Below are 42,030 nucleotides of genomic sequence, written 5' to 3' on the forward strand. Positions count from 1 at the left end.
TGACGAAGGTGGCGAGCGCCGCTTCACGCCCCGCAGCGGGGACGAAGGCAAGCGTCCCTTCCGTTCGCGCGATGAAGGTGGCGAGCGGCGCCCCCCGCGTCGCAGCGGTGACGCAGGCCAGCGTCCCTTCCGTTCACGTGACGAAGGCGGCGAACGCCGCTTCACGCCCCGCAGCGGTGACGAAGGCCAGCGTCCCTTCCGTTCACGTGACGAAGGTGGCGAGCGGCGCCCCCCGCGTCGCAGCGGTGACGAAGGCCAGCGTCCCTTCCGTTCGCGCGATGAAGGCGGCGAGCGGCGCCCCCCGCGCCGCAACGATGACGAAGGCCAGCGCCCCGGCCGCGCACGCGGCGAAAACCAGGAACGCCGCGCGTTCCCAGCCGATCGCCGCGCACCGGGGGCCGCACCGCGCGGCGATCGCCCCGCGTTTCGCCGCGACGAGGGCTCCGACGAACGGCGCCCGCGCAATGACCAGGGCTTCGCACGCCCGGTGAAATCCTCCTGGGCCGACGCAAACGAGCGCAACGGCGCTGGCGCGCGTCCCCGCAGCCGCAACGATGGCGAATCGTTCGCCCCCCGTGAGCGGCGCGGCGCGGAAGACACGCGTGCACGCAAACCCGGACCGAAATCCTTCGCGAAGGGCGCCGACCAGGCGCCGCAGCGCGCTACACGCGCGGAAGTCGACAGTGACAATGCGCTGCGCCTGTCCAAGCGCATGTCGGAGCTGGGCCTGTGCTCGCGCCGCGAGGCCGACGAGTGGATCGAGAAAGGCTGGGTCTATGTGGACGGTGAAGTCGTCGACACGCTAGGCGCAAAGGTCACGCCGGAGCAGCGCATCGAAGTCGACCCCGCCGCGCTCGCCGCGCAGGCGCGCCAGGTGACCATCCTGCTGCACAAGCCGGTGGGCTATGTGTCGGGTCAGGCCGAAGACGGCTATGAGCCGGCGGCCACGCTCGTCACCGCCGGCAATCATTGGGACGGCGACCACTCGGGCATCCGTTTTTCGGCGCAACACCTGCGTACGCTCGCGCCGGCGGGCCGCCTCGACATCGACTCGACGGGTCTGCTCGTCCTCACCCAGGACGGCCGTGTAGCGAAGCAGTTGATTGGCGAAAGTTCCGATATCGACAAGGAATACCTCGTGCGCGTGACCTATGGCGACATCGAGACCGAAGTCGACCAGCACTTCCCGCCCGAGCTGCTGGCGAAGCTGCGCCACGGCCTCGCGCTCGACGAGGTCCCGCTCAAGCCCGCGATGGTGAGTTGGCAGAACGGCGAGCAACTGCGTTTCGTGCTGCGCGAAGGCAAGAAGCGTCAGATCCGCCGCATGTGCGAACTGGTCGGGCTGAAGGTAGTGGGCCTCAAGCGCGTGCGCATGGGCCGCGTGCTTTTGGGCGCGCTGCCGCAAGGGCAATGGCGCTATCTGTCGGCTGACGAAGCCTTCTGAGGCGGCTGAAGCTCGCGCATCGCGTGCGGGCGGCCGTAACAAAAAACGGGAGCCGCCTGGCTCCCGTTTTTCATGCGCGCCTGATTTCGTGCGCGAGCGCTCTCACTCGTCGATCTTCGGGTCGAGATTGGGGAACAGGATGTCGGTGAAGCCGAACTTCGAGAAGTCGGTGATGCGCATGGGGTAAAGCTTGCCGATCAAATGGTCGCATTCGTGCTGGACCACGCGCGCGTGAAAGCCTTCCGCCACGCGCTCGATGGGATTGCCGTACTGGTCGAAGCCGTCGTAGCGAATCATCGAATAGCGGCTCACCGCGCCGCGCATGCCTGGCACCGAGAGGCAGCCTTCCCAGCCCTCTTCCATGTCGTGCGAAAGCGGATGGATGACCGGATTGATCAGCACCGTGCGCGGCACCGACGGCGCTTCGGGATAGCGCTCGTTGTCTTCGAAGCCGAAGATCACCACCTGCAAGTCAACGCCGATCTGCGGAGCGGCAAGTCCCGCCCCATTCGCGGCATGCATCGTGTCGAACATGTCGGCGATCAGTTCGTGCAGCTCGGGCGTGTCGAAATGGTCGACCGGTCTGGCGATGCCGAGCAGGCGCGGATCGCCCATTCTGAGAATTTCGCGAATCATGTCGTGTGCCCCTCCAGGAGCTTGTGCAACCCTTCTTCGTCGAGCACCGGCACGCCGAGTTCCTCGGCTTTCGCGAGCTTGCTGCCCGCGTCGGCGCCCGCCACCACGTAGTCGGTCTTCTTCGACACCGAGCCGGCCACCTTCGCGCCGGCCGCCTCCAGCATCTCTTTCGCCTCTTCGCGCTTGAGCGTAGGCAGCGTGCCGGTGAGCACCACCGTCTTGCCCGCCAGCACGCCTGCCGGCGCCTTCGGCGCGGGCGGACCGTCCGCCCATCTGACCTTGCCCGGTGCGCGCAGTTGCTCGATTACAGTGCGGTTATGTTCTTCCGCAAAGAACTGATGAATCGACTCGGCCACGATTGGCCCGACATCGTTCACTTCGAGCAGCTGCTCGATGGACGCGTCCATGATGGGGTCGAGCGAGCCGAAATGCTTCGCCAGATCCTTCGCCGTGGATTCGCCCACGTGGCGGATACCGAGCGCGTAGATGAAACGCGCCAGCGTGGTGGATTTGGCCTTTTCGAGCGAATCAAGCAGATTCTGTGCCGACTTGTCCGCCATGCGGTCGAGCTCCGCCAGCGTGGAAAATCCGAGATTGAACAGGTCAGCCGGAGTGCGCACGAGATTCTGATCGACGAGCTGGTCGATGATCTTTTCGCCAAGACCGTCGATGTCGAGCGCGCGGCGCTGCGCGAAGTGCCACAGCGCCTGCTTGCGCTGCGCCGGGCAGAAGAGGCCGCCGGTGCAGCGGGCGATTGCTTCGTCGGGCAAGCGCTCGATGCTCGAGCCGCACACCGGACACTCGGTGGGCATCACGAACTCGCGGGCATCCGCGGGGCGGCGCTCGATGAGCGCGCTCACTACCTCGGGAATCACGTCGCCGGCGCGGCGCACGACGACCGTGTCGCCGATGCGGATGTCCTTGCGGCGCACTTCGTCTTCGTTGTGCAGCGTGGCGTTCGTGACGGTCGCGCCGCCCACGAACACGGGCTCGAGCCGCGCGACCGGCGTGATGGCGCCGGTGCGGCCCACCTGCACGTCGATGGCGAGAACCGTCGTGAGCGCTTCCTGCGCCGGAAATTTGTGGGCGAGCGCGAAGCGCGGCGCGCGCGAGACGAAACCGAGCGCGTCCTGCTCCGCGCGGCGGTTGACCTTGTAGACCACGCCGTCGATATCGTAGGGCAGCGAGTCGCGCTTCTCGCCCACGACGCGGAAGAAGTCCAGCAGCCCCTGTGCGCCCTTCACGACCGCGCGCTCGCTGTTCACCGGCAAGCCCATTTGCGCGTACCAGTCGAGCAGCTCGCTGTGCGTCGCGGGCATGGGCTCGCCTTCGAGCACACCGATACCGTACGCGAAGAACGACAAGGGCCGCTGCGCGGTGATCTTCGGATCGAGTTGGCGCAGGCTGCCCGCCGCCGCATTGCGCGGGTTCGCAAACTCCTTGTGACCGGCTTCGCGCTGACGCTCGTTCATGCGGTCGAAGTCGCGGCGGAACATCAGCACCTCGCCGCGTACATCGAGCACCTTCGGCACGTGCTCGCCTTTCAGCCGCAGCGGCAGCGAGCGGATGGTGCGCACGTTTTCCGTGACGTTCTCGCCGGTCGTGCCGTCGCCACGCGTGGAGGCCTGCACGAACACGCCGTCCAGATAGCGCAGCGAGATGGCAAGGCCATCGAACTTGAGCTCGCAGGCGTACTCGACCGGGTCGCCTTCGGGCTTGTCGAGCGCATCGGACACGCGCTTGTCGAACGCGACGATGTCTTCGTCCGCGAAGCCGTTGTTGAGCGAAAGCATGGGCACATCGTGCAACACCGGCTCGAAACCGGCCGCCGCCTCCCCCCCCACACGCTGCGTGGGCGAATCGGGCGAGACGAGCTCCGGGTGTTCGGCCTCGATGCTTTGCAGCTCGCGGAACAGCTTGTCGTATTCCGCGTCTGGCAGCTCCGGCTGGTCGAGCACGTAGTACGCGTGATTGGCGCGTTCGAGTTCGGCGCACAACCACGCCGCGCGCTGCGCCGCAGTGGATTCTTCGGGAGGACGGGCGGGAGAACGGACCATGCTTGGGGCGGCTTCTTCTGAGTGGTTTGGATTGTCAGATTATCTCAGGAAGCCACCTGCGTGGCATCGGCCGAGCGGCCAGCTTCGTGCGCCGCCGAACGGCGCTCGCGAAGGTCCTGGCCGAACGGCCAACGTCAGCCTGATTGCATTGACGCTCTGCTTGCCGGAGGCGAACTTGATCGCACTGCAATCCTCTATCGCACCGCAACATATCCGCCGCATCGAACGGCGCCCAGCGCCCATGCACGAACAGCCCGCTTCGGTCGCATTCGTACCCACTCGTACGCGTTCGTTCGCGATTGCATCGCGCACAAAAAAAAAGCGCGGCTCCATCATGGCGCCGCGCCTCGTGCGTGGGCAACGCTATTGCCCTTACTGGCTGAAGAGCCGCCGCGTCGCCGCCGAGCCCGCCGGAATGCCGGCCTGCTCGAGCTTCGCATAGAGCGTCATGAGTTGCTTGTCGATGGACTGCAGCACCGATTCCGGCAACGGCCGGCGCTGGTCGTCCACCACGCGCCCACCGATGCGCTCCGCGAGCGAGCGGGCGTAATCGCACATCAGGCGGAACGGCAGGATGTCTTCGTCGGCCACGGGCACGTCGAGGATCAGCGTGATCATCTGGCCGCCCTTGTAGGTGAGGTCGTCGCGCAGGAAATTGGTGTCGCCGAACTGCAGCATGAACACCGGGCTCTGCTTCGCGTCGAGCTTCACGAAACGCGTGCCGTCGCGCGAGAGCAGCAAGCCGTCCTGGGCTGCAACCGCCTGCACGTAATTCGCCGACCACGGCGCGCCGTCCGAAAGCACGTTGATCTGAAGCTGGGCATCGCACTGCGCCGCGAAGCCGTCGAGCTCGCGGGCCATGGCGACGGTTTCCGTCATATCGGGGAATTCGGGCAAGCCGTCGAGCGCATCCGCGAACTGCTGCACCCCCGCTACGAACTCGGAAAACTCGAGTTCGTTGAGCGGGCCGTTGCGGTTCGCCAGTTGCGCGGCCGCGCGCAATTCTTCATAGCGCACGCCGTTTTGCAGCAGCTCCCAGCCGTCGCCGCCTTCGGGCTTGCCTTCTATGTGCACCGGCTTGCTGCCGGCGCGGCGCAGGCGCTGCGCAAGCGGAATCACGCGCTCGCCGGGCAGCGGCCCGCCAAGCCGGATCGGCACGATGCAGTCGATGCGTCGATCGACGATGGCCGGCGGCGCAGAAGAGATCGTCGTGGCGGCAGGCAGCACCGGTTCGACGCGTTCGTCTTCGTCGCGCGTCTCATCGCGCTTCTCGTCGTGCTTGTCATCCTTTGCGCCGCGTGCCGCCTGCTTGCCCGGCGCATCGGCCGGCTCGCCGTGCCCGGTGGCAGACGCGGACAAATCGTTGCCCTCGGCCTCCTCAGTCCCGGCTTCCGGAAAACCGTTCGGCGAGGTGTTCTCGGCCTGAATATCCACGGCTGTATCGGCCGGCGCCGCCGTTCCGAAACCCGGCTCGACGCGCTCCTCGGCGGTGCTGGCGCCCGCGAGCGACGGCTCGCGTCTGGACGGCGCGCGGGCCGGCTCGATGAACGGGCTCTGCTCGTTCAGGTCGTCGCGCAGCGGCGCCTCGGCCGCTTCCTCGGGCATCGGGCGCGGCATGCGCCGGCGCACCCTGGCGCTCTGCCAGGCGTTGTACACCACCACGCCCCCGACGACCACGGCACCCGCGCCGATCAACCCGAGAGTCAACTGATCCATGCATGCTCCATCTGCAATTCTTTTCCGGCGGCGCGCCTCGTCCTTCGAGGACGCGCGCGCCGCGTGCGTGGCGACAGCGGCATTCGCGACAGCCGCCCTTGCGGTAAAACGCAGGCGTTGCCGGTCGCGCGCCGCGCGCCGTCGTTATTCAGACCCGCCCTTCAGACCATCAGGCCGTATTCTGTGCGAAACCCGCGGCCGCTTCCATGTCGACTGCAACAATGCGCGAAACACCCTGCTCCTGCATCGTCACGCCAATCAACTGCTGCGCCATCTCCATCGCGATCTTGTTGTGCGAGATGAACAGGAACTGCGTCTTGTCCGACATCGCGCGCACCAGATTGGCGAAGCGTTCGGTGTTGGCGTCGTCGAGCGGCGCGTCCACTTCGTCGAGCAGACAGAACGGCGCCGGGTTCAACTGGAACATCGCGAACACGAGCGCCGTGGCGGTGAGTGCCTTCTCGCCGCCCGACAGCAGGTGGATCGTCGAGTTCTTCTTGCCGGGCGGCTGCGCCATCACCTGCACGCCGGCGTCCAGAATCTCGTCGCCGGTCATGATGAGCTTTGCCTGGCCGCCGCCGAACAGGCGCGGGAACAGGTCGCCGAAATGCCGGTTCACCTCGTCGAAGGTGCCTTGCAGCAGCGTGCGCGTTTCCTGATCGATCTTGCGGATGGCGTCTTCGAGCGTTTCGATCGCGCTCGTGAGGTCGGTGGACTGCGCGTCGAGGAAGCTCTTGCGCTCCTTCGCGGCAGCCAGTTCGTCGAGCGCGGCCATGTTGACCGGCCCGAGCGCCGCGATCGCGTTGTTGATGCGCGTGACTTCGCCCTGCAGGTACGAGGGCTTGAGCTCGGGCGTGAGCTTCTTCTGCAGCGCGGCTTCGTCCACGCCCGCGGCCTGCAATTGCTCGGCGAACTGCTCGCCGTTCAGGCGCGCGGCCTGCTCCTTCAACTGCAATTCGGTGATGCGGTCGCGCAGCGGCTGAAGCGCGCGCTCCGCGGTGAGGCGCGTCTCGTCGGCCGCGCGCAGCTTTGCGCTGAGGTCGTCGAGTTCGGCGCGCGCGGCGCGCAACGCCTCTTCCTTCACCGCGCGAATCTCTAGCGCGTCCTGCAGGCCCGTGTGCGCGGTCTGCTCATTGATCGTTTCCAGTTCCGCGCGCGCGTCTTCGAGCGAGACGGCCACCCGCTCGCTCTGGTCGTGCGCGACCTGGATATTGCGCTTGAGCTCCTCGATGCGATTGGCCATGTTGCGCGCCGCGAAGCGCGCATCGCCGGCCGCGCGCTCGAGATCGCGCGCTTCGTTGCGGGCGGCGCCCAATTCCTCGTCGAGTGCCTCGAACGCCAGTTGGTTGTCTTCGAAGCGAGCCTGCAATTCCGCGAGTTCGACGTCGTGGCGCTCGAAGTTCGCCTCCGATTCCGCGCGCAGCGCGCGCTGCTCTTCGATCTGCGTGCGGATCTCTTCGAGTTCCTCGCGAATCTGCGTGCTGCGCGCCGTATAGCGCTCGTGCGCCTGGGTGAGCTTGAGCACCTCCATCTGCAGCGCATGCACGCGCTGCGTGGCGCGCTCGGCCTGCTGGCGCAGTTCGGTGAGCGCCTGGGCCGCCTGGGTGTGCGCCGCCTCCGCACGCACGGCTGCGGCGCGCGCGTCGTCGGCGAGCAGCGCCTGGGCGCGCACCTGGCGCGTGAGATTCTCGATTTCCTGCTGGCGCGCGAGCATGCCCGCCTGCTCCGAATCGGCGGCGTAGAGCTGCACACCTACGCGCGTGACCGTGTGGCCGGCCTTCACCACGAACGCGCCGCCTTCCGGCAACTGCGCGCGCTTGCCAAGCGCTTCGGCGAGATCGGTAGCGACGAACGCCGTGCCGAGCCATTCGTTGAGCACCGCGCGCAGGCCCGCATCGTCGATGCGCACGAGCGAGAGCAGCGGCGTGAGCCCCGCGGGCGCGGCCGTCGCCTGTCCGGCCGGCGGCGGCGCGTAGAACGCGAGCTTGGCCGGCGGCGCGTCGGTCGCGAATGCCTTCACCCAGTCGAGGTTCGACACTTCGAGGGCGGCCAGGCGCTCGCGCAGCACGGCTTCGAGCGCGGTTTCCCAACCGGCTTCGACGTGCAGCTTTTTCCACAGCCGCGGCAGCGCGCCCAGTTCATGGCGCTCGAGCCACGGCTGGATCTTGCCTTCGGTCTGCACGTTCTCCTGCAGCTGCTTGAGCGCCGCGAGGCGCGCTTCGAGCTGATGGATCTGCGCGCCTTCGGCCTGCACGCGCTCGTGCGCGGCGCGGCGCTCCGCGTCGAGGCGCGGCACCGTGTCCTGCGCGTCGGCAAGACGTTCCTGCGCTTCGCGCAGGATCTCTTCCTGCTCGGCCAGTTGCATGCGCAACTCTTCGAGCTGCGCTTCGTCGGGCGCGTCGAGGCCGCCTTCCTCCGCCTTCAGGCGCTCGTGGCGCTGCTGAAGCTGCTGGAGCATCTGGTCGGCGTTGCGCTGATGCGCGGCTTCGAGCTTGATCGCCTGTTCGGTGCGCGAAATGCCCGCGCGCTCGTCGTTCAACTGAGCCTGCGCGTCGCGCCAGCGGTTTTCGAGCGCGGGCAGCGCTTCCTGCTTCGCTGCCGCCTGCTCTTCGGCGATAGCCGCCTTTTCCTCACCCATCGCGAGCTGCTCTTCGGCGTCCGCGATGTCGTCCTGCGCCTTCTGCGCCTGCACCTGCCATTGCTCGCGTTGCGCAGTGAGCGCCGCGATCTGCGCCTGCACGCGATTGCGCGATTCGACGATGAACTTGATTTCCGCTTCGAGGCGGCTCACTTCGGCATTCGCCTCATAGAGCGCGCCTTGCGCGCCCTGCATCGCATCGCTCGCCGAATAGTTCGCCACCCGCAGCGTTTCGAGCTGCGCCTCGACTTCGCGCAGTTGCGCGGTGTGCCGCTCGAGATCGATCTGCGCGTGCTCGATCGCGCGTTGCTGGCGCTGCTGCTCGCTGGCCGCTTCGTTCTTGCGCAAGAGCCACAGCAGGCGCTGCTTTTCCTCGCCTTCGGCCTGCAGCTCGCGGAACTTCGTCGCGACCACGGCCTGGCCTTCGAGCTTCTCCAGATTCGTCGAGAGCTCGCGCACGATGTCCTCGACGCGCGTGAGGTTCTCGCGCGTGTCGTGCAGACGGTTTTCCGTCTCGCGGCGGCGCTCCTTGTATTTCGAGACGCCCGCGGCCTCTTCGAGGAACACGCGCAGCTCTTCGGGCTTCGCCTCGATGATGCGCGCGATCATGCCCTGCCCGATGATGGCGTACGCACGGGGCCCGAGGCCGGTGCCGAGGAAAATGTCCTGGATGTCGCGCCGGCGCGCCGGCAGATTGTTGATGTAGTAGCTCGAGGTGCCGTCGCGCGTGAGCACGCGCTTGACGGCGATCTCGGCATACTGGCCCCACTGGCCCGCGGCGCGCCCGTCGGCATTGTCGAATACGAGCTCGACGCTCGCGCGGCTGCCAGGCTTGCGTGCGGTGGAACCGTTGAAGATGACGTCCTGCATCGACTCGCCGCGCAGCTCAGACGCGCGGGATTCGCCGAGCACCCAGCGCACGGCGTCGATGATGTTCGATTTGCCACAGCCATTCGGCCCGACCACCCCGACGAGTTGGCCCGGGACCTGGAAATGCGTGGGATCGACGAAGGATTTGAAGCCAGCGAGTTTAATCGAGGTCAGACGCACGGCGATATCGCTGTTTGAATAGGGAGAGTGAACGGGACCGCCTGCGCCCCAAGCCCCGTGCCGCCGACCTCGTCACGGGTCGCACGGCGCAGCGACGCGCCACATGGCGCTCGCGCTTCGGGCATCTTGGGCATGTCGGGCAGCCGCCACGGCTCGCCATGCAGAGCGGCATGTGCGCGCCCGGCCGGCGAGGATCAGCGGCAATCATACCATCGTGCGCGCGCCATTCCGCCCGCTTCGCGCCGAAGCGCGCGGGCCGCCGGTGCCATTGGCGCCGGCGTCGTCATCCCCGCTTTCGTCGATGGGGCACGCTTGTGCGTGGGCAATCGCGCTGGCGTCGGCGCTAGCGTGCTTTTCTTGCTCTGCGCGCTTGCCGGTGTCCTGCACGCGGTGCACCCAGCTCGACAGCAGCGAAGCCAGCACGATGCACGCGCCGCCCGCCCATTCGCGCGGCCCCGGCGTCTCGCCCGCGAGCAGCCACGACGAGAGCGCGGTCACCACGAGCTCGAACAGCATGATGATCGACGCCCGGTTCGCCGGCACGCGCGCGAGACCGTACTGCACGAGCATGTTGTTCGAGCTGAGCAGCAGGCCGAGCACGAGTACGAGCAGCACGATGCGGGCAAGCGACTCGCCGGCGTGCAGCACCGGCATCGGCTCGAAGTGCGACGCCACAGCGCCGAAGATCGCCGCCCCGCCGAAAATCACGGCCGTGCGCATCTCCGGCTTCATCTGCGGCAGCACGCGGCTCGTCTTCACCACGAGCACGTTGCTCATCGCGAAACCGATGCCGCCCGCGAGCCCCGCCCATTCGGCCAGGCTGGCCGGCAGCGGCAGGCCCAGTTTCGGCGACCACAGCATGAGCACCGCGCCCGCGAGCGAGAGCGCGGAAAGCGCCGCGCCCGACCACGTGAGGCGCTCGCGCAGGATGAAATGCGCGAAGATCGCCGTCCACGCCGGTGTGAGATAGAACAGCAGGAGCACGCGCATCACTTCGCCGTGGATCGCGCCCCACACGAAGCCGATGTTGGTCACGCCCGCCGCGAGACCTAGCATCGGCAGCACCCAGTGCCAGCGCACCGTGGCGATCGAGCGGCGGCGCAGCAGCAGCACGAAGAGGCACCCCGCGGCGCTCGTTGCGGCCCCGGCGGCCGTGCCAGTCAGGCCCAGGCTCGCGAGCGTGCGCAACGGATACCAGACCACGCCCCACACCGAGGCGCCGATCATGATGGCGAGCGTTGGCCACCCGGTCTTCAGGCCCGTGCTCATCACACTGTCCTCCCGCACCGCGCCGATGTGGAAGCAGCGCGCATCGGCCGTTTTCCAGACTGCATACCTGTCCTTTTTTCCAGTTCCTGATTTCCCGCGTGGTGCGTCAGTTCGTGCGCCATGCAGCGCTTGGGCCACTCCGGCCACTGCTGCCGGTCCGGCGGATCCGCGCCCACCGCCGTTTGCCTCGGCTGCGCACCCATGCAAGCGCCCGCAGGCGGCGCAGCGCCAAGTTATAATTCACGCTTTTCCAGCCGCACCAGCCACACCCGACGCACGACAGGCGCTGCGCCGCCGCGATCCACGCCACCCATGCCGGATCGCACCGGCGGGCAGCAGCCCACACCGGCCCTAACATGGCCACGTCGTCGCCGGAACCGAAGCGCCGATGCCGGCCATCGCGCCGCGCGCTGTCTATCCGTCTACCCGTCTTCGCTTTTCGCCCGCCAAGCCAGTGAATCCGCTACTCGACACTCTCCAGCCCTATCCCTTCGAAAAGCTGCGTGCACTCTTCAAGGACGTCACGCCGAATGCCGGCCTGCGCCACATCAGCTTCGGGATCGGCGAGCCGAAACATCCGACGCCCGCGCTGATCCGCGACGCCATCGTCGCCTCGCTCGACGGCCTTGCGGCCTATCCGGCCACGGCCGGCAGCCCCGCGCTGCGCGAGGCGATCGCGAAATGGGTGACCGAGCGCTACGGCTTGCCCGCCATCGATGCGGCCACGCAAGTGCTGCCCGTGTGCGGCTCGCGCGAGGCGCTCTTCGCGCTCGCCCAGGCGGTCGTGGACCCCACAGCGGGCGCCAAAGACCCGGCAAAGCGGCCGATCGTACTCTGTCCGAATCCGTTCTACCAGATCTACGAAGGCGCCGCGCTGCTCGCGGGCGCCGAGCCGTACTTCGTGAACAGCGATCCGCAGCGCAACTTCGCCTGCGACTACTCGCAGGTGCCTGAAGACGTCTGGGCGCGCACGCAGCTGCTCTACGTATGCTCGCCGGGTAACCCCACGGGCGCCGTGCTCACGCTCGACGACTGGCGCGAGCTGTTCGCGCTGTCCGATCGCTACGGCTTCGTGATCGCCTCCGACGAGTGCTACTCGGAAATCTACTTCGACGAATCGCAGCCGCCGCTCGGCGGCCTGGAAGCGGCGCACCAGCTCGGCCGCGGCTTCGAGCGCCTGATCATGCTTTCGAGCCTCTCGAAGCGCTCGAACGCGCCTGGCATGCGTTCGGGCTTCGTCGCGGGCGATGCGGCGCTGCTCAAGCGCTTTCTGCTCTATCGCACGTACCACGGTTCGGCCCTTTCTCCGGTCTGGCAGAGCGCCAGCATCGCCGCCTGGGGCGACGAGGCGCACGTGCGCGAGAACCGCGCGAAGTACGTGCAGAAGTTTTCGACGGTGACGCCGATGCTCGCCGGCGTGCTCGACGTGAAGCTGCCCGACGCCGCGTTCTATCTCTGGGCCAATGTCGCGAATACTGGCCTTACGGATACCGCGTTCGCCCAGCGCCTCTACGCCGACTATAATGTTACGGTTCTGCCGGGCTCGTATCTCGCGCGCGAAGCGCATGGCGCGAATCCCGGCAAAGACTTCGTCCGCATGGCGCTCGTCGCCGACGTCGAGGAGTGCATCGAGGGCGCGCAGCGCATCGTCGACTTCTGCCGCTCGCTCAAGCAGTAAAGCCACCTCCGTACGCGCGCCCGTCCCCGGGTGCGCGAGCCACCGCATTTGAACTCACACGAAACCATCACCATGTCGCAACAACTTCAGCAGATCATCGACACCGCCTGGGACAACCGCGCCGACTTCTCGCCCAAGTCCGCGCCGAACGACGTGCGCGAAGCCGTCGCCCATGTGATCGCGGAACTCGACCGTGGCGCACTGCGCTGCGCCGAGAAGAAGGACGGCGACTGGGTCGTCAACCAGTGGGTGAAAAAGGCCGTGCTGCTGTCGTTCCGCCTGGAAGACAATGCGCCGATGGCCGCCGGCGGCTACTCCCAGTTCTACGACAAGGTGCCCTCGAAGTTCGCCAACTACACGGCTGAAGACTTCGCCGCGGGCGGCTTTCGCGTCGTGCCGCCGGCCATCGCGCGCCGCGGCTCGTTCATCGCAAAGAACGTCGTGCTGATGCCCTCGTACACCAACATCGGCGCGTATGTCGATGAAGGCACGATGGTCGACACGTGGGCGACCGTCGGCTCCTGCGCGCAGATCGGCAAGAACGTGCACCTCTCGGGCGGCGTGGGTATTGGCGGCGTGCTGGAGCCGCTGCAGGCCAACCCCGTCATCATCGAAGACAACTGCTTCATCGGCGCGCGCTCGGAAGTCGTGGAAGGCGTGATCGTCGAGGAAAACTCGGTCATCTCGATGGGCGTGTATCTCGGCCAGTCGACCAAGATCTACGACCGCGAAACCGGCGAGGTTACGTACGGCCGCATCCCGGCGGGCTCGGTCGTCGTGGCCGGCAACCTGCCCTCGAAGGACGGCTCGCACAGCCTCTACTGCGCCGTGATCGTCAAGAAGGTGGACGCGAAGACGCGCGCCAAGGTCGGCCTGAACGAGCTGCTGCGAGGCGACTGATGGCGAAGGCCGCAAAGACCGTCGTCGTCTACGGCATTCCGAACTGCGACACCGTGAAGAAGGCCCGCGTGTGGCTCGAAGAGCACGGCGTCGAGTTCGAGTTTCACGACTTCAAGAAGGCGGGCGTCTCGAACGCGCTGGTTCAGGACTGGCTCAAGGATGTGTCGCTGGATCAGCTCATCAACAAGCGCGGCACGACCTGGCGCGCTCTGTCCGACGTGCACAAGGCCGAAGCCGACACGACCGCCGGCGCGATCGCGCTGATGATCCACAAGCCGTCGATCATCAAGCGGCCGGTGCTCGCCGTGAACGGCCGCGTGAAAACGCTGGGTTTTTCCGCCGATCAGTACGAGACGCTGTTCGCCTGAGCGCGGCACGCCCCGGTTGAGCGCCGCGCGCGCCCGCTGGACGACTCTGGCACGCTTTCGCCACGTGTTTTCCTGTTCGGGCGCACACTGTTATTCCTTGCTGTTGCCGGCCCCTGTTCGATCAGCGGCGCCGGCATTTTTATTGAAAGTGGTCCATTCATGTCCGCCACCCTCGCCCTTACCGAAGCCCTGATCGCACGCGCGTCCGTGACGCCCGACGACCAGCACTGCCAGCGCATCATGACCGAACGCCTTGCCGCGCTCGGCTTCGCGTGCGAAACCATCGAATCCAACGGCGTGACCAACCTCTGGGCCGTCAAGCGCGGCACGGCCGGCACCGCGGGCCCGCTGCTCGCCTTCGCGGGCCACACCGACGTCGTGCCCACGGGCCCCCTCGAGCAATGGAGCTCGCCGCCGTTCGAGCCCGCGCACCGTGACGGCAAGCTCTGGGGCCGCGGCGCCGCCGACATGAAGACCTCGCTCGCCGCCTTTGTCGTGGCCAGCGAAGAGTTCGTGGCAGCGCAACCGCAGCATCGCGGCGCGATCGCCTTTCTCATCACGAGCGACGAAGAAGGCCCCGCCACCGACGGCACCGTCAAGGTGGTCGAGGCGCTGCAAGCGCGCGGCGAAAAGATGGATTACTGCATCGTGGGCGAGCCCACTTCCACGCATACGCTCGGCGACTGCGTGAAGAACGGCCGGCGCGGCTCGATGTCGGGCAAGCTCGTCGTGAAGGGTGTGCAGGGCCACATCGCGTATCCGCATCTCGCGAAGAATCCCGTGCATCTGCTCGCGCCGGCGCTGGCCGAGCTCGTCGCCGAAAAATGGGATGACGGCAACGAATATTTCCCGCCCACCACGTGGCAGGTTTCCAACATGCATAGCGGCACCGGTGCTTCCAACGTGATCCCCGGCCACGCCGACGTGATGTTCAACTTCCGCTTCTCGACGGCCAGCACGGTGGAAGGCCTGCAAAAGCGCGTGCACGAGATCCTCGACAAGCACGGCCTCGAATACGATCTGCACTGGAGCGTGAGCGGCCTGCCCTTCCTCACCCCGCGCGGCGCGCTCTCGAACGCGCTCGAGAAGTCGATCCTCGACGAGACCGGCGTGAGCACGGAGCTCTCGACCACGGGCGGCACGTCCGATGGCCGCTTCATTGCGCGCATGTGCCCGCAGGTCGTCGAGTTCGGACCGCCCAACGGCAGCATCCACAAGATCGATGAGCACATCGAAGTGAAATTCATCGACCCGCTCAAGAACGTGTACCGCCGCGTGCTGGAACAATTGATCGCCTGAGCGGCGCCCGAGTCTGCTGGAATCCTGCTGGAGTACAAAACATGACCCATCCGCTAGCCACGACCTTCTCCACCGTGCGCGATCTGCTGCGCTACGGCGTCTCTCGCTTTTCGGCTGCGCAGCTCGCGTTCGGCCACGGCTCGTCCAACGCCTACGACGAAGCCGCGTACCTGATCCTGCACACGCTGCATCTGCCGCTCGACCTGCTCGATCCGTTTCTCGACGCGCGCCTCGCGCCCGAAGAGATCGACAAGGTGCTCGGCGTGATCGAGCGCCGCGCGACCGAACGCGTGCCCGCCGCCTACATCACGCAGGAAGCGTGGATGCACGGCCTGCGCTTTTACGTCGACGAGCGCGTGATCGTGCCGCGCTCGTTCATCGGCGAGTTGCTCGAAGACGGTCTGCAGCCCTATGTGGAAGACCCAGAGCAAGTGAGCGCAGTGCTCGAGCTGTGCACGGGCTCGGCGAGCCTCGCGATCCTCGCGGCGCACGCGTTCCCGAACGCCGATGTCGACGCCGTCGATCTCTCGGCGCCCGCGCTCGAAGTCGCGGCGCGCAATGTGCACGAGCACGGCCTCGACGAGCGCATCTCGCTCTTCGAAGGCGACCTGTACGCGCCGCTGCCCGAGCGCCGCTACGACGTGATCATCACGAATCCGCCATACGTGAACGCCGAATCGATGCAGGCGCTGCCGCCCGAATACCGCCACGAGCCCGAGATGGCGCTCGCGGGCGGCGTGGACGGCATGGACATCGTGCGCCGCATCATCGGCGAAGCGCGCAACTGGCTGACCGACGAGGGCGTGCTCGTGGTCGAGATCGGCAACGAGCGCGCGCACGTGGAAGCCGCGTTCGGCGGTCTCGAACTCGTCTGGCTCTCGACGAGCGCAGGCGACGACCAGGTGTTCCTGATCCAGGCCGCGGACCTGCCGGCCTGAGCCCGACACTGGCCCGATCCAGGGCCGTAGCCGCCAGCGGCGCTCGAAGGCGCAGCGTGGCGGCGGGCACCCGCGCACACGCACGCGCCCACGATTTGCGCAAAGTGGGCGTGCGAGCCCAATCGCACCGCCCGACAGGGTTCGGTAAGATGGTCGTTTCCCGGCTCACGCGGCATGGACGTTTGGGGGCTCGCCTGGTCAGCGCTCGCGCCGCGCGCCGCACGCCTTCAGGAGCGTCCCGCGCCTCTATGCGATTCGACTGGTCAACCCTAGGCACCCTGCTCGCGATCATCCATCTGCTCGGCGTGATCGCGGCGGGCCACGCCATCCTCAACACCCGCACCTCGCAAGGCGCGATCGCCTGGGCCGTCTCGCTCGCGACGATGCCCTACCTCACGCTGATCCCGTATCTGTTCCTCGGCCGCAGCAAGTTCGAGGGTTACGCGGACGCGCGGCGCGTGCGCAACGAAACACTGCGCACGCGCGCACATGTGCCCGACTGGAGCCGGTCCGGCGACGCGGCCGACGAGCTCGCCAATACGCGCGACTGGCCAGCCGACGAATTGAGCACGCGCGTGATCCGCACGCTCTCGCACCTGGGCGGCATGCCGCTCGTGCCGGGCAACACGGTGCGCACGCTCGTCAACGGCGAAGCCACGTTTTCCGCGATCTTCGACGCCATCGAAGAGGCACGCCATTACGTGATCGTGCAGTTCTTCATCGTGCGCGCCGACGCGCTCGGCGACATGCTCAAGGAGATCCTGCTCGCCTGCGCCGCGCGCGGCGTGCGCGTGCTGTTCCTCTACGACAGCATCGGCAGCTTCGACCTGCCCGCGAGCTACGTGCGCGACCTGCGCGCGGGCGGCATCGAAGTGCATCCGTTCTCGACCAAACGCCGCTTCGTCAACCGCTTCCAGCTCAATTTCCGCAACCACCGCAAAATCGTGGTGGTGGACGGCGAGCGCGCCTTCGTTGGCGGCCACAATGTGGGCGTCGAATATCTGGGCGCGAAGCCGCCCCTCTCGCCGTGGCGCGACACCCACATCGAAGTGCGCGGGCCCGTGGTGGCGAACATCCAGTTCGCCTTCACCGAAGACTGGTACTGGGTCACCCAGGAGCTGCCGGGCTGCGCGCCGCCGGCACTCAAGCCGCGCGACGGCGACGACATGTACTGCCTCGTCATGCCCACCGGCCCAGCCGATCGGCAGGAAACATGCTCGCTGTTCTTCGTGGAAGCCATCAACGCTGCGAAAAAGCGCATCTGGATCACCACGCCCTACCTCGTGCCCGACGAAGCCGTGCTCTCGGCGCTGCGCCTCGCGGCGCTGCGAGGCGTGGACGTACGCATCATGATCCCGAGCCGGCGCGACCACTTCGTGGTGTTCGCGGCTTCGACGCTCTATGCCTTCGACGCGGTGCGCGCGGGCATCCGCATCTTCCGCTACAAGCCGGGCTTCCTGCACCAGAAGGTCGTGCTGATCGACGACACCGCCGCCGCCATCGGCAGTGCGAACCTGGACAACCGCTCGTTCCGCCTGAACTTCGAGATCATGGTGCTGACCGTGCATCGAGGCTTTGCATCGGAGGTAGAGGCGATGCTGCTGCGCGACTTCGAGCACACCTTCGAGATCGACCGCAGCGAATACCGCGACGCCCGCGCGTGGCGCAAGATCGCGATGCATGTCGCCCGCCTCTTCGCGCCGATTCTGTAGCGCGCCCGCCAGCGGCCCTTACAGCAGTGCTTCGATGTCCGCGGCGATGGCATCGGGCTTCGTGGCCGGCGCATAGCGCTTGACGACGTTGCCGTTGCGGTCCACGAGGAACTTCGTGAAGTTCCATTTGATCCGGCCGATGCCGAGCACCCCCGGCGCCTCGCCCTTGAGCCACTTGTAGAGCGGATGCGCGTTTGCCCCGTTCACCTCGATCTTCTCGAACAGCGCAAACGTGACGCCGAAATTCTTCTCGCAGAAGGCACCGATCTGCACAGCGTCGCCCGGCTCCTGCTTGCCGAACTGATTGCACGGAAACCCAAGCACCGCGAGGCCGCGCGCGGCGTACTGCTGGTGCAGCTTCTGCAAGCCTGCGTACTGCGGCGTGAATCCGCATTCGCTCGCGGTATTGACGATCAGCATGACTTTGCCCGCGTACTGCTCAAGGCTCACCGGCGCGCTGCCACCGAGCGGCTCGGCCGAAAACGAATAAACCGTCGACATCTGGCTCTCCCAACGAAAACACCAGTTTACGTGAGAAAACCGGCCCGCCACACCCTGGCCGAAAGGACGGCGCCTGGCTTTAGCCGTCCGGCCGATGCCGGGCAACCTGCGCGCCCCGGTTAAAATAGCGCTTTACGTTTTATCCGTGCCGGCGCTCTCGTGATCCGCTTCAATCAATTCAGCCTTGCCCGCGGTACCAAGCCGCTCTTCGACCAGACCTCGTTCACCCTGAATCCGGGTGAGAAAGCCGGCCTCATCGGCGCCAACGGTGCGGGCAAGTCCACGCTCTTCGCCGTGCTGCGCGGCGAGCTGCACGCTGACGCCGGCGACTTCTCGATGCCGCCCTCGTGGCAGATCGCCCACGTCGCCCAGGAAACGCCGGCTGTCGAGAGAAGCGCGCTCGAATACACGCTCGACGGCGACGCCGCGCTGCGCGAAATCGAGGCGCGCATCGCCTCGGCCTCGGCGGCCCACGACGGCGCGGCCGAGGCCGAAGCGCACGCCGCCTTCGCCGACGCCGACGGCTACACCGCGCCCGCGCGCGCCGAGGCGCTGCTGCTCGGCCTCGGCTTCACGATGGAGCAGACACAGCAGCCCGTAGCGAGCTTTTCGGGCGGCTGGCGCATGCGCCTGAACCTCGCCCAGGCGCTGATGTGCCGCTCGGACCTGCTGCTGCTCGACGAACCCACGAACCACCTGGACCTCGACGCGATCGTCTGGCTCGAAGACTGGCTGCACCGCTATCCCGGCACGCTCGTCGTGATCTCGCACGATCGCGAATTTCTCGATTCGGTCTGCAATGTGACGCTCCACCTGGAGAACCAGCAGGTCAAGCGCTACGGCGGCAACTACTCGCAGTTCGAGATCCTGCGCGCGCAACAGCTCGCGCTCCAGCAAAGCGCCTACGAGAAGCAGCAGAAAACCGTTGCGCATCTGCAGAGCTTCATCGACCGCTTCAAGGCGAAGGCCACCAAGGCGCGCCAGGCGCAAAGCCGGGTCAAGGCGCTGGAGAAGATGGAGCTGATCGCGCCCGCGCACGCAAGCTCGCCGTTCACGTTCGAGTTTCGCGCGCCCAACTCCGCGCCCAACCCCATGCTCGTGATGGACGGCGTGCGCTGCGGCTACCGTGCCGATGACGGCGTCGAGACGCCCATCGTCGAAGGGGTCTCGCTGTCGATCCAGAACGGGCAGCGCATCGGCCTGCTCGGCGCGAACGGACAGGGCAAGTCCACGCTCATCAAAACGCTCGCGGCAACGCTCGGGCCGCTCTCGGGCGAGCTGCGCACGGGCAAGGGTCTGCAGATCGGCTATTTCGCGCAGCATCAGCTGGAAACGCTGCGCCCCGACGACACGCCGCTGCAGCATCTCGCGCGCCTCGCGCCCGATACGCGCGAGCAGGAGCTGCGCGACTTTCTGGGCGGCTTCAACTTTCCCGGCGAGATGGCCACGGCCCCCATCGCCCCCTTTTCGGGCGGCGAGAAGGCGCGCCTCGCGCTTGCGCTCATCATCTGGCAGAAGCCGAATCTGCTGCTGCTCGACGAGCCGACCAACCACCTCGACCTCGAAACGCGTCACGCGCTCACCATGGCGCTCGCGCAGTTCGAAGGCACGCTGATCCTCGTCTCGCACGACCGGCATCTGCTGCGCGCCACGACCGACCAGTTCATGCTGGTGGCCAGGCACCGCCTGCAGCCATTCGACGGCGATCTCGACGATTACCGCGACTGGCTGCTCCAGCACGCCGCCGAACAGCGCGCGGCGCTCAAGAGCGCGGCGCTCGGCACGGCAAATGCGCTCGATGGCACAAGCGCCGGCGACGCCGGCGTGAACCGCAAGGAGCTGCGCCGCCAGGAAGCCGAGACGCGCCAGCGGCTCTCGCACCTGAAAAAGCCGCTGCAGGCGAAGATTGGCAAGATTGAAAAGGAAATGGATGCGCTCAACGCGGAAAAAGGCACGCTGGACACTTTCGTCGCCGACCCCGCCAGCTACGAGCCTGCACAAAAAACGCGGCTGACTGAAGCCATCCGCCGTCAGGCCGAAGTTCAGGCGCGCCTGGAAACGCTCGAGGCCGAATGGCTCGATGCGCACGAGGAGCTCGAGCAGATCGGCTGATGCCTTGCGGGCGGGCGCGACGCGGTTTCGTGTGCGCCGTCTGGTCGGCGCCTTCGCCAGCGCGTTGGTCCGTTGCCTGCCGCTCGCCTGTCCGTTGCGTGTTCGATGTTGTGCCAGCCGCGTAGTCAGCGTCATTCTCAGGAGCCAAACGAGTGTCGATACCCCCCGCACTGCAGGGCCTGCGCGTTCTCGATCTGACCCGGCTCCTGCCCGGACCTGTGGCCACACTGCGCTTGGCGGAAATGGGCGCCGACGTGCTGAAGATCGAGCCGCCCGGCGCCGGCGACGCGGCGCGCAACATGATGCAAAGCGCCGAAGACGAAGTCGCGGGCCGACCGGGCGCGTTCTACCGCCTCGTCAACCGCGGCAAGCGCGAGACGCGTCTGGACCTCAAGTCCGAAGGCGGCCGAGCCGTGTTGCTCGCGCTCGCACGCGACGCCGACGTGTTGGTGGAAAGCTTCCGCCCCGGCGTGATGGAGCGGCTCGGCCTCGGCTACGAAACGTTGCGGGCGAACAATCCCAAGCTCGTCTACTGCGCAATCACGGGCTATGGCGCGAAGGGCCCGTTCTCCGACCGGGCGGGCCACGACCTGAACTACATCGCTTATGCGGGCGTGCTCGACCAGATCGCCACGCGCGAGGGCGACCCCGTGCTGCCGAACTTCCAGATCGCCGACCTGCTCGGCGGCGCGCAGGCGGCGCTCACGCAGATCCTCGCCGCGCTCTGGCAGGTGGCGCGCGGCGGCGAAGGCCGCTTCGTCGACGTCTCGATGGCGCACCAGGCGCATGCGTACAACGTGATGGCCCAGGTCGCCCTCGCCAACGACGACGCAGCGGCACTCCAGCCCGGCGGTGGCCTGCTCAACGGCGGAGTGCCCTGCTACAACCTGTACCGCACCCTGGACGAGCGCTGGCTCGCCGTGGGCGCGCTCGAGCTGAAGTTCTGGCAGGCCTTGTGCACGGCCATCGGCCGCGAGGATTGGGCCCGGCGGCACTGGAGTCTCGGTCAGGCGCCAGGCGGATCGGACGCGGCGGCGCTCACGCGCGAGTTCGCTGCGCTCATCGCCAGTGAAACGCTGCAGACGTGGATCGACCGGCTCGAAGTGATTGACTGTTGTGTTTCGCCCGTCCTCACCCCCGGCGAGGCCGCCAACCACCCGCTTTTCAACCCCGAGGTGCTGCAAGCGCTGCTGGACGAGGCTGCCGCCCAGCGCGAAGCCGCGACGCGCCGCGCAGCCGGCCAAGGGACGGCTGCGCCGGCCACCGCGCCCGGTGGCAACCCGACACAGGCCACGCAGCCGCCCGGCAAAAAGCCGTTCAACTATGGTCCTTGGGACTGAGTGAAACGCAGGAAGACGGAAATGGGCGCCTAATGACGCTCCAACGCGGACACTCCAAAACGGACAGTCCAAAGCGGAGTATCAAGCGCCCATTTTCACGATGACGGGGTGAGGTAAAGGCGCAGGCCTAGCGGCGCGGCAAAGTCTGACGCGGCGAGCGCTCGTCGTCGTAAAGCACATGCTTGCGGCCTTCCACATGATGCGCAATGGTGTTGCGCACCTGCGCCGCCGTGACGTTGCCGGCCACCACCTGACGCGAAATGCGGCCGTCGCTGTCGATCCACTCGACGATGCGGCAGCTGCTGCCCCAAGGCTGCAAGAGCGGCTCGGAGACCCGGCAGCCGCGCACGACGACCGAACTGCCGCCGATGGACGATTCAATCTGTTTCAAGTCGCTATCCTTTCCGCTGGATACGGAGTTGAACATCCGCGCAAGGATAGGGAAATCGCGAAACGAAAAGGTTACAGTACGTACCAGGGTTGTTACTAATCATTACGCGACAGACCGCGCCGTCGCGCCCGCCCTACTCGAGCTCGCGCACGCGGTCGATGGCCTCCTCGATCCGCTCCACGGCCAGCACGTTCAATCCTTCGATCGGCTGTTTCGGCGCATTGGCGCGGGGAATCAGCGCGCAGGTAAAACCGAGCTTGGCCGCCTCCTTCAGTCGATCCTGGCCACGCGGCGAGGGTCGGATCTCGCCGGCGAGTCCCACTTCGCCAAAAACGATCAGACCCTTAGGCAACGCCTTGTTACGCATCGATGAATGTATCGCGAGCAGCACGGCGAGGTCGGCGGCCGGCTCGGTGATCTTCACGCCGCCCACCGCGTTCAGGAACACGTCCTGATCGAAACAGCCGATGCCCGCGTGACGATGCAGCACCGCCAGCAGCATCGCGAGGCGGTTCTGCTCCAGCCCGACCGCGAGGCGGCGCGGGTTGGGCACCTGGGCCGTGTCGACGAGCGCCTGCACCTCCACGAGCAGCGGCCGCGAGCCTTCCTGCGTCACCAGCACGCAGGAGCCGGGCACGCTTTGCTCGTGCTGCGAGAGAAAGAGCGCTGACGGATTCGCCACGCCGCGCAGTCCGCGCTCGGTCATCGCGAACACACCCAGCTCGTTGACGGCGCCGAAGCGGTTCTTGAACGCGCGCACGAGCCGGAACGACGAATGCGTATCGCCCTCGAAGTACAGCACCGTATCGACGATGTGCTCCAGCACGCGCGGGCCCGCGAGGTTGCCCTCTTTGGTCACGTGACCGACCATGATGATGGCCGTGCCCGACTGCTTGGCGATGCGCGTGAGCTGCGCGGCGCACTCGCGCACCTGGGCGACGGAGCCGGGCGCGGACGTGAGCGCCTCGGAATAGATCGTCTGGATGGAGTCGATCACGGCGACGTCGGGCCGTTCGGCTTCGATGGTCGCCTGGATCTTTTCAAGCTGGATTTCAGCGAGCAGTTGCAACTCGCTCGCCTTCGAATCCGGATCGAGCAGTGCAAGCCGCTGCGCACGCAACGCAATCTGCGCCGCCGACTCTTCGCCGCTCACGTAGAGCGCGCGCCGCTCGGCCGCGATCTGCGCGAGCGATTGCAGGAGCAGCGTGGACTTGCCGATACCCGGATCGCCGCCGATCAGCACGACGCCGCCCGCAACGAGCCCACCGCCCAGCACGCGGTCGAACTCGCCGACGCCCGTGGTGAAGCGCGGCACGTCGGATGCTTCGATGTCGGCCAGACGCCGCACCGGCGCGCTCTTCGCGAGCGCCTGAAAACGGTGATTGCCCGCCGGCTCCGCGACGCTTTCCACCAGTGTGTTCCACGCCCCGCATGCGGGGCACTGCCCTTGCCATTTCGGCGCCTGCCCGCCGCATTCGGTGCAGATATATAGCGTCTTTGCTTTCGCCATGGTGCCTGTTTCTAGTTGTGCCCGCTTATGTCTGCTTGTGTCTGCTTATTCCGCCCGCACCGGCACGCGCGGCGCGACGGCGCACATGAGCTCGTAGCCGATCGTGCCGCAAGCCTGCGCGACATCGTCGATCGGCAGGTTCGCGCCCCACAGCTCGACGCGCGTACCCACGCCCGCGCCCGGCACCGGCGTGAGATCGACGGTGAGCATGTCCATGGAGACGCGCCCCACTACGCGCGTGCGCACGCCATCGACGATCACGGGCGTGCCCTCGGGCGCCACGCGCGGATAGCCGTCCGCGTAGCCGCAGGCTACCACGCCGATGCGCATCGGCTGGCGCGCCGTGAAGATCGAGCCGTAGCCGACGCTCTGGCCTTCGGCGATCGTCTGCGTGCCGATGAGCTCGGAGGCGAGCGTCATGGCCGGCTGCAGGCCGGTGCCGTCGAGCGCCGAGGCCACGCCCGAAGGCGAGGCGCCATACAGAATGATGCCCGGGCGCACCCAGTCGAAATGCGATTCGGGATGCCAGAGCGTCGCCGCCGAATTTGCGAGACTGCGCGCGCCCGCGATGCCCTGCGCGCCCCGCTCGAACGCGGCCAACTGCTCACCGATGCCGCGTGGCGTGTCGGCGTCCGAAAAGTGCGTCATCAACGTGATCTGGCCGATGCCGGCACTGGCGCGCGTGCGCTCCCACGCCGCGCGGTACTTCTCCGGCGTGTAGCCGAGCCGGTTCATGCCGCTGTTCATCTTGAGCTGAACGTTGACCGGCTTCGAAAGACGCGCCATTTCGAGCATGCGCAACTGCTCGTCGCAATGGACGACGGTGGTAAGGCTGTAGCGGTCGATGACGTCGATGTCGGTCGGCCGGAAGAAGCCTTCGAGCAGCAGGATCGGCCCGGCCCAGCCGAGCTCGCGCAATTTCACGGCCTCCTCGAGGTCGAGCAGGCCGAAGCCGTCCGTTGCGCGCAGGCCGGGAAACGCGCGGGCAAGCCCATGCCCGTAGGCATTGGCTTTGACGACAGCCCAGATTTTCGACTGCGGCGCGTATTTGCGGGCGACAGCGAGATTATTGGCGAGTGCGGCGGTGTGGATCGTGGCAGAGAGGGGGCGAGGCATGGGAATTTATCGCAAAGACGCTTTCGAATCAGGAGCTTACAGGGTGTTTTCAGCGCCCGGCAGGTCCGCCGGATGGGCGGTCAAGGAATGTGCTAGTCCGAATCCAGCTATTTTCGTGATATAAAGCCCTGCGCACAACCCATTTCGAACGTAATAAGCCCGGATGCCTCCCACCCGTCCGGGGCGGACGGACCGCAGCGAGGAAAGCATCGCATCAGATGAAAAAAGGCTTTTACACCATCATGGCCGCGCAGTTTTTTTCGTCGTTGGCCGACAATGCGCTCCTAATCGCTGCAATTGCACTGCTCAAAGACCTCCACGCCCCCAACTGGATGACGCCGCTGCTCAAGCTGTTCTTCGTCCTGTCCTATGTTGTTCTTGCCGCATTCGTCGGCGCCTTCGCTGATTCGCGCCCCAAAGGCCAGGTCATGTTCATTACGAACACGATCAAGGTGGTGGGCTGCGCCATTATGCTGGCCGGCACGCATCCGCTGTTCGCCTATGGGGTCGTGGGTTTCGGCGCAGCGGCCTATTCGCCGGCCAAATATGGGATTTTGACGGAACTGCTGCCGCCTGAGCGCCTCGTCGCCGCCAATGGCTGGATCGAGGGCACCACGGTCGGCTCGATCATCCTCGGCACGGTGCTCGGCGGCGCGCTCATCAGCCCGCACATCGCCGCCCACGTCATCCGCCACACGCCCGCTTCGATCAACACCCCCGCCGAAGCCGCGATGCTCGTGATCATGGTCATCTACGTGATCGCCGCGCTCTTCAATCTGCGCATCCCCGACACCGGCGCGCGCTACCCGCGCCAGCAGCACGGCCCGATCCGCCTCATCACCGACTTCGCCGACTGCTTCAACACGCTCTGGCGCGACAAGCTCGGCCAGATCTCCCTCGCGGTCACCACGCTTTTCTGGGGCGCAGGCGCCACACTGCAATTCATCGTCCTCAAATGGGCCGAAGTGTCGCTCGGCATGTCGCTCTCGGAAGGCGCGGTGCTGCAGGCCGTGGTGGCCGTGGGCGTCGCCGCCGGCGCGATGATTGCCGCCGCACGCATACCCCTCAAAAAATCGCTGTCCGTGCTGCCAGTGGGCATCATGATGGGCATCGCCGTCATGCTCATGGCGTTCTACACGCGCAACCTGTTTCCGCCGCACTGGGGCCTGCATATCGGCCACATGCGCATTCCGGGCTACCTCGTGTTCGCCTATATCTTCCTGATGGTGGTCGGCGGTCTCTCCGGCTTCTTCGTCGTGCCGATGAACGCGCTGCTCCAGCATCGCGGCCACGTGCTGCTCTCCGCCGGCCATTCGATCGCCGTGCAGAACTTCAACGAGAACCTCTCGGTGCTCGTGATGCTGTGTCTCTACGCCGTGCTCGTCTGGCTCGACGTGCCGGTGACCCTCGTGATCGTGCTGTTCGGCACCTTCGTCTGCCTGATGATGTGGCTCGTGATGCGCCGCCACCAGGCCAATCAGCGCTCGTTCGACTCGGTCGCGCTGATCGGCGAAAATCATCGTCAATGAATGGCGGATGATGAATTACGGCGGCCCGGCCGGGCTTGGCGGGTGCATCCGCAAGTCGCGCGGCTCGAAGGATCCGGCCGCAGTGGCTCTCCCCCGTAATCGACTCTTTCCAGCGCCTGCGCGGCGGTGGCCTGCCGGCCTGCAGCGCGGCGCATTTGCGACGCTGCCATGACCACACCGATTTCCAATGTCCTCACGATCGCCGGCTCCGACTCGGGCGGCGGCGCAGGCATCCAGGCCGACCTCAAGGCCTTCTCCGCGCTCGGCGCTTATGGCGCGAGCGTCATCACCGCGCTCACGGCGCAGAACACACGCGGCGTGAGCGCGATCCACGCGCCCGACGCGGGCTTCGTCACGGCACAGCTCGACGCCGTGTTCGAGGACATCCGCATCGACGCAGTGAAGATCGGCATGCTCGCCAACGCATCGATCGTGCGCGCCGTCGCCGATGCGTTGCGCCGCCACAAGCCGCCGCGCATCGTGCTCGACACGGTCATGATTTCGAAGAGCAATCACGCACTGCTCGCGCCCGAGGCCGTGGCGGCGCTGCGTGATGAATTGCTGCCGCTCGCCGGCGTCGTCACGCCGAACCTGCCCGAGGCCGCGGCCCTGCTCGGCGTAGCGCCGGCAGCCGACGAAGCCGCGATGGTCGAGCAAGGCGAGGCGCTGCGCGCGCTAGGCGCGCAGGCCGTGCTGATGAAGGGCGGCCACCTGGGCGGCGCCGACAGCCCCGACTGGCTGATCGAAGCCGGTGGCACGCTGCGTCTGGGCGGTGCTCGCGTTCCTGTGACGAACACGCACGGCACGGGGTGCACGCTCTCCTCCGCGATTGCCGCGCTGTGGCCGCAACAGGCGACGCTCGCGGATGCTGTCACGCAGGCGAAGGTGTATCTGACCGGCGCGCTTCAAGCGAGCGAGCGGCTCGACGTGGGCCACGGCGTTGGCCCGGTGCATCACTTCTGGCGCTGGTGGTGAGGCCTTTGCGGCGTCACTGACGCGCGAATGCCCGTGCGCGCGCCGGCCAATCGTCGGGGACGATGAAACCGCGCGAGCGCTCGACGTAGCCACCTGCGCCATCGGCAACAAAGGCGGCGACCATCGCGGGCTCGTGGGGCCGCGTGAGACTGGCGAATAAGGTCGCGGCCGTAACGGGCGCGGCCACGGCTGTACGGGCTGCGAGGGTGTCTTCCTCCCCGCCTCGGCGCTCCCCACGCTGCGCTGGCTGACCTGCCGCCGCTACGGGTGCCAGCGGACTTTCCACGTCACTGCGCTGCCCGAGCGCATTACTGAGCGCATCGCGGCCGTTGTCTTGCGGATCGCCGATTTGGCTGTTAGTTGCGAACGCAGCTCGCTCGTCAGACTCGTCCATGCGCGACGGCTCGGGCCGGATGCGCCGTGGCGCAAGCCAGGCAAGCCGCGGCAGCGTGCTCCAGCCGTCCACGCCCTCGCGCTTCGCGAAATCGGCCCAGTCGGCGTGCGTGACCCACCAGCCGCGCCCATGGCGCGCGGCAAGCTCCGGCGGATCGCCCCGCTTTGCACCCGCACCGTTGCCCGCGCGATAGAAGAGCCACCCCTTCACGAACATCTGTGCGAGCCACGGTCCCTCATAGCCCAGCCACGCAAACTCTTCGCGCGCGCTCAAGCGCAGTTGGTGATCGACCAGATGCGCAAGCTTCAGATCGAAGCGGTCGCGCAGGTTCGGCCCAACGAAATCGGCGAGTCTTGGCGCCGCGCCCTCTTCCAGGCCGGCGTGCAAGTAGCACTTCACCGCCAGCTCCCAATGCAGACGTTGCGCATCGCTCGTTTGCACGAGGAAATCGCACTCGCCAAGCGTGAGGCCCGCGCGGCGCAGCGCGATGTTCGCCGCAACGAGCCGGGGCGCCGGCCCATGGGCGAGATACCAGCCGAGCAGCGTTTCGGCGTAACGGCCGAGGCGCGTGAGGCGCGCAGCGCCCAGCGCGGCGTGCAACGGTGAAGGATCGTGGTCGAGTTGCTTGAGCCAGGCTGCTGCGGTACAGGCCTCGTCATCGCCAGCCCACGGGTTCGCAAGCGGCGCATCGGGTTGCGCACGCAACAAATCGGCACTAAAGAGCAGCCATGCGAGATCGCGCACGGCTGCATCGCCGAAACGCTCGTAGAGCGCGTCGAATGGCGGCCCGTCGCAGCCCGCGGCGAACTGGCCGCCCGCGGCGTCTGCGGGCCGCCTCGCGCTCATCGCTCACCGCCTCCGGCCGCGCGCCAGGTGTCGCGGGCGAGGCACAGGTCGGCCCATGCCTTCGACTTGTCTTGCAGGCTGCGCAGCAAATACGCCGGGTGATACGAGACGATCACGGGCACGCCTTCGTACTCGTGCACGCGCCCGCGCAGCGAGGCGATGCTGCCTTCGGTCTTGAGCAGGCTCTGCGCGGCAAAGCGCCCGAGGGCGACGATGATCTTCGGCTTCACGAGCGCCACCTGGCGCTGCAGATAAGGCTCGCAGCGCGCGACCTCGTCCGGCTCCGGATTGCGGTTGCCGGGCGGACGGCATTTGATGACGTTCGCGATATAGACGTTCTCGCCGCGTGCGAGCGACAGCGAGCGCAGCATGTTGTCGAGCAGCTTGCCCGCCTGCCCGACGAAGGGCTCGCCGAGACGGTCCTCGTTCTCGCCCGGCGCCTCGCCGATCAGCATCCATTCCGCTGCGCGATCGCCCACGCCGAACACCGTGTTGGTGCGCTTCTCGCACAAGCGGCAGCGCGTGCAGAAAGCGACGCGCTCGGCGAGCGCATCCCAGTCGAGCGTCGCGATGTCGTCGCGCGGCGCGCGCGCAGGCGCAGGCGCCGGATCGTGCGGCAGCGACGGCTCGGGCGCGCCATCGAACCAGGCGAAATCGTCTTCGGTCAGCGGCGGGGGTTCCTCCGGCCCGGCCTGCGTGGGCTCGGTGGCTGCACGTCCAGACGGCGCCTGCGGCGCGGGCGCTTGCGCGAAGGCGTCCTGCGCGGATTCCTGCATGGATTCCTGCATGGATTCCTGCATGGACTCCTGCGCGGATGTTTGCGCAGTTACGCGCCGCGCAACCGGCTGCGGCGGCGCATCGGCCCGGTGCTGCAAGTGCGCGGCGGGTCGATCCGGGAAGCCATCGCTGGCATCGCTCGCTGATTGAGCCACCGGTCGCGGCACCGCGGCCACCGATGCGGCCGCCTCGGGCGCCACATCCACGGCCGGCTCATCGTTCGGCGCGGCGGATTGTGCCGCCGACATACCCTTGCGCACCCAGCGCGGAGCGAGGCCGAGCTCCTCCAGCGCGATCTCATCGAGCGGCATCCGCGCCCTCCAATGCAAAAGTGAAACGCATCACGATCGCGTCTTCACGCGTGTGATGTCGAGCCGGATAGTAATTCTTGCGCCGCCCGATGGTGACGAAGCCGAACTGCTCGTAGAGCCGGATCGCCCGGTGATTCGACGGCCGCACCTCCAGCAACAGCCCTTCGAGCCGCTGTGCACGCGCGATGCGCACGCCTTCGCGCAGCAGCGCCAGGCCCGCGCCCACGCCCTGCGCCTGCGGCGCGACGCAAAGGTTCAGCAGATGCATCTCGTCGACGACCGGCATGAGCACGCAATAGCCGATCAGCGTCCCCGTCACATGGCGCATGCACAGGCCAAAGTAGCCGTTGCGCAACGAGTCTTCGAAGTTGCCGCGCGACCACGGGAATTCGTAAGCGGATTTTTCGATGATCACGACCTCGTCGAGGTCGCTCTCGGTCATCTGCGAGAGGTAGCGGTCCGTCATCAACACGCCGCTCATCGTCCGCCCTCGCGCCTCGTGTCCGGTACCCCGCCCTGCGCCGCCTTTGCGGCCATGCGCTCGGCCGTGGTCTGCGCGACCTTGTTGCGCACGTATTCGGGCGCGGCCTCGTCGGCGCGCAGCGTGCGGCCCGCGCGGAACGCGCGCAGCGCGGCGTGGGCAAGCGGCAGCGCGTGCGGCAGGGCCTCGGCGTCGATGCTGCGCGCCATCGTCGATGCGATGAGACGCGCGCCGAACGCCGCCGCGGCGTTGCCGGCTACCGTGAACGGCTCGTCGGGCGCGACGATGGCCTCGGGTGCATCGAGCGATGCCGGCCGCAGCGTGCGCCAGTCGTGCGTCGCCGCGTCCCAGGCGTAGTCGGCCCAGTACGCTTCGTCCATGCGCGCGTCGAGCGCCGCGAGCACGCGCGTCGCCGCCGGATCGCGCATGCGGGCGGCCTCTGCACAGACGAGCAGCGTGCTCACAGGGACCACCGGAATGTCGAGGCCAAACGCGAGACCCTGGGCAACCCCCGTGGCGGTACGCAGGCCGGTGAAGGAGCCAGGGCCCGATCCAAAGGCGATTGCGTTGCACTCGGCGAGCGTGAGCCCCGACTCGGCCAGCAACTCGCCGATGGCGGGCAAGAGCCGGGTGCTCGAGACGGCGCCGGTCGCTTCGTGGCGCATCCAGACGCGCAACTCGGGGGGCGCCTCGCGCCCGGAGCCGGCGGAACCGGCCGCGCCGCTGGCAGGCGCAGCGGCGCGAAGCAATGCGACCGAGCAGTATTCGGTCGAGGTATCGAGGGCAAGCAGCACAGTTTCAGTCATGACCGCTATTGTAATGCGCCGCCTTCACGCAGTCGCCGGCCAGGCATGGGCCATGCACCGGCTCCGTTGGCCTCACTAGAATGGAGCAATGGTTCCAGCCCCGTATCGAATGGCGCTGCTACCATCGCCGGGCTGTCCCGATCATCCAGTGGAGGAAAAAACAATGAGCGATGTGAACGCCCAATTCGACCAGGCCCAGCAAGACGTGCAAGCGCTGCCGGAGCGCCCGGGCAACCTGACGCTGCTGCGCCTGTACGCACTCTTCAAGCAGGCCACCGAAGGCGATGTGCACGGCGACAAGCCGGGCTTTACCGACATCGTCGGCAAGTACAAGTACGAGGCGTGGGCCGCGCTGCAAGGCACCGCGCAGGACACCGCAAAGGCGCAGTACGTCGAGCTCGTTGAATCGCTCAAGAGCGGCGCCGCGAGCTAAAACCACCAAGAAGCCGCACTGCCGCGCCGCACCCGGCCGCGCGCAACGCGCCGGGCCGGGCCGACTGCGCCCTCCTGCACACCCGCTGCACGCCGATTGCACCCTGAATACACGCCGATCGCGCCCTTTTTCTCATTGCACCTTTCCCTGCGCCCGGCCATGCTTCCCGTCGGGATGTCATATTCGCTGGCGCGCTGCAACAAAACGAGATACAATACGCGCTGCGTTGCACTCCGGTCGCCATTGCGATCAGCAAAACGCCACGTAGCGTTAAGCTCCAATCCAGTTTAGAACCTGTCCCCTCCTGCCGTGGCCCTGTTTTCGGGCCGTCAAGTATCAGGCTGGCGGTTGGCCAATCCCGGCTAAGCCGCACCCAAAACAGCTTCTAACGAAAGTCCGCCCTTGTGTGGTGCGGATTGCCCCCGTTTTTCGATTTGATTGCAAAATCCAACGACTTGGGTATGCCGATTGGCGCCGACGTTCTATTTCCTGTGTACCAAGGATTTTCATGACTTCGAGCAATACCCAAAGCCCCCTCGACGCGATTGCCAACGACGCCCTCGGTCTCGACGCCGCCGCTGCTTCTCCTGAAGCCGCCGTGCAAGCCGACGAGACCCCCGCAGGCCCGACGTTTGCATCGCTCGGTCTGTCGCCGGAGATCGTCTCCGCGCTGACCGCGGCGGGCTACAAGGCCCCGACGCCCGTGCAGGAACGCGCCATTCCTGCCGCCATCGCTGGCCGCGACCTGCTGGTCTCCAGCCCGACCGGTTCGGGCAAGACCGCTGCTTTCATGCTGCCCGCGATCGAACGCTTCGCGCAGATTCAAAAGACGCAAGCCGCTCAACCGCGTGAACCGCGCCCGCAAGGTCAACCCGGCCAGCAAGGCCAGGCCGACCGCCGCCAGCGCCGTCCGCAACAACCGGTCGCACGCCCCGGCCTGCTCGTGCTCACGCCCACGCGCGAGCTCGCCATGCAGGTGACCACCGCCGCTTCGACCTACGGCAAGCACCTGCGTCGCCTGCGCACGGTCAGCATTCTCGGCGGCGTGGCCTACGGCCAGCAGCTCATGCTGCTCGCGAAGAACCCCGAGATTCTCGTGGCGACGCCGGGCCGTCTGCTCGATCACCTCGAGCGCGGCCGCATCGACCTGTCCGAGCTGAAGATGCTCGTGCTCGACGAAGCCGACCGCATGCTGGACATGGGCTTCATCGACGACATCGACACGATCGTGGCCGCCACGCCCGAGTCGCGTCAGACGATGCTGTTCTCGGCCACGCTCGACGGCAAGATCGCGTCGATCACGGGCCGCCTGCTGAAGAATCCCGAGCGCATCGAGATCGTGCGCAAGGTCGAGGCGGCCTCGAACATCGCCCAGACCGTGCACTACGTCGACGACCGCGACCACAAGGATCGCCTGCTCGACCACCTGCTGCGCGATGAAAGCCTCGATCAGGCCGTCGTGTTCACGGCGACCAAGATGGACGCCGACCAGCTCGCGGGCAAGCTCGCCGACGCCGGTTTCGAATCGGCCGCGCTGCACGGCGACCTGCCGCAAGGCGCGCGCAACCGCACGATCCGTGCGCTGCGCGAGCGCCGCGTGCGCGTGCTCGTCGCGACCGACGTCGCGGCGCGCGGCATCGACATCCCGGGCATCACGCACGTCTTCAACTACGACCTGCCGAAGTTCGCGGAAGACTACGTGCACCGTATCGGCCGTACCGGCCGTGCGGGCCGCTCGGGCACCGCGGTGAGCCTCGTGCATCACGCCGAGCAAGGCGCGCTCAAGCGCATCGAACGCTTCGTGCGCTCGCCGCTGCCGGTCAACGTGATCGAAGGCTTCGAGCCGCGCAAGGCACCTCCCGCGAACCGCGGCTTTGGCGGCCGCGGCCGTCCGGGCGGTGGCAATGGCGGCGGCCGCCGCTTCGGCGGCAACGGTAACGGCAAGCCGGGTGGCTATGGCAACCGCGGCGGCAACGGCGGCGAGCGCAGCTTCGGCGACCGTCCGCAAGGCGACCGTCCGCAAGGCGAACGCAGCTTTGGCGACCGTTCCAACGGCGATCGCAACGGCAACAGCTGGGGCAACCGCTCGGAAGGCTCGCGCGGCGGCTATGGCGCCTCGCGCGGCGAAGGCAACGGCAACGGCAACAGCCGCGGCGGCTACAGCCAGCCGCGCGGCGAAGGCTTTGGCCGCTCGCGTGAAGGCTACAGCGCACGCCGCAACGACGGCCCGCGCGGTGCGCGTCGCGACAGCTAAGCGCGCTCCAACGGCGCAGGCGGAAAGCGATTTCCGCTTGCCGCTAGCGGCAAAATGAAAGACCGGTGCTTCGTCACCGGTCTTTTTTTGTCTCCAACCGATATTTCACGATATGAGAAATTTTTTTGCCTCGTAAAAAATCGTGCTGCGCGGCACAACGTCCCCCATTGCAAGATGGAAAACCCCGTTTCTTATCGCGAAATTAATTCAATAAGCGATTGATTTTATTGAATTAAAAAACCCGAAAATTCCCTATTGCCGGTCTGTTGCGGGGCGATCGATTTGCCTAGACTCTTATATAAGAGTTCGCGAAACGAAACACCCCCGGCGCAGTCCCCAAAAGCGCCCCCTTCGTGAAGCTCAGCGACTCAGCAGTTCCGTTTCAGCGGTTCACCTACCAGGTAAACGAAGGAGCACACCATGTCGACTCGTCAAGAGCAAGCACAGCAACTCCAGCAGCAATGGGAAACGGATCCGCGCTGGAAGGGCATCAAGCGCAACTACACGGCTGAAGACGTGGTGCGCCTGCGCGGTTCGATCCAGCCCGAGCACACGCTCGCGAAAAATGGCGCCGAGAAGCTCTGGCAAGGCGTGAACACGGAGCCCTTCATCAACGCGCTCGGCGCGCTCACGGGCAACCAGGCCATGCAGCAGGTGAAGGCCGGCCTGAAGGCCATCTACCTCTCGGGCTGGCAAGTCGCGGGCGACGCCAACCTGGCCGGCGAAATGTATCCCGATCAGTCGCTCTACCCGGCCAACTCAGTGCCGCAGGTGGTCAAGCGCATCAACAACACGCTCACGCGCGCCGACCAGATCCAGTGGTCCGAAGGCAAGAACCCGGGCGACGAAGGCTACACCGACTTCTTCCAGCCGATCGTGGCCGACGCTGAAGCGGGCTTCGGCGGCGTGCTGAACGCGTTCGAGCTGATGAAGGCGATGATCGAAGCGGGCGCCGCGGGCGTGCACTTCGAAGACCAGCTCGCCTCGGTGAAGAAGTGCGGCCACATGGGCGGCAAGGTGCTCGTGCCGACGCGCGAGAACATCGCCAAGCTCACCGCCGCGCGTCTGGCCGCCGACGTCTGCGGCGTGCCGACCGTGCTGCTCGCGCGCACCGACGCCGAAGCCGCCGACCTCGTCACCTCGGACATCGACGACAACGACAAGCCGTTCCTCACGGGCGAGCGCACTGTCGAAGGCTTCTACCGCACGCGCAACGGCCTCGATCAGTCGATCTCGCGCGGCCTCGCCTACGCGCCGTACGCCGACATGATCTGGTGCGAAACGGGCAAGCCGGATCTCGAGTTCGCGAAGAAGTTCGCGGAGGCGATCCACAAGGAGTTCCCGGGCAAGCTGCTCTCGTACAACTGCTCGCCGTCGTTCAACTGGAAGAAGAACCTCGACGACGCGACGATCGCGAAGTTCCAGCGCGAGCTGGGCGCAATGGGCTACAAGTTCCAGTTCATCACGCTGGCGGGCTTCCACTCGCTGAACTACTCGATGTTCAACCTCGCGCACGGCTATGCGCGCCAGAACATGAGCGCGTTCGTCGAGTTACAGCAGGCCGAGTTCGCCGCCGCCGAAAAGGGCTTCACGGCCGTGAAGCACCAGCGTGAAGTGGGCACGGGCTACTTCGACGCCGTGACGCAGACGGTCGAGCGCAATGCGTCGACCACGGCGCTGCACGGCTCGACGGAAGACGAGCAGTTCTTCGACAAGAAAGTGGCGTAAGACCACACGGGGGGACGCCCCCCGCTCGTTTCTGGCGCCGGTCGCACGGCGCGGCGTCCGGCTCGCATGTCCTTGGCGGGGGCGTGCCGGACACCGCCACCGCCGCACGAGCGCCAGTCGTCGCGCGACAAGCGTGAGAAGCGTGACGCAGCGCGACGAAGCAGGCCAAGGAAGGCGCATGGACATCAGCCGTGCATGTCCATGCGCCGACTGCGGCACGTGCGAGCGCCGCAGGTGCGAATCACACGCGACCGGCAGGCAGCCGCGCGCTATCGATAAACGATCACCGGAATCTTCGTATGCGTGAGCACGCGTTGAGTCTCGCTGCCGATCAACAGGCTGCCCAGACCGCGCCGCCCGTGCGAAGCCATGAATATCACGTCGCAGCCGCAGTTTTCGGCGGCTTCGATAATGCCGAGGTACGGCGAAGGATGCACGCTGGTGCAGGAATCGCACGCGACGCCCACGCTGTGCGCCGCCTCCTCCACTTCCTGTAGATGGATGCGCGCCTCGCGCTCGCTGCGGGACTGGAAGTCGCCGGGCAGCTCGATCACGACGTCGGCGTAAGGCGAGTACGGATATTGCGGCAGACAGGCGTAAGCCGTGACGCGGGCGCCCACGGTCCGCGCAAGGTCGATCGCGCCGTCGATAGCCTTCTTCGACAGATCGGTGCCGTCGGTCGGCACGAGAATGTGCTTGAACATGGCGCCCTCCGTGTTCGTCTGCGGCTCCGGTCGGACTTGCCAACGCGCCACGGCCTCGCGCTACGCGCCGGAGAGCCCCGCGCCGGGAAGCCCTGAAATCGATTGTAGTGCGCGAATAAACGGCGCAAGGCGCGCATGCGGGCATCTCCCCATATCGGAAACGCGGAGGGATCTTCCAGCACTGGAGAAGCGAGAACACCCTGCACCAGGGGCTCAGTCCTGGCCCCAGTAACCCGGCTGACCGTAGGTATGCTTGAGAAAGTCGAGAAAGAGGCGCACACGCAACGGCAGGTGCCGGCGCTGCGGAAATACGGCGTGAATGCCGATGGGCGGCGCCGCGTACGCGTCGAGCACGCTCGCGAGCCGGCCCGCCGCGATGTCCTCCCCGACTTCCCACCACGAGCGCCATGCAAGGCCGTAGCCTTCGAGACACCACTCGTGCAACACCGCGCCGTCCGAGCATTCCATCGTTCCGGAGACGCGGATCGACACGACCTTGTCGTCCTGCTGAAAGGTCCAGCCGCGCTGCTGGTTCGCGCTGCTCGCGCCGAGCGCGAGGCAGTTGTGGCGCGCCAGATCGGCCAGCGTCTCGGGTGCGCCGCGCCGCGACAGATACGCGGGCGACGCCACGCAGACGCGCCGGTTTTCGCCGAGCTTGAGGGAGACAAGCGACGAATCGGGCAGCTCGCCCAGCCGCACCGCGCAGTCGAAGCCCTCATTGACGAGGTCGACGAGCCGGTCCGAGAGGTCGAGCGTGGTCGTCACGTCGGGGTGCGCGGACGTGAAATCGGGCACGAGCGGCGCCACGTGGCGCCTGCCGAAGCCCGCTGGCGCCGAGACGCGCAGGTGCCCGCTCGCCTTCACGCCGCCCGCGGAGACGCTGGCCTCCGCATTCTGCATGTCGTGAATGATGCGCTGGCAGTCCTCGAGGAACGCGGAGCCCTCGAAGGTCAGCGTAATGCGCCGCGTGGTGCGCACGAAGAGCTTCACGCCCAGCCGCTCTTCGAGCGCGTCGATGCGACGGCCGATGATCGCGGGGGCGACGCCTTCGGCCTGCGCGGCCGCGGAAAGACTGCCCTTCGCGGCGACGTTGGCGAAGGTCTCGATTTGTTTGAAGCGATCCATCGGAAAACGAGAAAAACAGAATTACAGAACGTGCTTGATGGCAAAGATCTGCCCGGTCATCAGATTAGGTGGGTAAAAGTAAAAGATCAAGTGATCATTCCCGTCTTTTTCAGTGCCAGGGCTCATGAATACAATTCATCCCGACCTCTGATGATGGAGTGCAAGGCTATGTCGGCCACAACGACACCCAAATTTCCCAAGGCTGTGATCTTCGACGCGTACGGCACGCTCTTCGACGTGCACTCGGTCATCGCCGCAGCCGAGCAGATGTTCCCCGGCCACGGCGACGCGCTCTCGCAGCTCTGGCGCGCGAAGCAGATCGAATACACGCAGTTGCGCACGCTCTCGGACCCCGCTGGCGCGCGCTACCGCCCCTTCTGGGACGTCACGCTCGATGCGCTGCGCTACGCGGCGCGGCGCCTGAACCTGTCGCTCTCCGGCGCGGGCGAGAAGCGTCTGATGGACGAATACGCCTGCCTCTCGGCCTTCCCCGACGCGCTCCCCGTGCTGCGCCGCCTGCGCGAGCCTCGCGAGGACGGCACGCGCATGGGCCTCGCCATCCTCTCGAACGGCAATCCGCAGATGCTCGACATCGCGGTGAAAAGCGCCGGCATGAACGGCCTGTTCGACCACGTTCTCTCGGTCGATGCCGTGCGTGCCTACAAGCCGGCCGCCGCGGCCTATGCGCTCGGCACCGCCGCGTTCGACGCCGCGGCGCGCGACATGGTGTTCGTCTCGTCGAACGGCTGGGACGCCGCGGGCGCCGGCTGGTTCGGCTACACCACCTTCTGGATCAACCGCCAGCGACTGCCCGCCGAAGAACTCGGCGTGCCGCCGCATGGCACCGGCGGCGGCATGGCAGAACTCGCCGCCTTTCTCGAAACCGCTGTGCCCGCAGAGCGAAGCCGCCCCACGCCCCAGCCCGGGCGCGTGACGAAACCGTCCTGACCCGCACGGCCATTACAACCACCGCATTAGAGTCTGACCGACCAAGGAGCAAGCAATCATGGCGAACACGTTGAAACTGCCGCAAGGCATGCAGATCACGGGTGAAATCAAGCCCGGCTTCGAAACGATCCTCACGCCCGAAGCGCTCGAACTCGTCGCGCAGCTGCACCGCGCATTCGAGCCGCGCCGGCAGGAACTGCTCAAAGCGCGCGCCGAGCGCACGAAGCGCCTCGACGCCGGCGAGCGCCCCGACTTTCTGGCAGAGACGAAGTCGATCCGCGAAGGCGACTGGAAGATCGCCCCGCTGCCGAAGGATCTCGAACGCCGTCGCGTCGAAATCACGGGCCCGGTCGAGCGCAAGATGATCATCAACGCGCTGAATTCCGGTGCGGACTCCTACATGACCGACTTCGAGGACTCGAACGCGCCGAGCTGGGACAACCAGATCACCGGCCAGATCAACCTCAAGGACGCCGTGCGCCGCACCATCTCGCTGGAGCAGAACGGCAAGACCTACAAGCTCAACGAGAAGACCGCCACGCTGATCGTGCGTCCGCGCGGCTGGCACCTCGACGAGAAGCACGTCACGGTCGACGGCCAGCGCGTCTCGGGCGGCATTTTCGACCTCGCGCTCTATCTGTTCCACAACGCGAAGGAACTGCTCTCGCGCGGCACGGGCCCCTACTTCTATCTGCCGAAGATGGAGAGCCACCTCGAAGCGCGCCTGTGGAACGACATCTTCATCGCGGCGCAGGAAAGCGTCGGCATCCCGCGCGGCACGATCCGCGCCACGGTGCTGATCGAGACGATCCTCGCCACGTTCGAGATGGACGAGATCCTCTATGAACTGCGCGAGCACAGCTCGGGCCTGAATGCCGGCCGCTGGGACTACATCTTCTCGGCGATCAAGAAGTTCAAGAACGACAAGGACTTCTGCCTCGCGGAGCGCTCGCAGATCACCATGACGGTGCCGTTCATGCGCGCCTATGCGCTCGAGCTGCTCAAGACCTGCCATCGCCGCAATGCGCCGGCCATCGGCGGCATGAGCGCGCTGATCCCGATCAAGAACGACGCTGCGGCGAACGACAAGGCCATGGGCGGCGTGCGTTCGGACAAGGCGCGCGACGCCGGCGACGGCTACGACGGCGGCTGGGTTGCGCACCCGGGCCTCGTGCCCATCGCGATGGAAGAGTTCGTCAAGGTGCTCGGCGACAAACCGAACCAGCTCGGCAAGCAGCGTACCGACGTCAACGTGACGAGCAAGGACCTGCTCGACTTCCGTCCTGAAGCGCCGATCACCGAAGCGGGCCTGCGCAACAACATCAACGTGGGCATTCACTACCTGGGCTCGTGGCTCGCCGGCAATGGCTGCGTGCCGATCCACAACCTGATGGAAGATGCGGCTACCGCGGAAATCTCGCGTGCGCAGGTCTGGCAGTGGATCCGCTCGCCCAAGGGCAAGCTCGACGACGGCCGCAAGGTCACGGCCGAGCTCGTGCGCGAACTGATCCCGCAGGAGCTCGACAAGGTGAAGGCCTCGGTCGGCGGCGACACGAAGCCGTACGAACGCGCTTCGCAGATCTTCGAAGAGATGTCGACGTCGGAGAACTTCGTCGACTTCCTGACGCTGCCGCTCTACGAAGAGATCTGATCGTTCGCGCTGCTTGACGATTAGTCGATGAAAAAGGCCCGGCGGATGCAAGTCCGCCGGGCCTTCGTGCTCCTGCGCAACGCGTTTGCGCGCGTAGCGTCTCGCGTGGTCCCTAGCGCCCGAGACGGTGCGCCACCCAGTCGCCGCCGTGAATCAGCGGACGCCCCTTCACCGCATGATGCGCGACCGGATAGAACAGGCACTCGAGCTGTTCGCCCTCCACCTCCACGTTCACCTTCTGCGCGACGAACAGCCCATCGACGCCCGGATAAACCTGCTCGATTTCGTCGAGCACGGCCACGAGCGCATCGTCGACCTCGTAGACTTCACCGATCACCGGCGCGGCCTGCGCATCGGCAATCATGCCCGGGTAGGTTCCGAAGTCGAACAGGTGGCCCGCCACCGCTGTGCGGCCAACGAGGCGCGGCTGCCCGAGCGCATTGCGCGCCGCCGCGAGATTGATGTCGTTGATCTCTCCCGCGCGCAGCGTGCCGTAGATGAAAACGTACTTCATTGCTTGTGCTCCTCGCTCCTGATCTGATTGCCTGTTGCCGCAGTCTCGCGCGGCGGGAGAGCCATCGTCCGGCCCGCTCGCCTCAATGCCGGGCGGCGTCGTCCTCTACGCGCCCAACGCCGCGCTAGCGCCGCGAATCCGCAGCATTATGCGCCCGCGCCGATGCGTGTGGGCACACTCTCACGACTGCACTTACTCACGCCTACAATGATGCGGACAGAAACGCCTAGCCCCGTCATGCCCTTTTCCTCCCCCGCCACCTCGCTTCCTGCCGAGCTTGCCGACATTCCGCCGGAATTCGAGCCGACGCCCGCGCACCCCATCCGCGTGCGCTCCCGGCCCATGGCTGCCGGCGTGCGCATCGCGCTGCATACGCACGCGTGGGCGCAGCTCGCCTATGCGTCGCGCGGGGTGCTGCGCATGGCCACGCCGGGGACGACGTGGATGGTCCCGCCTTCGCGGGCCATCTGGGTGCCGCCGTTCATCACGCATGAGGTGGTGATCGTCGAGGATGCGTTCCTGCGCACGCTCTATGTCGACGAATCGGTGATTCCGCCCGGGCTCGATGCCTGCCGCGTGGTCGAAGTATCGGGCCTGCTGCGCGAGGCGATCGCCGCGTTCGACGAACGCGCCATCGGCCCTGCGCGCGAGCGCCTGCTAGGCGCCATCGCACTCGACGAGATCACGCGCTCGGCGCCGCTGCCGCTCTCCGTGCCGATGCCCGAGGAAAAGCGCCTGCGTTCGCTGTGCGAGGCGCTGCTCGCCGATCCGGCCGGTCCGGGTTCGCTCGAGTACTGGGCCGAGCACGTGGGCGCGAGCACGCGCACGATCGCGCGGTTGTTCCGGCAGGAGCTCGGCGTGAGTTTTTCGCAGTGGCGCCAGCAGGCGATCCTCGCTCGGGCGATTCCGCTGCTGAATCAGGGCAAGCCCATGGCTGTCGTGGCACAGGAACTCGGCTATCAAAGCCAGAGTGCGTTTTCGGCCATGTTCCGGCGCGCGTTTGGCGAGAGCCCGCGCGCGTTCATTGCGCGGGGAACGGGCGAACGTGAATACGACCCACGGGAGGAAGACGTGGCGACCGACATGGCAACCGACGCGCCGATTGACGCGACGCCAACTGGATCGGGGACCGCGCGCCGCGACGCCTGAGCGCGCATCGCGCGCTGGCCGCCAGGACAGCGCTGCTGGCCGTTGGCCCGCTCAGGCTCTTCAAACCAGCCGCGTCATATGCCGGATCGAGCCAAGACGCGCGAGGCGTGGCCCCGCCACCCGGTAGCCCATGCGCAAATAGAGCCGTGCCGCGGGATTGTCGACGAACACGCGCAGTTGCAGCTCGCGCAGGCCGCGCTCGCGCGCCCAGCGATGCGACATGTCGAGCAGGAAGGTCCCCGCGCCGTTGCCGCGATAGCCTTCGGCGATCTGCACGTCGCGGATGTGCAGCGAGTCGCCCTCTTGCGTCACGCGCAGCACGCCGATGGCCTCGCCGTCGAGCTCGAGAATGAAATTCTCCGATTCGCGGTAGCTGGCGAGAAAGAGGTCGCCGCGCCAGATCAGATGATGCCGCTGGTAGTAGCCCCCCATGTTCCGGCGCGTCAGCGACTCGGCGAACTCGAAGTCGCTCATGGTGGCGTGACGTAGCTGGAAGCGCGACGGGATGTCGTTCGGTGCGAACATGGCAGGCAACGCGGAAATTCGAAAGTTCCGACAACGCTACGATAACGCGCCCGCTCAGGCAATGGCCGTTTGTCCGTATCCGGCGTGGATGGCGAGGGTGAGGGAGAAATAGAAAAAGCCCGCTGGAAATCCAGCGGGCTTTGATTCTGGCGGAGCGGACGGGACTCGAACCCGCGACCCCCGGCGTGACAGGCCGGTATTCTAA

The 42,030-nt window shown here is 66.7% G+C and carries 34 protein-coding genes and 1 tRNA gene (1 of these 35 running past the window's edge); 17 read left to right on the top strand and 18 right to left on the bottom strand.

Going from position 1 to position 42,030, the window contains the following annotated elements:
* On the top strand, positions 1-1,444 hold a 1,444-nt coding region (locus EYW47_RS12565), incomplete at its 5' end, for a pseudouridine synthase (protein WP_133195436.1).
* Positions 1,445-1,546: 102 nt separating this feature from the next.
* Here EYW47_RS12565 and def read toward each other — a convergent pair.
* From def to EYW47_RS12590, 5 genes are all read right to left on the bottom strand, one after another.
* Positions 1,547-2,080, bottom strand: a complete 534-nt coding sequence (gene def, locus EYW47_RS12570) for a peptide deformylase (protein ID WP_133195180.1) — start codon at positions 2,078-2,080, stop codon at positions 1,547-1,549.
* The gene (ligA, locus tag EYW47_RS12575; RefSeq protein ID WP_133195181.1) at positions 2,077-4,137 is read right to left on the bottom strand and encodes an NAD-dependent DNA ligase LigA; all 2,061 of its coding nucleotides are present in this window, start codon (positions 4,135-4,137) and stop codon (positions 2,077-2,079) included. Before ligA ends, def begins: the two co-directional genes overlap by 4 nt.
* 372 nt (positions 4,138-4,509) lie before the next feature.
* The gene (locus EYW47_RS12580; protein ID WP_133195182.1) at positions 4,510-5,853 is read right to left on the bottom strand and encodes a cell division protein ZipA C-terminal FtsZ-binding domain-containing protein; all 1,344 of its coding nucleotides are present in this window, start codon (positions 5,851-5,853) and stop codon (positions 4,510-4,512) included.
* 169 nt (positions 5,854-6,022) lie between these two features.
* Positions 6,023-9,541: a chromosome segregation protein SMC gene (gene smc, locus EYW47_RS12585; protein ID WP_133195183.1), complete on the bottom strand. Its 3,519-nt coding sequence runs from the start codon at positions 9,539-9,541 to the stop codon at positions 6,023-6,025.
* 204 nt (positions 9,542-9,745) lie between these two features.
* Positions 9,746-10,810 carry a DMT family transporter gene (locus tag EYW47_RS12590; RefSeq protein ID WP_133195184.1) on the bottom strand — a complete coding sequence of 355 codons (1,065 nt, stop codon included), beginning with the start codon at positions 10,808-10,810 and terminating at the stop codon, positions 9,746-9,748.
* 388 nt (positions 10,811-11,198) lie between these two features.
* Here EYW47_RS12590 and dapC point away from each other — a divergent pair, with 388 nt between their 5' ends.
* The 6 genes from dapC (at position 11,199) to cls (ending at position 17,705) form a co-directional block, all read left to right on the top strand.
* On the top strand, positions 11,199-12,488 hold the full coding sequence (dapC, locus tag EYW47_RS12595; protein ID WP_133195185.1) for a succinyldiaminopimelate transaminase: 1,290 nt from the start codon (positions 11,199-11,201) through the stop codon (positions 12,486-12,488).
* A 72-nt stretch (positions 12,489-12,560) separates the two neighbouring features.
* Positions 12,561-13,388: a 2,3,4,5-tetrahydropyridine-2,6-dicarboxylate N-succinyltransferase gene (dapD, locus tag EYW47_RS12600; protein ID WP_133195186.1), complete on the top strand. Its 828-nt coding sequence runs from the start codon at positions 12,561-12,563 to the stop codon at positions 13,386-13,388.
* Positions 13,388-13,756, top strand: a complete 369-nt coding sequence (locus EYW47_RS12605) for an ArsC family reductase (protein WP_133195187.1) — start codon at positions 13,388-13,390, stop codon at positions 13,754-13,756. Before dapD ends, EYW47_RS12605 begins: the two co-directional genes overlap by 1 nt.
* 159 nt (positions 13,757-13,915) lie before the next feature.
* The gene (dapE, locus tag EYW47_RS12610) at positions 13,916-15,055 is read left to right on the top strand and encodes a succinyl-diaminopimelate desuccinylase (RefSeq protein ID WP_133195188.1); all 1,140 of its coding nucleotides are present in this window, start codon (positions 13,916-13,918) and stop codon (positions 15,053-15,055) included.
* Between the two features lie 41 nt (positions 15,056-15,096).
* Positions 15,097-15,993 carry a 50S ribosomal protein L3 N(5)-glutamine methyltransferase gene (prmB, locus tag EYW47_RS12615; protein ID WP_133195189.1) on the top strand — a complete coding sequence of 299 codons (897 nt, stop codon included), beginning with the start codon at positions 15,097-15,099 and terminating at the stop codon, positions 15,991-15,993.
* Positions 15,994-16,241: 248 nt separating this feature from the next.
* On the top strand, positions 16,242-17,705 hold the full coding sequence (gene cls / locus EYW47_RS12620) for a cardiolipin synthase (protein ID WP_133195190.1): 1,464 nt from the start codon (positions 16,242-16,244) through the stop codon (positions 17,703-17,705).
* 18 nt (positions 17,706-17,723) lie between these two features.
* On the opposite strand, the gene EYW47_RS12625 is transcribed toward cls, so the two are convergent.
* Complete coding sequence (locus EYW47_RS12625) at positions 17,724-18,206, bottom strand: glutathione peroxidase (RefSeq protein ID WP_133195191.1); 483 nt, start codon at positions 18,204-18,206, stop codon at positions 17,724-17,726.
* Positions 18,207-18,365: 159 nt separating this feature from the next.
* On the opposite strand from EYW47_RS12625, the gene EYW47_RS12630 reads away from it, so the two are divergent.
* Positions 18,366-20,318: an ATP-binding cassette domain-containing protein gene (locus tag EYW47_RS12630; protein ID WP_133195192.1), complete on the top strand. Its 1,953-nt coding sequence runs from the start codon at positions 18,366-18,368 to the stop codon at positions 20,316-20,318.
* 170 nt (positions 20,319-20,488) lie between these two features.
* Positions 20,489-21,658: a CaiB/BaiF CoA transferase family protein gene (locus EYW47_RS12635; RefSeq protein ID WP_133195437.1), complete on the top strand. Its 1,170-nt coding sequence runs from the start codon at positions 20,489-20,491 to the stop codon at positions 21,656-21,658.
* Between the two features lie 127 nt (positions 21,659-21,785).
* Here the strand turns inward: EYW47_RS12635 and EYW47_RS12640 are convergent, their stop codons facing one another.
* From EYW47_RS12640 to alr, 3 genes are all read right to left on the bottom strand, one after another.
* The gene (locus EYW47_RS12640; protein WP_240763663.1) at positions 21,786-22,049 is read right to left on the bottom strand and encodes a DUF2866 domain-containing protein; all 264 of its coding nucleotides are present in this window, start codon (positions 22,047-22,049) and stop codon (positions 21,786-21,788) included.
* A 133-nt stretch (positions 22,050-22,182) separates the two neighbouring features.
* Positions 22,183-23,559: a DNA repair protein RadA gene (gene radA, locus EYW47_RS12645; RefSeq protein WP_133195194.1), complete on the bottom strand. Its 1,377-nt coding sequence runs from the start codon at positions 23,557-23,559 to the stop codon at positions 22,183-22,185.
* Between the two features lie 45 nt (positions 23,560-23,604).
* On the bottom strand, positions 23,605-24,675 hold the full coding sequence (gene alr, locus EYW47_RS12650) for an alanine racemase (RefSeq protein WP_133195195.1): 1,071 nt from the start codon (positions 24,673-24,675) through the stop codon (positions 23,605-23,607).
* Between the two features lie 218 nt (positions 24,676-24,893).
* Here alr and lplT point away from each other — a divergent pair, with 218 nt between their 5' ends.
* Together lplT and thiD are read left to right on the top strand one after the other, a co-directional pair.
* On the top strand, positions 24,894-26,204 hold the full coding sequence (gene lplT, locus EYW47_RS12655) for a lysophospholipid transporter LplT (protein ID WP_133195196.1): 1,311 nt from the start codon (positions 24,894-24,896) through the stop codon (positions 26,202-26,204).
* A 168-nt stretch (positions 26,205-26,372) separates the two neighbouring features.
* Positions 26,373-27,179 carry a bifunctional hydroxymethylpyrimidine kinase/phosphomethylpyrimidine kinase gene (gene thiD / locus EYW47_RS12660; protein ID WP_133195197.1) on the top strand — a complete coding sequence of 269 codons (807 nt, stop codon included), beginning with the start codon at positions 26,373-26,375 and terminating at the stop codon, positions 27,177-27,179.
* A 13-nt stretch (positions 27,180-27,192) separates the two neighbouring features.
* On the opposite strand, the gene EYW47_RS12670 is transcribed toward thiD, so the two are convergent.
* The 4 genes from EYW47_RS12670 to tsaB are packed head-to-tail and all read right to left on the bottom strand — an operon-like array spanning position 27,193 to position 30,794.
* A complete protein-coding gene (locus EYW47_RS12670; RefSeq protein WP_240763664.1) occupies positions 27,193-28,419 on the bottom strand; it encodes a DUF1853 family protein in 1,227 nt (408 codons plus the stop codon).
* Positions 28,416-29,507: a uracil-DNA glycosylase gene (locus EYW47_RS12675; protein ID WP_133195198.1), complete on the bottom strand. Its 1,092-nt coding sequence runs from the start codon at positions 29,505-29,507 to the stop codon at positions 28,416-28,418. The genes EYW47_RS12670 and EYW47_RS12675 overlap by 4 nt, the downstream gene beginning before the upstream one ends.
* On the bottom strand, positions 29,494-29,988 hold the full coding sequence (gene rimI / locus EYW47_RS12680) for a ribosomal protein S18-alanine N-acetyltransferase (protein ID WP_133195199.1): 495 nt from the start codon (positions 29,986-29,988) through the stop codon (positions 29,494-29,496). Before rimI ends, EYW47_RS12675 begins: the two co-directional genes overlap by 14 nt.
* The gene (tsaB, locus tag EYW47_RS12685; protein ID WP_133195200.1) at positions 29,985-30,794 is read right to left on the bottom strand and encodes a tRNA (adenosine(37)-N6)-threonylcarbamoyltransferase complex dimerization subunit type 1 TsaB; all 810 of its coding nucleotides are present in this window, start codon (positions 30,792-30,794) and stop codon (positions 29,985-29,987) included. The genes rimI and tsaB overlap by 4 nt, the downstream gene beginning before the upstream one ends.
* 163 nt (positions 30,795-30,957) lie before the next feature.
* Between tsaB and EYW47_RS12690 the strand changes: the two genes are divergently transcribed.
* The 3 genes from EYW47_RS12690 (at position 30,958) to aceA (ending at position 35,209) form a co-directional block, all read left to right on the top strand.
* Positions 30,958-31,227: an acyl-CoA-binding protein gene (locus tag EYW47_RS12690; RefSeq protein WP_133195201.1), complete on the top strand. Its 270-nt coding sequence runs from the start codon at positions 30,958-30,960 to the stop codon at positions 31,225-31,227.
* Between the two features lie 508 nt (positions 31,228-31,735).
* On the top strand, positions 31,736-33,481 hold the full coding sequence (locus EYW47_RS12695) for a DEAD/DEAH box helicase (protein ID WP_133195202.1): 1,746 nt from the start codon (positions 31,736-31,738) through the stop codon (positions 33,479-33,481).
* Between the two features lie 420 nt (positions 33,482-33,901).
* On the top strand, positions 33,902-35,209 hold the full coding sequence (aceA, locus tag EYW47_RS12700; RefSeq protein WP_133195203.1) for an isocitrate lyase: 1,308 nt from the start codon (positions 33,902-33,904) through the stop codon (positions 35,207-35,209).
* 269 nt (positions 35,210-35,478) lie between these two features.
* Here aceA and EYW47_RS12705 read toward each other — a convergent pair whose 3' ends face one another.
* The gene (locus EYW47_RS12705; RefSeq protein WP_133195204.1) at positions 35,479-35,913 is read right to left on the bottom strand and encodes a universal stress protein; all 435 of its coding nucleotides are present in this window, start codon (positions 35,911-35,913) and stop codon (positions 35,479-35,481) included.
* A 213-nt stretch (positions 35,914-36,126) separates the two neighbouring features.
* Positions 36,127-37,038, bottom strand: coding sequence for a LysR family transcriptional regulator (locus EYW47_RS12710; protein ID WP_028219462.1), 912 nt, complete (start codon positions 37,036-37,038; stop codon positions 36,127-36,129).
* Positions 37,039-37,206: 168 nt separating this feature from the next.
* On the opposite strand from EYW47_RS12710, the gene EYW47_RS12715 reads away from it, so the two are divergent.
* Entirely contained in the window at positions 37,207-37,986 is a 780-nt protein-coding gene (locus EYW47_RS12715; protein ID WP_133195205.1) for a haloacid dehalogenase type II, read from the top strand.
* A 58-nt stretch (positions 37,987-38,044) separates the two neighbouring features.
* A complete protein-coding gene (aceB, locus tag EYW47_RS12720) occupies positions 38,045-39,637 on the top strand; it encodes a malate synthase A (RefSeq protein WP_133195206.1) in 1,593 nt (530 codons plus the stop codon).
* Positions 39,638-39,749: 112 nt separating this feature from the next.
* Here aceB and EYW47_RS12725 read toward each other — a convergent pair whose 3' ends face one another.
* Positions 39,750-40,151: a gamma-glutamylcyclotransferase family protein gene (locus EYW47_RS12725; protein WP_133195207.1), complete on the bottom strand. Its 402-nt coding sequence runs from the start codon at positions 40,149-40,151 to the stop codon at positions 39,750-39,752.
* A 237-nt stretch (positions 40,152-40,388) separates the two neighbouring features.
* Here EYW47_RS12725 and EYW47_RS12730 point away from each other — a divergent pair, with 237 nt between their 5' ends.
* Entirely contained in the window at positions 40,389-41,300 is a 912-nt protein-coding gene (locus EYW47_RS12730; protein WP_133195208.1) for an AraC family transcriptional regulator, read from the top strand.
* A 60-nt stretch (positions 41,301-41,360) separates the two neighbouring features.
* Here the strand turns inward: EYW47_RS12730 and EYW47_RS12735 are convergent, their stop codons facing one another.
* A complete protein-coding gene (locus EYW47_RS12735; protein WP_133195209.1) occupies positions 41,361-41,825 on the bottom strand; it encodes a GNAT family N-acetyltransferase in 465 nt (154 codons plus the stop codon).
* A 147-nt stretch (positions 41,826-41,972) separates the two neighbouring features.
* A tRNA-Asp gene (locus EYW47_RS12740) sits at positions 41,973-42,030 on the bottom strand (it continues 27 nt past the right edge of the window).

It is taken from the genome of Paraburkholderia silviterrae, from assembly GCF_004353915.1.
In the GTDB taxonomy this organism is placed as follows: domain Bacteria; phylum Pseudomonadota; class Gammaproteobacteria; order Burkholderiales; family Burkholderiaceae; genus Paraburkholderia; species Paraburkholderia silviterrae.

What these genes read in the sequence shown, in the direction of transcription:
- EYW47_RS12715 (WP_133195205.1), top strand. Translation starts at nt 37,207, where the DNA reads ATGTCGGCCACAACGACACCCAAATTTCCCAAGGCTGTGATCTTCGAC.
- EYW47_RS12625 (WP_133195191.1), bottom strand. Translation starts at nt 18,206, where the DNA reads ATGTCGACGGTTTATTCGTTTTCGGCCGAGCCGCTCGGTGGCAGCGCG.
- lplT (WP_133195196.1), top strand. Translation starts at nt 24,894, where the DNA reads ATGAAAAAAGGCTTTTACACCATCATGGCCGCGCAGTTTTTTTCGTCG.
- dapC (WP_133195185.1), top strand. Translation starts at nt 11,199, where the DNA reads ATGCCGGCCATCGCGCCGCGCGCTGTCTATCCGTCTACCCGTCTTCGC.
- EYW47_RS12695 (WP_133195202.1), top strand. Translation starts at nt 31,736, where the DNA reads ATGACTTCGAGCAATACCCAAAGCCCCCTCGACGCGATTGCCAACGAC.
- EYW47_RS12705 (WP_133195204.1), bottom strand. Translation starts at nt 35,913, where the DNA reads ATGTTCAAGCACATTCTCGTGCCGACCGACGGCACCGATCTGTCGAAG.
- EYW47_RS12710 (WP_028219462.1), bottom strand. Translation starts at nt 37,038, where the DNA reads ATGGATCGCTTCAAACAAATCGAGACCTTCGCCAACGTCGCCGCGAAG.
- EYW47_RS12675 (WP_133195198.1), bottom strand. Translation starts at nt 29,507, where the DNA reads ATGCCGCTCGATGAGATCGCGCTGGAGGAGCTCGGCCTCGCTCCGCGC.
- EYW47_RS12605 (WP_133195187.1), top strand. Translation starts at nt 13,388, where the DNA reads ATGGCGAAGGCCGCAAAGACCGTCGTCGTCTACGGCATTCCGAACTGC.
- thiD (WP_133195197.1), top strand. Translation starts at nt 26,373, where the DNA reads ATGACCACACCGATTTCCAATGTCCTCACGATCGCCGGCTCCGACTCG.
- cls (WP_133195190.1), top strand. Translation starts at nt 16,242, where the DNA reads ATGCGATTCGACTGGTCAACCCTAGGCACCCTGCTCGCGATCATCCAT.
- aceA (WP_133195203.1), top strand. Translation starts at nt 33,902, where the DNA reads ATGTCGACTCGTCAAGAGCAAGCACAGCAACTCCAGCAGCAATGGGAA.
- radA (WP_133195194.1), bottom strand. Translation starts at nt 23,559, where the DNA reads ATGGCGAAAGCAAAGACGCTATATATCTGCACCGAATGCGGCGGGCAG.
- EYW47_RS12735 (WP_133195209.1), bottom strand. Translation starts at nt 41,825, where the DNA reads ATGTTCGCACCGAACGACATCCCGTCGCGCTTCCAGCTACGTCACGCC.
- alr (WP_133195195.1), bottom strand. Translation starts at nt 24,675, where the DNA reads ATGCCTCGCCCCCTCTCTGCCACGATCCACACCGCCGCACTCGCCAAT.
- prmB (WP_133195189.1), top strand. Translation starts at nt 15,097, where the DNA reads ATGACCCATCCGCTAGCCACGACCTTCTCCACCGTGCGCGATCTGCTG.
- dapD (WP_133195186.1), top strand. Translation starts at nt 12,561, where the DNA reads ATGTCGCAACAACTTCAGCAGATCATCGACACCGCCTGGGACAACCGC.
- EYW47_RS12670 (WP_240763664.1), bottom strand. Translation starts at nt 28,419, where the DNA reads ATGAGCGCGAGGCGGCCCGCAGACGCCGCGGGCGGCCAGTTCGCCGCG.
- EYW47_RS12725 (WP_133195207.1), bottom strand. Translation starts at nt 40,151, where the DNA reads ATGAAGTACGTTTTCATCTACGGCACGCTGCGCGCGGGAGAGATCAAC.
- ligA (WP_133195181.1), bottom strand. Translation starts at nt 4,137, where the DNA reads ATGGTCCGTTCTCCCGCCCGTCCTCCCGAAGAATCCACTGCGGCGCAG.
- EYW47_RS12690 (WP_133195201.1), top strand. Translation starts at nt 30,958, where the DNA reads ATGAGCGATGTGAACGCCCAATTCGACCAGGCCCAGCAAGACGTGCAA.
- rimI (WP_133195199.1), bottom strand. Translation starts at nt 29,988, where the DNA reads ATGAGCGGCGTGTTGATGACGGACCGCTACCTCTCGCAGATGACCGAG.
- def (WP_133195180.1), bottom strand. Translation starts at nt 2,080, where the DNA reads ATGATTCGCGAAATTCTCAGAATGGGCGATCCGCGCCTGCTCGGCATC.
- EYW47_RS12730 (WP_133195208.1), top strand. Translation starts at nt 40,389, where the DNA reads ATGCCCTTTTCCTCCCCCGCCACCTCGCTTCCTGCCGAGCTTGCCGAC.
- EYW47_RS12590 (WP_133195184.1), bottom strand. Translation starts at nt 10,810, where the DNA reads ATGAGCACGGGCCTGAAGACCGGGTGGCCAACGCTCGCCATCATGATC.
- aceB (WP_133195206.1), top strand. Translation starts at nt 38,045, where the DNA reads ATGGCGAACACGTTGAAACTGCCGCAAGGCATGCAGATCACGGGTGAA.
- EYW47_RS12580 (WP_133195182.1), bottom strand. Translation starts at nt 5,853, where the DNA reads ATGGATCAGTTGACTCTCGGGTTGATCGGCGCGGGTGCCGTGGTCGTC.
- tsaB (WP_133195200.1), bottom strand. Translation starts at nt 30,794, where the DNA reads ATGACTGAAACTGTGCTGCTTGCCCTCGATACCTCGACCGAATACTGC.
- dapE (WP_133195188.1), top strand. Translation starts at nt 13,916, where the DNA reads ATGTCCGCCACCCTCGCCCTTACCGAAGCCCTGATCGCACGCGCGTCC.